Raw genomic sequence first — 57,671 nt, forward strand, 5'->3', positions numbered from 1 at the left:
TCGTCCGCCTGTCGGATAAGATCGCTTATATTAATCATGACATTGATGACGCCATCAGGGCTAAGATGTTTGTGGAAGAAGATCTTCCGGAATGCTATACGGGTATTCTGGGTTACAGTGTCCGTGAAAGGCTTAACAATCTGATCCATGATATTATAGGCAACAGCTATGGAAAGCCGGAGATCATCATGTCCCCGGATATGGAGAAGGCCATGCAGGGACTGCGCACATGGATGTTTGAAAACGTCTATAAAAGCGATATCCCAAAGGCAGAGGAAGGAAAAGCACAGCATCTCATTGTCATGCTTTTTAATTACTATATGGAACACCCGGACAAGCTTCCTGAGGAATACCGCACCTTAATGGAAGCACGGAAGGAAAGCAGGGAACGGGCGGTCTGCGACTATATTGCAGGCATGAGCGACAGCTATGCCATTGATAAATTTGAAGAGCTGTTTGTCCCGAAAGCGTGGAAAACGATTTAAAGAGGATGTAGGAGAAAGGAGAAATGAGGCTTCATGCGATATTCGGAAGAAGTGATTGAAGAGGTCCGGATGAAGAACGACATCGTGGATGTGATCTCGGGATACGTCAAGCTGCAGAAGAAGGGAAGCAATTATTTCGGCCTGTGTCCTTTTCACAATGAGAAGTCCCCTTCCTTTTCTGTATCTCCCGCCAAGCAGATGTACTATTGCTTTGGCTGCGGTGCAGGCGGAAACGTATTGACGTTTGTCATGGAGTATGAAAACTATTCCTTTTCCGAGGCCTTAAAGGTCCTGGCAGACCGGTCAGGCGTGAAGCTTCCTGCGGCAGAGTACGGCAAGGAGGCCAGGGAGCAGGAGGATCTTCGGTCCGCTCTATTAGAGATCAATAAGCTGGCCGCCAGTTATTTTTATTACCAGCTTAAAAACCCCCAGGGGGAAGCCGGCTACCGCTATTTAAGGGACAGGCAGTTAAGTGATGAAACCATAACCAGGTTCGGGCTTGGATATTCCAACAAGACCAGCAATGACCTTTACCGGTATTTGAAGGGCAAGGGATATGACGACAGCCTGTTAAAGCAGACAGGACTGGTGAACATTGAAGAACGGGGAACCTATGATAAGTTCTGGAACCGGGTGATGTTTCCCATAATGGATGTGAATAACCGGGTCATCGGTTTTGGAGGCCGGGTCATGGGGGCCGGGGAACCAAAGTATTTAAATTCTCCCGAGACAAAGCTTTTTGATAAAAGCCGGAATTTATACGGCCTTAATTATGCCAGGCTTTCACGGGAAAAGTACATATTGATCTGCGAGGGCTACATGGATGTGATCGCAATGCACCAGGCTGGATTCACCAATGCGGTGGCTTCCCTGGGAACGGCTTTCACCTCCCAGCAGGCCCAGCTCTTAAAACGGTATACGGATAAAGTGGTTCTCACTTATGACAGCGACGGTGCAGGTGTCAAGGCTGCCCTTCGTGCCATTCCCATTCTCAAAGAAGTGGGTATGTCCATTCGCGTGCTAAACATGCAGCCTTACAAGGATCCCGATGAATTCATAAAGAATCTGGGAGCCGAGGCTTTCCGCCAACGGATCGATGAGGCCCAAAACAGCTTCCTGTATGAAATTGATATGCTGAAAAAGAATTATAAAATGGATGATCCGGAGCAGAAAACAGGATTTTACAATCAGGTAGCCAGGAAGCTTCTGGAATTTCCCGAGGCCCTGGAACGGGAGAATTATTTGGAGGCGGTATCCAGGGAGTATTTTATTAATTATGAGGATTTAAAACGTCTGGTCAACCGCTTGGGCGCTTCTCTTGGACCGTCTGTTTCAGCCCAGCGGGAGGAAGAAGGAATACTTAAAAAACAGCGGAAAAAGGAAAAGGAAGACGGCGTAAAGCAGTCTCAAAGGCTGCTTCTTACCTGGCTCATTGAAAATCCATTACTGTTTGATAAGATTACCGGAGTGATCACTCCGGATGATTTTATAGAAGAACTGTATCACAAGGTGGCACGGATGGTTTTTGACGGACACGCTGCCGGAACATTGAATCCGGCCGAGATCTTGAATCATTTCATTCATGAGGAAGATCAATACCGGGCAGTCGCAGGTCTTTTTCATGCGAGCTTAAAAGAGTCCCTAGATAATGAAGAACAAAAAAAAGCGTTTTCGGAAACGATTATGAAGGTGAAAAAAAACAGTCTGAATCATGCCAGCCGCCATGCAGCAGGAATTATAGAACTGCAGAATATTATAAAGGAACAGGCTGCGCTAAAGGATTTGCATATTTCGCTGGATTAGGGTGTACACTATAGGCAGGCTGTGGAAGGATGGAAGAACATGGACGAAAATGTGAAGAAGACGGCAGATAAAATGGTGGGATCAAGGAAAACAGAAGAGGATCAGGCTGCAGAGGCTAAAGCCTTGGAGGCGGCCGCTGCATTTGAGGAAAAATTAAACCAACTTCTTCTTTTGGCAAAAAAGAAACGGAATGTGCTGGAAAACCAGGAGATTCTGGATTTTTTTGCGGGAGAGACTCTGGATTCGGATAAGCTTGATCAGATCTTTGATTTTCTGGAAAGCAATAAGGTGGATGTACTTCAAATCGGCGGCGAGGAACTGGAGCTGGATGAGGATCTTTTCATAGAGGAAGATATCGAGGAGGAAGAAGAGATCGATATGGAGAGTATCGATTTGTCTGTTCCGGAAGGTATCAGCGTGGAGGACCCGGTCCGCATGTACCTAAAAGAGATCGGCAAGGTTCCCCTTCTTTCCAGTGAAGATGAAATTGAACTTGCCAAAAAGATCGAACTGGGCGACGATGATGCAAAGCAGAGGCTGACGGAGGCAAACCTGCGCCTGGTAGTCAGCATTGCCAAGCGCTATGTTGGACGGGGAATGCAGTTTTTAGACCTGATTCAGGAAGGAAACTTAGGTCTTATTAAGGCCGTTGAAAAGTTTGACTACCGTAAAGGGTATAAGTTCAGCACCTATGCAACCTGGTGGATCAGACAAGCCATCACCCGCGCCATTGCAGACCAGGCCCGTACCATCCGCATTCCGGTTCATATGGTGGAAACCATCAACCGCCTGGTCCGGGTGTCCAGACAGCTTTTGCAGGAGCTGGGACGGGAACCGGTGCCGGAAGAGGTTGCGGCCAGGGCAGATATGCAGGTGGAACGGGTCAGGGAGATCATGAAGGTATCTCAGGAGCCTGTATCTTTAGAGACTCCCATCGGAGAGGAAGAGGACAGCCACCTAGGAGATTTCATTCAGGATGATCAGGTAGCCGTTCCTGCTGATGCTGCCACCTTTACCATGCTCCATGAACAGCTTATGGAAGTGCTTGACACTCTGACCGAGCGGGAGCAGAAGGTTTTAAAGCTGCGATTCGGCCTTGATGACGGGCGGCCCAGGACCCTGGAAGAGGTAGGAAAAGAATTTAATGTTACGAGAGAACGGATTCGTCAGATAGAGGCAAAAGCATTGCGTAAACTGCGCCATCCCAGCAGAAGCAAGAAGCTTAAGGACTATCTGGATGATTAATGACATAAGACGGAGTTTAAGATGAGGTTATCAAGGCGTTTGGAAACAATCGCTTCCTTTGTTCCGGAAGGAAGCAGAGTTGCTGATATTGGAACAGATCATGGTTATATTCCTATCCATCTGGTACAGGAAGGAAAATCAAAATATGCCATTGCCATGGATGTGAGGGAGGGCCCCTTGTTACGGGCCCAGGCCCATATCCAGGAGGCAGGCTTACAAACTCAAGTGGAAGTCCGTTTAAGCGACGGACTTTTAAAATTGGAACAAAACGAAGCAGACTGTGTGGTCATAGCAGGCATGGGCGGAGAGCTTATGATACATATTCTGGAGGGACGCCGGGATTTGTGGGAAGGCATTCCCTACTGGGTCCTATCCCCCCACTCAGAGCTGGATAAGGTGCGCAGATTCCTGGAGGAAGAGGCATTTTTTACCTGGCAGGAGACTATGATAAAAGAGGAAGGGAAATATTATTCCGTCATAGGAGTCAGCAGAAAACCAAAAGCTGCCATAGACCATGGATGCCCTTTGGGCATACCTTTGGGGGAAGCTTTGCCTGGAAAGAATGGCGGGCAAGAGGAACCTCTGGGCGGAATAAATCAAAGGGAAATCTCCTACCGTTATGGCAAGGCTCTGCTGGAATCCAAGGATCCTGTTTTAATGGAGTATTTAAAAAAGGAAGAGGAACAGTTGGAGCAGATTATGAGTGGGCTTTCTGCCAGCGGGACGGAGTCAGCGGCCAGAAGAAGGGAAGAGCTGGAGCTGGAATTGTCCTATAATAAGGAGGCACAGGATGCGATGCGATGAATTAATAGAGAAACTGGAACGGCTGGCGCCGCCAGACTGTGCCTGCGATTGGGATAATGTAGGCCTTTTGGCAGGCCGCAGTGACAAAGAGGTGAAAAAGATTTTCATTGCCTTAGATGCTACTGATGAGGTGGTGGAGAACGCCGTCCGGCAGGGGGCTGATTTATTGATCACCCACCATCCCCTTATTTTCAAGCCTCTGAAAAAAATCAATGACAAGGACTTTATATCCAGGCGGATTATAAAGCTGATCCGCAATGACATCTCCTATTACGCCATGCATACGAATTTTGATGCAGCGCCGGGGTGCATGGCTGATGCGGCCGCAGAAAGGCTTGGGCTTACCGATTTAAATGTACTGGAAAAGGAAGGCGTGATGACCTGGGAAAGGTTGGAAGGGCCGGAGGAAAAGGTATATGGAATCGGGAAGACAGGGTATCTTAAGGAAGAGATGACAGTCAGGGAAATAGCCGTTCTTGTAAAGGAACGGTTTGGCCTTCCTTTTGTCACGGTTTACGGGGAGGCTGCTCCAGGGGCTGCCGTTCGTTTTGTGGGCATCAGTCCGGGATCCGGGGGAAGCCTTATGAAACCGGCGTTGGAGGCAGGTGTGAAGGTTTTTATAACCGGCGATATTGGCCATCACAATGGGATCGATGCCGCAGCAAACCATATGGCTGTCATTGATGCCGGCCATTACGGCCTGGAATACCTGTTTCTGGATTTTATAGAAGAATACTTAAAGAAAGAAGCAGGAGAAGCCTTGGAAATCTGCAAGGCAGAAGTGGAATTTCCTGAAACATTCATATAAGGAGGAAGCGAATGGCAATTGTTACAATAGACGGTGCGGCCAAGGAATATCCCATTGGGATGTCTTATCAAGAAATCGCAAAGGAGTATCAGCCCCAGTATGAAAATGACATTTTACTGGTCAGTATAAACGGAAAGCTAAGTGAACTTCATAAAACAGTCCAGTTTGACTGTAATCTTCATTTTTTTACAGGGAAAGATCAGCCGGGGATCCAGACTTATCACAGAAGCACTATTTTTCTTATGATGAAAGCCTTTTATGACGTAGCCGGAGCGGAAAATATTGAAAAGGTGACTGTGGATTTTTCTCTTGGAAAAGGCTATTACATTGAGGCTCATGGGAATGTTGAAGTGACGGAGGAACTGCTTTCCCGGGTAAAGGCCCGCATGGAGGAATATGTGAGCCAGAAAATCCCGATTATGAAGAGGAACGTACACACGGACGATGCCATTGAGCTGTTCCACAAGCACCGGATGTATGATAAGGAGAGACTGTTCCGCTACCGCCGGGTTTCCCGTGTCAACATCTACAGCATAGGCGGTTTTGAAGATTATTATTATGGATACATGGTACAAAATACCGGGTATATTAAATATTTTGACTTAATACCGTATGATGACGGCTTTATGCTCATGCTGCCCCAGAAGGAAAATCCCAAAGAGGTACCTGTTTTTGATGCAGAGGCGAAGCAGAAGCTGTTCAAGGTATTAAAGGAAAGCGTGAAATGGGGAGAACGGCTGAAGGTTTCCCATGTGGGAGCGCTTAATGAAGAAATTGCATCTGGCAACATCAATGAATTGATTTTAATTCAGGAGGCCCTTCAGGAAAAGAAGATCGCTGAGATCGCAGGAAAAATAGGAGCTGACCGGAGCAAGAAGTTTGTTATGATTGCCGGACCGTCCTCATCCGGAAAAACCACCTTTTCCCACCGCCTGTCCGTTCAGTTAAAGGCTCAGGGAATGATCCCCCATCCCATTGCCGTAGATGATTATTTTGTAAACCGGGTAGACAGTCCAAGAAATCCGGATGGAAGCTACAATTACGAGGTCCTGGAATGTCTGGACATTGAACAGTTTAATAAAGACATGACGGCTCTTTTGGCCGGAGAGACGGTGGAGATGCCGCGGTATCAGTTTAAAACAGGTGTCCGGGAATACAGGGGCGATTATTTAAAGCTGGGAAAGGATGATATTCTGGTCATTGAAGGAATTCATTGTTTAAATGACAGGCTGTCCTATTCTCTTCCAAAGGAAAGTAAATTCCGGGTATATGTAAGCGCCCTGACCCAGTTGAACATTGATGAACACAACCGGATTCCCACAACCGACTGCCGTCTGATCCGGCGGATGGTACGGGATGCCAGAACAAGAGGCGCTTCCGCACATGACACCATACGCATGTGGCCGTCGGTGAGGGAAGGAGAGGAAGAATATATTTTCCCCTTCCAGGAATCTGCAGATATGATGTTCAATTCCGCTACTGTTTATGAGTTATCTGTGCTGAAGCAGTTTGCAGAGCCGTTGTTATTCGGCATTCCCAGGGAGTCTCCGGAATATATGGAAGCAAAGCGCCTGTTAAAATTCCTTGATTATTTTCTTGGGGTCAACAGTGAGGATATTCCCCGCAATTCCATTGTCAGAGAATTCATCGGAGGAAGTTGTTTTAAGGTTTAGATGATAAATGGCTTTACAAATGAATGAATATATGATATACTAATGCAGTTTTGAGTAAGACAAATGGCCGCAGCTGCAAAGCCGAAAGGCTGCAGGTGAGGAAAGTCCGGGCTTCACAGGGCAGGATGCCAGATAACGTCTGGCGGAGGCGACTCTAGGGAAAGTGCAACAGAAATATACCGCCGCATTTCTCACGAAGGCAACGAGCCAAATGGACGTGCTTGCACGACAATTTGGTGACTGCTCGTGGGGTAAAATACCTTGCAGCTTGCTGCGAGGCATTTACCTGCGGTAAGGGTGGAAAGGTGGTGTAAGAGACCACCGCCCTTCTGGTAACAGGAGGGGTCCATGTAAACCCCATCCGAAGCAAGACCGAACAGGGAGCATAAGACGGCCCGTCTGCTCCCGGGTAGGTCGCTGGAGCCTGTCGGCGACGGCAGGCCTAGATAGATGGCCATTCAACGACATAACCCGGCTTATCGTCTTGCTCAAAACTTTAAAAATTGTAAAAGTCCCAACCAAAACAGTCACATTGTCTGTACTTTTGGGTTTTTCAGTGCTTTCAAAAAAGGACCTAAGGAATCATAGGATTTCTTGGGTCTTTTTTTGTTATGGGTTTTAGCCTGTTATTCATGTTTTTTAAAAATCTATCTTATATGGAGATCAATAATACTCCCAATAAAATCATAATGAAAATAATGCCTGCTGCCGCTTCTGGTACGGACTCTATATTGATCTGATTAATAGAGACAAGAACAGAGCTGACTTCAGCTCTAATTATGATGATGTAGAGACAAAGAAAGGAGTATGGTTAAGAAAAGAATATGGTTATTGACAATCTTCAGTAAGAATGATATGATTTGTGTATCGATCCACAAAAGGAGAAAGATATGGCCAGTCTATATGATGTTGCAAAACGGGCAGGAGTGTCAAAGACACTGGTATCACGCGTAATTAATAATCAAAAGGGTGTCAGTCCTCTTTCAAAGGAAAAGATTCTGCAGGCAATGAAGGACTTGAACTATACCCCTAATGCTCTAGCAAGATCCTTGGTGTTGCAAAAAACTTTGATTATCGGAGTGGTACTTGATAATTTGTGTGATACGTTTTACTTCGATTTAATTCTGGGTATTGAACATCAGATTGACAAGTCAGATTTCGATGTATTGTTTTGCAGCGGCAGGAATAAAGAGAAATTGAAGAATAAGTATATTAATTTTTTCTCTCAGGGCCGTGGAGATGGTATTATTATATATGGAAGCAGTCTTAATGATGAGAGTCTTATTCAGCAGCTATCAGTAAGTAAGTTCCCTTTTGTTGTGGTAGAAAATGAAATTCCAGGCTTAGATATTAATAATATTGTATTAGATAATCAATACGGTTCCAAACTTGCGGTTGAACATTTGATAGAATGTGGATGTAAAACGATCTATCATATTACAGGTGATCTGACTGTTAATGCAGCAATTGATCGTAAGTATGGTTATATAAAGGCTATGGAGGAAAGAAATTTTAAAGTTCAGGCTGACATGATATATGAAGGTGGGTTTACTATAGATTCAGGTTATCAGGCAGTGAAAGAAATGATGGCAGGCAAAGCAGGGCTGCCTGATGCTATTTATTTTGGAGCAGATACGGCTGCTTTTGGAGGAATGATGGCTCTAAAGGAAGCGGGGGTAAGCGTTCCGGAGGACATTATGATTGTTGGATTTGATGATGATAAGCCGCAAAAGGTGGAAGTTGAATTAAAAAAACTTACGACACTAAGGCAGCCATTGTACCAAATGGGAATTGCAGCGGTTGAATTACTAATAAATGATATTGAATCCAGGGTTGAACCAAAACAAAAGCAGGTATATTATCCGGAGTTGATTGTAAGGGAAACAACAATGCGAAAAATTAAATAAGTATAAATAAGGGTTAATAAATCATTTAACCCTTATCTTATAAATCAAATGTGTATCGATACACAAAAAAGGAGATTCAGATATGAATGAGAAAAAAGGAATGAAATTTACAATCGTGGGAGCAGGGAGTTCTTATACACCGGAGCTTTTAGACGAGATGGCAATGCGAAAAGAGGATTTGCCAGTGAAGGAAATCATGTTGTACGATATTGATGAAAAACGTCTGGAGATTATGAAAGGATTTTGTCAGAGATTCGCATACAAGATTGGTTTGGATACAAAGATTGAATCTACAATGGATTTGAATCAAGCACTTTATGGTGCGGACTTTGTGGATACTCAAGTACGTGTAGGGGGAAATACACAAAGAGTTTTTGATGAAAAAATTCCTTTACAATATGGATTAGTTGGACAGGAGACAACAGGAGCAGGGGGGATGATGAAAGCAATGCGTACCATTCCTGTCATGTTGGAGGTAGCCGGAAAAATGGAGGAGCTTTCTCCTGATGGCTGGATTATTAACTATACCAATCCCACAGGTTTGGTGACAGAGGCTGTTACCAAATATACAAAAGCAAATATTGCAGGTTTTTGTTCAGGCGGTATCTTTCCAAAGATGTGGGCGAAAGCAGCTTTAGGTGTATCTTATGATCAAGTACAATACGATTACGCAGGATTGAATCATATGAATTTTATAAGCAATATTACCATAGGAGGCCGTCCTGTAACTGAGGAAGAATTTATTAAAATTGCAAGTGAAAATGATTCTGTTAATCTGGAATTAATCAAACTGTTAGGTGTAATTCCAAGTCCTTATCTACAATGGTATTATCACACAACTGAAAAGGTGCAAAAGGTTCTAAGTAACCCATTAACCAGGGGAGAGGAAGTAAAATTGCTTGAACAAGAGGTATATGAAGCCTATGCAGATAAAAACAACTCAGATAAACCGGAGGCATTGGCAAAACGCGGAGGGGGAGGATACTCTGAAGTTGCCATGGGATTTGTAAATGCGGTATATAACAATGTCGATACAGAAATGGTAGTCAATGTATCCAATCATGGAGCGATTCAATTTCTTCCTGACAGCGCAGTAGTAGAAATAGGCTGTTTAGTAAACAGCAGAGGAATGGCTCCTCTTAACGTTTCTAAGATTCCGCAAATGTGCTGGGGCCTGATCGCAGCAGTTAAGAATTACGAACAATTAGCGGTAGAAGCGGCCGTAGAGGGTGACATTAGAAAAGCAAAACTTGCATTGTTGGCACATCCGCTGGTGCGGGAGTATGATTTGGTGGAGAAGCTGATTCCTGAGTTATTTGAAGCAAATAAAGAATATTTACCCCAGTTCTTTCAGGCAGACAGGCTGTGAAGAACATAAAAGAGATTATGAATAGGGGAAGATGATGAATGATGAGATATATTTTAGGTATCGACCAGGGGGCCAGCAAGACTCATGCGATTCTATGTGATGAACTGGGAGTGATTCTCGGTATGGGTACCAGTTATGGGGCATGCCATTCCATAAGTGGTATGGCATACGCTATGGAAGCAGTTAAACTTGCGGTTGATTCTGCATTGGAAGAAGCTGATTTACTACTGGGAGACATTACTGCTGCAGTGGCCGGTATGTCAGGGCTGGACTGGGAATATGAAGAAGAATTATTAGCAAAGGCGTTGGGCAATATTCTGGGAATTTCCCGGATAAAAGTAGTGAATGACTGCCTGATTGCCATGCGGGCAGAGATAAGCGATTATTGCGGTTGTATTCTATGCGCAGGTTCAGGCTTAAACTGTGCTGTCCGAAATGGTGAAAATAAAGAATACGTATGGGGTTATTACATAGACGATGAGTTTCAGGGTGGAGCAGCCCTTGGTAAAGCAATGATAAGGGCTGTAATAGATGGGCAATCAGGGTTGGGGGAAGAAACGATGATGACTCAATTGCTGCTGGACTACCTTAAGATGTCCTCTGTGGAGGAATTATTATATCAAAAAGTTAACGGTAATATTAGTAACGAAAACTTGCTGTATCTCCCTATATTATTAGAACGCGCCGCTATGGCTAATGATAAAGCAGCAGTGAAAATATTTAGTGACTTTGGAGAAGCAATTGCAAAATATATTGTTGCTGCCATGGCTAAAATGGATATGTTAGATACTCCGGCAAAAGTTGTTTTATCGGGAAGTATATTTAAATGTAAGGTTCCGGTTCTAAAAGAGGCAGTTTCATTAGAGATTCACAAACATGCCATTCATGCTATGATCTTAGATGCAATCTATGAGCCTGTAGTAGGAGCAGTATTACTTGGAATGGATATGATTTTAGATCATATATCAGAATCTGTAACCCATAATATAGGAAATACAGCAGATAAGTATCATCTGAAAAGAAATCAAATATTAGGAGAAGAGGAATAACGATGAAAAAGACAATGGAGAAGGTAGTTTGTTTTTTTATGATAAGCTTATTGGTATTTGGTATAACGGGGTGTGGAAGCAGTTCATCAAGAAAAGTTGAAAATAAAAGTGAGGATTCAAAAGAGGATGTTACTATTGCACTTTGGCACATATGGCCTACAGGTGATGTGTCCCATATTATTACAGAGTTTATCGAACAATATCAAATAGATAACCCACATGTTAAGATTAAGGCAGACGCTACCCAGGCAGAAGAGTATCAGCATCGCAAGCTAAAGGTTGCCGCTGCCAATGGTTCCCAGGCAGATGTGTTTATGTGTTATGGTGGAGGCTATGCAAAACCATATGTAGAAGCAGGTGTAATACTGCCTTTAGATGATTATCTCAAAGCGGACAAAACGGAAGAAAGATTACTGGGGGGTGTCCTGGAATACTTTCAATATGAGGGGAAAACATATGGTGTGCCTTTAAAGAAATGGGCAGGAGTACTGTACTGCAATACGGAGATTTTTGAAGAAAATAACGTGGAATATCCTAAAACATGGGAAGAGTTAATGGCAGCAGTGGAAATCTTTAAGAATAATGGGATTACTCCAATCACTTTAGGTGCCAAAGATGCCTGGCATATAGGCATGATCCAGAATGCACTGGCTGTTAGAACAGCCGGAACAGCAGAATGTAACAAAGCGCTGGCCGGAGAAGCATCTCTTGATACCGCTCAGATAGTGCAATCGGCACAACTGCTTGTAGACCTAAACAATGCGGGGGCTTTTCCAAATGGCACATTGGGAATTAGTTCGGATGAAGCAAATCTGGAATTTCTATTGGGAAACACAGCGATGTATTACTGTGGAAGCTGGGTTGCTATGGAGTGTGAAAATGAAGAGAATGAAATAAAGGGAAAGGTAAAGGTTATGCCTATGCCTTCCATTGAAAATGGGAAGGGAGATATTAATTCCTTTATGGGTGGTGCAATTGATGGGCTGATGGTAAATGCCAATACCAAATATAAAGAAGAATCTGTAAAATTTGCTCTTGCATTAGCAGAACATCTATCTACAGAATGTTATAAAATCGGCGATAGTATTCCGGCCTGGAATACAGATATAGATGAATCAGAGGTTAATCCTGTCTTGGTAGAGATTAAGAAACTTACCCAGGATGCTGACGGTTATGTATTAGCCTGGGATACCTTTTTGGAGGGGAGCGCAATTGATGCACATTACAATTTATTACAGGGATTGATTGGCGGAACCGTTACGCCAAAGGAATTTGCTGCCGGAATGCAAAAGGCCAATGAAGAGCAGAAGCAATCTGATGCGACAGGTGCGTTAGAAATGCAGCAGGCGGCTGAATAATGGATTTCTTATACAGAGGGGAGAGTTTCTATGGAACGTTCGTTAAGAAATAAGAAAGCAATTTGTTTCTTTATCCTTCCGGGACTCCTGTGGTTTGCATTGATTGTAATTGTGCCGATTATACAGTCAGCATACTATAGTTTATTAAACTGGGATGGGATAACCGCATCAAGCTTTGTAGGGCTTAAAAACTATATAAAATTATTTCAGGACAAATTATTTTATCAGTCAGTTTTAAATTCCCTGGCACTTGCAGCCGCGTCTGTATTTATTCAACTGCCTGTTTCCATGGTTTTAGCCCTGATTCTGGCCGGTGGGGTCAAGGGTGAAAAATTCTTTAGAACCATATATTTTGTTCCCGTTATTATCTCATCAACTATCATAGCCCAATTATGGATGAAAATTTATCATCCGTCCTATGGCCTGCTTAATAATATTTTAGGGTTACTTAGACTGGATCATCTTCAGAATGAGTGGCTGGGGAATTCTGCAACTGCATTAATTGCAGTATTCATTCCTATGATATGGCAATATATTGGGTACCATATGCTTTTGTTTTATTCGGCAGCAAAATCCATATCTCCTGATATACTTGAGGCAGCAGGTGTAGATGGTGCAAATAAGAAACAGATTGCTTTTCATATTACACTTCCACAGATTGTTCCGATGATTAATGCTAGCGTAATATTTGCAGTAATTGGTTCCCTTAAATCATTTGACTTAATTTATGCACTAACAAAAGGGGGACCGCTACATTCTACTGAGGTCCCTACCATGTTGATGTATACAGAGATCTTTTCTAAAAACCGATATGGATATGCAAGTGGCCTTGCCATGTTCACCATAATAGAATGTTTATTATTAACATTGCTAATCCAGCATATATTCAAGATTTTAAAAGGAAGGGGAGTGAAATAATCATGGGAGTAAAACATAAAACTTCAAGTATACTTATTATGATATTCCTGACCCTTATTGCAATGATACAGTTGTTTCCTTTGTACTGGATGATAACATTTGCATTGAAAGGAAATAAAGAAATCTTTGGCGGTAATATTATTGGCCTGCCAAAAGTATGGCAATGGAACAACTTCTCGACGGTTTTTGAGCAGACTAATATTGCGGGATACTTATTTAACAGCTTTATGGTTACTATAGTTACAATAGGAATGACACTCATATTATCTTCAATGATTACGTATGCCATTGTCAGGCTTAGATGGAGTCTTAGTAAGCCGGTTTATCTGCTGTTTCTGGTTGGAATGATGCTGCCTGTTCATGCAGTTCTCTTACCGCTTTTTGTCAATTTGAAGCCTGTCTTAAACAGCTACCTGGCTCTGATACTGCCTTATGTGGCCTTTGCCATGCCTCTTGCAATCTTAATCATGGTCGGTGCACTTGAAGATCTGCCTGTAGAGTTAGAAGAGGCCGCATTTATAGATGGGGCATCCATTTACAAGATTTTTTTTAAGATTATATTGCCCCTGTTAAAGCCCACATTATCAACAGTCGCAATATTAACGTTTTTAAGTTCATGGAATGAGATGATGCTTGCTGTTACGTTTATCAGTGAGGAAAGATTTAAAACAATTACGGTAGGTGTCATGGATATGGTAGGGAAATATTCCACAAAATGGGGGCTGATAGGGGCCGGTTTGGTAGTGGCGACAATACCAACGATAATCATTTATATTTTATTAAGTGATAATGTTCAAAAAAGTCTGGCGGCAGGCGCAGTGAAAGGATAGAAAAGATGATAAATAAAAAATGTCCATGTCCATATGTGATATGTAGGATGCATGGAAATTGTATTGCCTGTATTGAAAAGAGCCGAAAAAATCATGAAATGGTAAATTGTATGGAGGAGATTGCCAAAAATCTGGGAGCCACATTTCCGATACATATACCTGAGACCGTTGTATGTGAAGACTTTGAATCCATGTCACAATACAGCGCAAAGTGCATTGCAGATGTAGTCAAAGAAAAACCAGATGCACTGATATGTCTTCCGGCGGGGAGTACAGCAAAAAGAACTTTTGAAATACTGGCGGAAATGTTTAAGAAAAAGAAGATAGATTTCAGCAATGCTTTTTTTGTAGCGTTGGATGAATGGCTTGATTTGGAGGATGTGTCTGAGAATTGTACCTCATTTATGTATCATAATTTCTACCGTCCATTGTCTATAAGGGAAGATCAGATTACATTATTTGATGTACATGCAAAGGATTTAGAAATGGAATGCAGAAGAGTTGATGAATACATCTTTAAAAAGGGAGGTATTGATTGTATGCTTCTTGGTCTGGGGATGAATGGACATCTGGGGTTAAATGAGCCGGGAGTGGATTTTAACAGCTATACCAAAGTGATTTCACTGGATACAGTCACCATGGAAGTTGGTCAAAAATACTTCTCTCAGGATATGAAGTTAACCAGAGGAATTACCTTAGGAATACGCCATATGTTTGAAGCTAAAAAAGTAGTTCTGCAGGTAGGTGGCAGAGCGAAAAGAGATATTGTTGAGAAAATGTATAGAAGCCGTCCAGGTAATGAGATACCTGCTACTGTGTTAAAATTATTACCTAACGGAATGGTTATTCTGGATCAAGATGCAGCTAGTAAAATTAACGATTTATTAGACTAAATATTTAAATCACACAGTAAATTTACGATCCTTTGGACTTGTGCCAAGAATTACAGGGTTTATAGAAGCTGTGAAGAGTTGACAAAGGTATTGGATTTTGAATCGTATGTAATACACAAGCAACATATATGAAAAAAAGCCGGGGTTTCCGGCTTTTTTCATATATGTTATGATGCCTGATCTGTTACAAAGGCAGTTGGTGCCAGATGCAGGAAATGAACAGCTATTTTATTTTGTATATTTTTCATCACAGTATTTGCACCGGTATGTTTCCGTTTCTTCATCAGAAAGATAGAAAATATTAGGAAGTTCCTGTTCAATAGATGTAATGCAGCGGGGATTTTTGCACTGGATCACATTGATGATTTTCTTTGGAAGGCTTAATGTCTTTTTTTCTGCGATTTGATTGTCCCGTATGATATTCACCGTAATATTATGGTCGATATATCCTAAAACATTAAGGTCAAGCTGGTCCAGACCGCCTTCGATCTTAATAATATCCTTACGGCCCATCTTGTTGCTTTTTGCATTTTTAATAATGGCTACTTGGCAATCCATCTGGTCCAGACTTAAATGGAAGTAAATATCCAGGCTCTTTCCCGCTTCAATATGGTCTAATACAATTCCTTCTCTCAATCCACTGATATTTAGCATGGTTTTGCCACCTCCAATAATGTCATAATTAATGCCATTCTTACATAAACGCCGTATTCGGCCTGTTTGAAATAGGCTGCACGTGGATCACAATCAATTTCTACGGAAATTTCATTAACTCTGGGAAGCGGATGAAGGACAAACATATCCTCTTTTGCCAGCTTCATTTTCTTCTTATCCAAAATGTAACAGTCTTTTAAACGGATATAGTCCTCTTCGTTGAAAAAACGTTCTTTCTGTACACGGGTCATATAAAGAATATCCAACGAAGGTATGGCTTCATCCAGGCTGTCCATTTCTGTAAATTCAATATTATTTGCTTTCAGTATATCTTCTCTAATATATTCAGGAACCCGAAGTTCAGGCGGTGATATCAGCACAAATTTTATATTAGGATAACGCACCAATGCGTTAATCAAAGAATGAACGGTACGACCAAACTTCAAGTCGCCGCAGAGGCCAATGGTCAGATCATGTAACCGTCCTTTTAAAGAACAGATGGAGAGAAGATCTGTAAGTGTCTGAGTGGGATGCTGGTGTCCGCCGTCACCGGCGTTAATAACCGGAATTGTGGAATGGGTTGAAGCCACCAACGGAGCGCCTTCTTTTGGATGCCTCATGGCACAGATATCTGAGTAACAGGAGATCACACGGATCGTGTCGGCAACACTTTCTCCCTTTGCGGCAGAGCTGGAGTCGGCAGAAGAAAAGCCTAGTACACTGCCGCCCAGATTCAACATGGCAGCCTCGAAACTCAAACGAGTTCTTGTACTTGGCTCATAAAATAATGTCGCTAATTTTTTTCCATCGCATACATGAGAATATTTTGGAAGATTGTCTTCGATGTCTTTGGCTAGATCTAAAAGCTGTCCAGTTTCTTCCACACTAAAGTCTAACGGGTTAAGTAAATGTCTCATAAGAATCTCCTTTATCCACTAAGTTATGGTTTAAAATTCTATCCCATCTACTATACAGTATTAGCTGAAATATTTCAATACTTTTTTTGAATTTATAATGTAAGCCAGACCTATATCTTTTTTCCAAGAATTGGAAAGACGCCCCTGTAAGGAATATTTAAGGAAGTGTAAGAAAATAAAGAATGACCAATAGAAATATCTTGTTGTATAATGTTCATGAAGCAATGAGCAGTGCGAAGGAGAGCAAGGACAAATTTTCGTTGTGCCTGCACATAAGAAAATTTGTCCTTGCTCTCCTTCATAGGGCGAATGCCCGTGAGCCAGGGAACCGGCCGGTTCCCTGGCTGCACTGCGGGTTCGCGGGTTGAATTACGGTTCCCAGGCCACACTACATATCCCCATCCCAACCCGCGCATTCACCGACTCACACTGCAGACTTATATTAAGGAGGAATCTGCTTTGGAAAAAGATAAAACACCTATGATTCAGGTCAAGAATCTCTATAAGGTGTACAAAGTAGGAAACACAAAGGTCTATGCCTTAGACGGCGTGGACTTTACCATACACAAAGGGGAATTCTGTGCGATCGTAGGCCCATCCGGTTCCGGTAAATCCACTCTCTTAAATATGTTGGCCGGTCTTGAGAAGCCGTCAAAAGGAGAGATCGTCATCGGCGGGAACCATATAGAAAAGCTTTCGGAAAATCAACTGGTATCATTCCGCAGAAAGCATGTGGGTTTTATTTTCCAGTCCTATAATCTTTTACAGACCATGAATGCGGTAGAGAATGTAGCCTTGCCTCTGTCATTCCGGGGAGTGCAAAAGAAATCAAGGAACGAAAAAGCAAGGGAGTACATAAGGCTGGTAGGGCTTGAAAAACAGATGAAGCATATGGCCAATGAGATGTCGGGAGGCCAGCAGCAGAGGGTCGGCATTGCAAGAGCTTTGGCAGTAGATCCTAAGATTATCTTTGCGGATGAACCCACTGGAAACCTGGATTCCAAAACTACCAGGGAAATTTTAAGATTAATGCAGAAAATTGTGAGGGAGCAGAATCAGACCCTGGTCATGGTTACTCATGATAATTATATTGCAAAGTTTGCAGACAGACAATTCCATATAGTAGATGGAAAAATCTTAAAAATTGAAGAAAAGCATCATGAGGATACGAAGGAGGACATTGGAAATGAAGAAGGGTAGGAAAGGATTTTTATGGCTGCTTGCAATCCTTATGATTATTTCGGCTGTACCGGGGGTAGCTTTTGCCCGGCCAGGATCAGACGAGAGTTATATTGAGGTTAAAAAAGTTCCGTCTGGAAAGACAGGGGAGAACATGACCATCAATATGGTTTTCAAAAACAATGAAGGTATTGACTTAAATAATGTGGCAATTCGCTTTTCAGATGAATCAGTGAATGAGGAAAGTGATGCAAAAGCAAATGGAGAAACTTATTCAGGAAGCACGTTTCCTTTTGAGATCACCTCTGACACCTTTAATAATAAAATGATAGGAACAGTAAAAGATGGAAGCTCTAAGAATGTATCCCTTACTGGGAAAGTTCGAAGAGATCTGGCAGACGGATATTACTCAGTGCCCATAGAGGTTGTATTCGGTGCGACCGCTGGCGGAAAAGACGGATCGCCGATTTCTTTTCCTGATGCCCGTCCCGCAACGGTCAACATCTGGATCACAAAATCCGCCGCAACTACGGAATCTGGGAAAGATGAAGGAACCATCCGGTTCGAACTGGGAGAAAACCAGAATACGCCTTCCGGCATCTATCCCCAAACCATGAATTTTAATATGAATGTCCGCAATTCCTCTGCAATTACGGCTTTTGATGTGAATGTCCGCATGAAACTGGATCAGGACAGCACCAAATTCCCCTTTGATATTAACGACGGAAACTACACCAGGCATTACGACCGGATCGGCGGCGGCGAGACGATGGAGGTTCCATACAGCATGAATATCCGCAAGGATGTTTACAGCGGATACTATCCCATTACCTTTACCATTGAATACCGTGACAGTACCGAGGGAGATGTCCAGAAAGCAGAAGAAACCTTCTATGTAAAGGTTCAGAATAAAGACAAGGAAGAGGAGACCGGCGATTTCAATGCCAACGACAGGACAAAGGCCAGAATCATCGTGGATGGATTCCAGACGAATCCTGAAACAGTCTATGCCGGGGAGGAGTTTGAACTGACCCTTCATATGAAGAACGCCTCCGAAAATGTTGCGGCAAGCAACATCCTTTTTAACCTGGAATCAGAAAAAGTTACGGACAGCGCAGTATTTACCATGGATTCCGGCTCCTCATCCATTGTTGTGAATTCCCTTTCCGCAGGTGCGACCGCGGATATTAAAGTGAAGCTCCGGGCAGGAGCCTGGGTGGATCAAAGGACCTATGCCATTACCATCATTGAAAAGTATGACAGCCCTGAGTTTAAGAACGCGGAAGAAAAGGTGACGGTGAACATTCCTGTCAAGCAGGTATCCAGGCTGAATACAGGGACCATTGAGATCATGCCGGATACGATTTCCGTAGGCTCAGAGACGAATGTGATGTTTCCCATCAATAATACGGGAAAGGTTCTCCTTTACAATGTAATGGTGGCCTTTGTGGGGGATTCCATCCAGCAGACTAACAGCTATGTAGGAAATATAAAGCCGGGAGAATCCGGGAATGTAGATGCCATGATCACCGGAACAGCTCCAACCATGGATGATGGGAAAATCAAGGTTATGATCACCTATGAGGATGAAAACGGCGTAGTCAGCGATCCTATTGAAAAGGAACTGGCTTTAACGGTAACAGAACAGATGGATCAGGATCCCGGAATGGACGGTTCAGGAGAATTTCCAGTGGTAACAGAGCCGGAAGGCTCTTCCAAATATGGAAAAATTATTATTCCGGTGGTGATCGCCGCCCTGGCCATAGGAACCTTTGGGACTGTATTTGTGCTTAAAAAGCGCAAACGGAAAAAGGAAGAACTGGAAGAGGAAAATAACAATGAGATTTAGCGATTTGCTATCCATGAGTGTAAATAACTTAAGACGCAGGAAGCTAAGGACATTTTTAACGGTTCTGGGAGTTTTGATCGGTACGGCTTCCATTGTTGTCATGGTGTCTTTGGGGATCGGCTTTAATGAACTTACCATGGAACAGATCGCTTCCTATGGAAGCCTTACAGAAGTTTCCGTATATTCCAACGCCATGTGGGGAGGAAATGACAGCAGCAAGGACCCAAATTACATGACAGATGATGTGATCGCACAGTTTGGCAGGATCCCACACGTTACTGCTGCTTCTCCCCTTTTGGAGACTAACGTTTTGATGACCCAGGGAGCTTATCAGGCATACATCAACCTTGTTGGAGTCACCCAGGAATATATGAAAAATATTTCATTAAAAGAAGGCCGCATCCCGGAACCGGGAAAAAGGGACCTTCAGATGATCGTTGGGAATATGGTGGCCAGGAATTTCAACAATCCAAAAAGCAACCGTTACGATTATTATGAGGATCCTTCCAGCATTCCGGACATTGATTTTATGAATAAACCCCTGTTTGTGATATTTGATATGGATGCATATTATCAGTCTCAAGGCGGGGGAACGGGAGACGGAGGCACAACCGTCAAACCGCCCAAAAAGTATCTGGTACCAACGGCCGGACTGGTGGCCGGAGGACCGGAGGAATGGAATAGTTACAGCTACAACGTCTATGTGGACCTGGAGGCCTTAAAGGCCCAGCTAAAACAGATTTTTAAAAAGAAGCCCATTCCCAACCAGCCAACCAATAAAAAGGGGAAGCCCTATAACTATTTTATTTACCAGCAGGCGATTGTGGAAGTAGATGATATGAACCATGTGACGGAGGTACAGAAAGCCATTACAGATATGGGTTATCAGGCCAACAGCAATATGGAATGGCTGGAGCAATCCCAGAAGCAGGCAAAGATGGTTCAGGCCCTTTTGGGAGGGATCGGGGCTGTCTCCTTATTCGTGGCGGCCATCGGTATTGCCAATACCATGATGATGTCCATTTATGAAAGAACGAAGGAAATCGGGATCCTGAAGGTTTTGGGATGCGATATGAATAATATCAAGAACATGTTCCTTTTGGAATCCGGCTTTATCGGCTTTTTAGGAGGAGTGTCGGGGATCCTGTTCAGCTACGGGGTTTCGTTCATCATTAACAAGTTTCTTTCCGGCCGCTTTATGCCAGGCATGCCCGGCGATCTTTCCAGGATCCCCACCTGGCTGTCCATGGCAGCCGTTGGTTTTGCTGTTTTTGTAGGCATGGCTGCAGGATTTTTCCCTGCCTTAAGGGCCATGAAGCTGAGTCCTCTTGCCGCCATAAGGAATGAATAGTTGAATTACAAAAGGGGCTTGCATTTTTTCAGGGAATATAATATGATGTTAAACAAGGTACGTGTGACTGGCGGATCAGTGGAAATTATACCACGGGGAGCACGATACAATAAAAGCCGACCGCCTGGGCACCCTATGGGATGTCCAGGCGGTTTTTTGATTTGCAGAAAACTATGTGCCATGAATCAAAACTCTATATTTTGTTTTTATTCAGAAAGGAGAGCAGAACTGATGCATTTGATTTCTTTACAAGAGGATTTAAAAAACAACTCCTATCCGGGAAGAGGCATTGTCATGGGAAAAACACCGGATGGCAGGAAAGCGGTTGCCGCTTACTTCATTATGGGGAGAAGCGAAAACAGCCGAAACCGGGTGTTTGTGGAGGAGGGGACAGGAATCCGCACCCAGGCCTTTGACCCTTCCAAGGTCACTGATCCAAGTCTCATTATTTACGCTCCGGTGCGGGTTATGGGAAATAAGACCATCGTCACAAACGGAGATCAGACCGATACCATTTATAAGGGAATGGATATCCAGCTAACCTTTGAACAATCCTTGCGGTGCAGGGAATTTGAGCCGGATAGTCCTAATTATACTCCCCGCATTTCCGGAATCATGCATATGGAGGGCGGCCGTTTTAATTATGCCATGTCTCTCATAAAGAGCAATCACGGGGATCCGGACTCCTGCAACCGCTATACCTATGCCTATGACACTCCGGCGGCAGGAGAAGCTCATTTCCTTCACACCTATATGCACGATGGAACCCCTTTGCCAAGCTTTGAAGGAGAGCCAAAGCTGGTGGCGGCCCTTGACCATATAGACGAATTTACTGACATGGTATGGGAAAGCCTCCACAAGGAAAATAAGATCTCTCTCTTTGTAAGGTATATTGATATAGAAACCGGAGCTTATGAGACCCGGATCGTGAATAAAAATCAATGACAGGAGTACAAAAGATGAATGAACTGGAATTAAAGTATGGCTGTAACCCCAATCAGAAACCCTCCAGGATTTTTATGCCCCAGGGAAAAGAACTTCCCATTGAGGTCTTAAGCGGCCGGCCGGGATATATTAATTTTCTGGATGCCTTTCATGGCTGGCAGTTGGTAAAGGAATTAAAGGAAGCTACCGGCCTTCCTGCAGCCACTTCCTTTAAGCATGTGTCCCCGGCGGGAGCAGCAGTGGGACTGCCTCTTGACCGGACGCTTGCAAGAATTTACCGGGTAGAGGATATGGAAGGGCTTTCTCCTCTGGCCTGTGCCTATGCCAGAGCAAGAGGCGCTGACCGCATGTCTTCCTTTGGGGATTTCATTTCCCTTTCTGATGTCTGCGATGAGGATACTGCCAGGATCATCAAGCGGGAAGTGTCTGACGGAGTCATCGCTCCAGGGTATGAGCCAAAGGCTTTGGAAATCTTAAAGTCCAAGAAAAACGGCAGCTATAATATCATCCAGATTGATCCGGATTATGAGCCGGAGCCTCTTGAGAGAAAACAGGTTTATGGGATCACCTTTGAGCAGGGAAGAAATGAAGGGAAGATTGATGAAGAACTTTTAAAGAATGTGGTGACAGAGAACAAGGAAATTCCCCAATCAGCAAAAATCGACTTAATCATTTCCCTTATTACGTTAAAATACACTCAGTCCAACTCGGTCTGCTTTGCAAAAGAGGGACAGGCCATCGGCATCGGGGCAGGGCAGCAGTCCCGCATCCACTGCACCAGACTGGCAGGAAATAAGGCAGATAACTGGTTTCTGCGCCAGGCGCCTCAGGTCTTAGAGCTTCCTTTCGTAGATGGCATTGGCCGCGCAGACAGGGACAATGCCATTGATGTCTATATTGGAGACGATTATATGGATGTAATTTCAGACGGCAGATGGGAAAATGTTTTCAGGGTAAAACCAACCGTATTTACAGGAGAAGAGAAGCGGGCATGGCTGGACCGGCTGACAGGGGTTTCCCTGGGATCTGACGCATTCTTCCCCTTTGGCGACAACATTGACCGGGCCTATAAAAGCGGGGTATGCTACGTAGCCCAGCCAGGGGGCTCGGTCCGGGATGACCAGGTAATTGAAACCTGCAATAAATACGGAATGGCTATGGCCTTTACAGGAGTCCGCTTGTTCCATCATTGATTCCGGAAATGAATGGGGGAAGGAATCCTGTCCATCGGCATCAGAGGCTGGGCGTGTCCGCCAGTATTGCCTGTTTTGCGGTGGAAAGGGAAAATAAGTACCAGCCAATATTTTTTGTAAAAGCACTTTAGGGAGAAGGGCGGCATAAAATGAGAGTAAGTAAGTTTAAGGTGGCTTTCTTTGAAAACTTTTCCCAAACCTTTAACTGCGCGAGAAGAACGAGAGTGTCTGGAACGATACCAGGAGGGGGATCGGGAGGCGAGAGCCACACTCATCGAGCGGAATATGCGCCTGGTGGCACATGTGGCCAAAAAGTATCAGAATACGGATTATGATATGGAAGACCTTCTTTCCGTAGGAACCATAGGACTCATTAAAGCCGTAAATACCTTTCATCCGGACAGAGGATCCAGGCTGGCCACTTATGCGGCCAAATGTGTGGAGAATGGTATCCTATCACAACGGCTCCAGGCCGGATAAAAACAGGGAACCGGTGTATGCCTGTCACAACAAGGCATGCACCGGTTCCTGGTGTTATATTTTAAATTCTAAGATCATATCATGGAGTTCCCCGGCCAATCCGGATAAGATGTCGCTGGAAGCTGCAATTTCTTCCAGGGCGCCTGCCATTTCTGTAATCTTCCCTTGGCAAAGAATATTTGACTATGTCCAACATATATATTGATAAATAACAAATTTAGGGAAGGAGACAAGGATATGGTGAAATTAGTTGCTATTGGCAACCGGTTTATGAAGGATGACGCTATAGCAATTAAAGCTGCCGAAATGCTGGAAGACCGGCTGACCCAACAGGATGTCCATGTAATCATTGGTGAAACCGATTTTCAAAACTGCTTTTATTTACTGGATGAAGATGACTTTATTTTTATACTTGACGCACTTTCCCCAAGGGCAGAGCCTGGAAAGGTTCATCTCTTCCGCCTTGAAGATATAATGTCACAGCCTTCCTTGTTCTCCATGCAGCATGATCTGAGCATGGTGGAACTCATGAAGCTGTACAGAGTCCGGTTCAGGGGTTATCTCATCGGAATTGAAATTTCCGAAATTGGTTTTGGCCATGAACTCAGTGCTGTTTTAAGAGATAAGCTGCCCCAAATCTGTCGGGAAGTTGAAACCGCAATTCAAAAAATTCTATGGGAGGAAACCGTTTATGCATGACACTTTCTTAAATCAAAACTTATATGAGTCAATCATCGACCTATGCAGGGAAAACGCCATTGCAAAGATTTTAAATCTGACAATTACAGTACATACAAACAGCCATATAAGTGAAGCCAGCATCCGCGAATATTTTTCCGAAAGAAAAAATGCCCTTATTGGCGGCTGGACAAACATTCTGGTACGCAAACAGGAAATGGAGCCTCTTACTGCGGTGATCGACGAGATTGATGGGGAGAAATTCCAATAAGGGCAGCCTGTCTTTTTTAGGTAAACAATATCAACAATTCTGTATTTTCATTTTGGAGGTTTTTTTATGGAATTAAATTTGTTTTTAGATTATGTGGGAAACAGTGTAAAGCAAATAAACGAAGATGTTGAAAAGCTTTATTCCAGTCAATACGACAGCGGTGCTGTATTGGATCATTTAAGCAGTGAAGTGGTCATGCTGGATAGCCACATCAAATATTTTACCCAGTCAAATCAGTTAAGTATGGAAGAGATAGAAAATCCTTATGAAGCCATTCACGCAAGCCAAACCGAGGAGGAAAACAATCCTCCAAGATTCTTTTCCCTGACTGAATTAGCCAGATATGACGGCAAGGACGGGGCTCCTGCTTACGTTGCGGTAAATGGAGTGGTATATGATGTTACAAATAATTCCGTCTGGAGGGGAGACAGTCATTTCGGCCTTAATCCCGGAAGAGATTTAACCTATGAATTTCAAGCCTGCCATCCCGGGGCAATGGTCTTAACCAGATTACCGGTGGTAGGTTATCTGACTTTAGTGTAAAGCTGGTGATGAATTTGGGTTGTGAAAGTTTTAACTGTCCTTATCAGGAAAGCAGGTTAAAAACAACAGAAAGCCTTGTGAACAGGGTAAAGAACGATATTGTAAACAATTTGCGGCCAAAGCAGAATCTGGTCTGGCTGGAATTAAACGGATGCACCGGCAATACCATCTCTCTTCTTGATGGCCAAAATCCGGATTTCCAGTATCTGATGACTCAAATGACTAATTTCATTTACAGCAATACTCTTACCGCTTCCGAAGGAAATGAAGCCATGGACCGGTTATTTGGCATCATAGGAAGCAATTATATCCTGGCCGCAGAAGGCGCGGTATCTTTAAAGGACAACGGTTCCTATCAAACCGTCGGCCGGCACAATGGCAGGGAAATTACAGGCTTGGAGGCGGTCAGAAGGCTGGGAGAACATGCGGCCCATGTGATTGCTGTGGGAGCCTGTGCTTCCCACGGGGGAGTGTCTGCGGCAAGGCCAAACCCTACCCAATGTGTGGGAATACAGGATGTTTTGGAGCGGAAGGTGATCAAGCTGACAGGCTGCCCCTGTCATCCGGACTGGTTTATGGGTACTCTGGCCTATCTGATCTTATATGGGGAACCGCCTCTTGACAGCAGGGACCGTCCCCTGATGTTTTACAGTACGACCATTCACGACAGATGTCCAAGAAGGTCCTATTATGACAATGGCATCTTTGCCACGACCCTTGGGGAAGAAACCTGTATGTTCATGATGGGCTGCAAAGGACCGGTTACACAGATCGATTGCCCCATACGCCAGTGGAACGGGCATGTCAACTGGCCGGTAGGAGATGATTCTCCCTGCATTGGGTGTGCCCAGTTCGGATTTCCTGATGCAATGGAGCCGTTTATCATCTACGATACCATGAGGGAGGAGTAGACATGGCTGAAAGAATAACCATAAATCCTATTACCCGTATTAATGGTTACATGGAAATTGATGCTGACATTGAAAAACAATCCATTGTGGATGCGAAAACAAAAGGCATGATGTTCCGGGGATTTGAAAAAATGCTTCAGGGAAGAAGCCCCTTTGACGCTGTTTATTTTACCCAGCGCATCTGCGGAATATGTTCCACCGCACATTCCATGGCCTCTGCTCTTGCCTTGGAAGAAGCATTGAACATTGTTCCTTCTGAGCAGGGAAGGTATCTCAGGGATCTGCTTCATGCATGTGAGTTCCTGCAAAACCATCTAAGGCATTTTTATCAGCTTACCATTCCGGACTATGTAAAGCTTCCGGAAGATTATCCCCTGTTTAAAATGGAGCATGATGATTTCAGGCTTCCAAAGGATATAAACGATAAAATGGTAAAGGATTATTTTGAATCCCTTGAATTCAGCCGCAGTGCCCATCAGATGTTAGCCATACTGGGAGGAAAAGCCCCCCATAACCACGGGGTATTTATCGGAGGGATCACTTCACCCATCTCGGCAGATAAGATCATCAGCATAAAATCCATTCTATATGGCATAGGACAGTTTATTATAGAAAAAATGATTCCTGATGTATACATTATTGGAACTTACTATCCGGAGTACTATCATATGGGCGGAGGCTATGGAAACTTATTGAGCTATGGGTGCTTTAACAATTACGAAGATTTAGGCACCCTCTATGTGGATCCCCTTGTTTTCTCAAATGGCCAGATCACTCCCTTTGATCCAGCCCTCATAACCCAGGGAGATGAATACGCCTGGTTTAATGAAAATGATGAACCTGACAGAAATAAACCCCAGGCATATTCCTGGGTAAAAGCGCCAAGATATGAAAATGTCCCCTATGAGGTAGGGCCCCTTGCAAGGCAGTGGCTTTCCGGTGAGTATGTGAACGGGATCTCTGCCATGGACCGGACCATTGCAAGAGTGCTGGAAGCTAAGAAAATTGTGGATATCATGCAAACGCTTATCGATCATCTCATTCCGGGAGTACCTATGCAGCAGGAATATGAGATTCCTGTACAATCATCGGGGAAGGGCCTGGTGGATACCACACGGGGAGCCCTTGGCCACTGGCTGTATATTGAAAACAGGGCAATCGCTTTTTACCAGATCATAACGCCGTCTGCATGGAATCTTTCAACCCAATCAAACGGGATGAAGGGGACAGGAGAACAGGCGCTCATAGGAACCCCTGTAAGCAAATTGGAATCGCCTGTGGAAATCGGCAGAATCATACGTTCCTTTGATCCCTGCGTGTCCTGCGCCACACATGTTTTTTCTGGCGGGAAACATATGAATACAATTCAGCTTGTGTGAAGTTCTTCTATAAGAGCTTGTTTTTGGTCATTGGGGCAGGAGAGCTGCTGTACATATTGAAGAACGGTCTGGCTATGGAGGCTGGCAGCTTTTCTTTCTAATTGTTTCCTGTCTTCTTTGGTTTTGGGTTGATGTACGATCATATTCATTTCAGGGACCTGATATATACTCTTATTATAATGTATGATGTTTCCCATGTCCTCTATGTTCAGGAATAAAAGGGATCAGGGTTTTGTCTTAATAAGGAGGAAGGTTTGGGTGGAAGCTGGAAAAGAGCGGTTTGCGATTTATTCAAGAAAGTCAAAATTTACAGGAAAGGGAGAGAGCATCGGCAACCAGATCGAGCTGTGCAGACAATATATTTCCGCACATTATGGGGATTGCTTCGCTGACAGCGCCTGTGTTTATGAGGATGAGGGATTTTCCGGAGGAAACCTTGAACGGCCTCAGTTTAAAGTCATGATGCAGGAGGCAAAGAAGAAGAAATTTACGGCAGTGGTATGCTACCGTCTGGACCGGATAAGCCGTAATATCGGCGATTTTGCAAATCTCATCGAAGAGCTTAACGAGCTCCATATTTCCTTCATCTCTATAAAGGAGCAGTTTGACACCTCTTCCCCCATGGGCCGGGCCATGATGTACATTGCTTCTGTTTTTTCCCAGTTGGAAAGAGAGACCATAGCGGAACGCATCCGGGATAACATGCTTGAGCTTTCCAAAAGCGGAAGATGGCTGGGAGGGAATACTCCAACAGGCTATACGTCGGAAAGCGTGTCCTCTGTGACCATAGACGGAAAGGTCAAAAAGGCTTTTAAGCTTAAGCTGATTCCGGAAGAGGCAAAGCTGGTCAGGCTGATTTACGAGAAATTTTTAGAAACAGGATCCTTGACCCAGACGGAGACCTATTTGCTGCTAAACGGTTATAAAACAAAACACGGCCGCTTATTCAGCCGTTTTGCAATAAAGGGAATACTGAACAACCCCGTATATACGGTGGCAGACCAGGATGCCTATGAATATTTACGAAAAAAAAAGGTGGACCTGTTTGCAGAAAAAGAAGCCTTTGACGGAAACCATGGAGTAATAGCATATAACCGTACCCTTCAAAAAGCTGGAAAAACCCATGAGATGAAAGACATGGAAGAGTGGATCGTAGCGGTGGGAAAGCATGAGGGAGTGATTCCAGGCTCTGTGTGGGTCAGGGCCCAGCTTTTACTGGATCAGAACAAATCAAAAAGTTACAGGAAGCCTCGCAGCAATGTGGCCCTTTTGTCGGGAATCCTCTATTGCGGCGGCTGCGGTGATTACATGCGTCCAAAGCTGTCCGGCCGGTACAATGACCAGGGGGAGCAGATCTATTCATATTTATGTACCATGAAGGAAAAAAGCCGTATGAAATGCTGCGGAATGAAGAATGTAAACGGAAATATGCTGGATCAGATGGTCCTGGAGGAAATCAGAAAAATATCAGAGGATCATGACGAGTTCCAAAGACAGCTATGCAGAAGCAAAAAGGCAGTGGAAGAGAGCAGACAGGAGCTGGAATGGGACATATCCCGTTTAAAAGAAGAACGAAAGAATACGGAAGAGGAAATCGCAGGGCTGGTGGCCTCCCTCGGAAAAGCGGGGGGGACCGGGGCGGAAGAATACATTATAAAGCAAATCAATGGACTGCATAAAAGGAAGGAGAAAATGGAACAGCGGATATGGGAGCTTTCACAGGCCGCCGGAAGCAATGAGCTATCCGGCCTGGAGTTTCAGCTCTTAAAGCAGACCCTGTCTTCCTTTCGGAATGTGATTGACTTTATGGATATCCGGCAGAAGCGGGTGGCAGTCCGCACCTTTGTAGATAAGGTCATATGGGATGGACAGAATGTCCATCTGTACCTGTTCGGCTCAGGGGAACCAAAACAGCCGGAGCCACAGGGTGACTCTAGCAAATGAAATCCTAATGCTTCTTCGTGCAAACAAAAAGTATTCAAAAGAAGTTTCTCTGTTTGAACCGATCGGCGTAGACAAGGATGGAGAGACCGTAAGTCTTGTAGATGTCATTGAAATGGAAAATAAGGAAACACTGGAAACCATTATTTTAAAGCAGGATATTAAGGAACTGTATGAAGCCTTTGACAGTTGCCTGAAGGACAACGAAAAAACCATTATTGGAATGAGGTACGGACTGCACGGAGGGAAGGAATATACCCAGCGTGAGATCGCGGATGTAATGGGAATATCCAGGTCCTATGTATCCCGGCTGGAGAAAAAGGCCTTAGAGCGGCTGAGAGACGAACTTAAGAAAAATACAATATAAAAATTGAATCATAAAAAATGTATAAAATGTATAAATTTTTATTGACTTTTTAGAAAAAAACTGATATAGTTCATGTAATAATAAATATTATGTGGGTTGTTACTGGAAAGCAGGCAAAACCAATTTTGATTATGGGAAATGATATTCTATTTTCGTGGTCAAAGTTGGTTTTTTATTTTATAGGATGGGACATTGTATGAAAATTGACAAAATCATTAATAACAATATTGTCAGTGCACTGGAACCAGATGGAAAAGAAGTCATTGTCATGGGCAGAGGGATCGGCTTTGGCATGAAACCGGGAAAGGAAATCCCGGAAGGCGCGGTTGAAAAGGTATTCCGCCTGGACAGCCAGAACAATGTTGACAAGTTTAAGGAATTACTGGTGAATTTACCTCTTGAGCACATCCAGGTTTCTACGGAAATCATTAATTACGCCAAGAGTGTATTAAACAGGGCCCTTAATCAAAACATATACATAACGCTGACGGATCACATTAATTTTGCCATTCACCGTTTTAAGGAGAAAATGAAATTTTCTAACCCTCTGCTTAATGAGATAAAGGCCTTTTACAAAGAGGAATACTTAATCGGTGAATACGCCATTGCTTTGATTGAGCGGAGGATAGGCATATCCCTTCCTGTGGATGAGGCTGGGTTCATTGCGTTTCATATCGTAAACGCTGAATTCAATACCGCCATGCGGGATACCATAGACATCACGAACCTGACACAGAATACCGTAGGGATCGTGAAAGAATATTTTTCAATGGAGCCTGATGAAACCTCTTTGAATTATCAGCGGTTTGTCACCCATTTAAGGTTCCTGGCACAGAGAATCGTAACAAAAGAGCTCTTAAACAGCGGGAATGGCGAATTTAACCATTTGATATCCGAGATGTACCCGGAAGAATACGGGTGCAGTTTAAAAATCAAGGATTATATAATGGAAACGTACCATCACGATGTTACAGAAGAGGAAACCGCATATCTGGCGGTCCATATTAAGAGAATGAGGTTGTAATTGAAAGGAGGATTTTTTTATGTTTGATTCATTAAAAAAAATTTTTGGGGGAGGCGGTGAAACAGAGAAAGAAAAAGTTCTGTCACCGGTTGAAGGAACGGCAGTCCCCTTAAGCGAAGTCAATGATCCCACTTTTAGCCAGGAGATCCTTGGAAAGGGAGTCGCCATTATTCCGGCAAAGGGAAGAGTTGTTGCACCGGCCGATGGAGTCCTGACGGTGATGTTTGAGACAAAGCATGCAGTCAGCATTACGACCCAGGGAGGCGCTGAGATCATCGTCCATGTTGGGCTTGATACGGTGAATTTAAACGGAGAGCACTATACTGCTTATAAAAAGCAGGGAGACAAAGTGAAAGCAGGGGAGCTTCTTTTGGAATTTGATATGGCAGCCATAAAGGAAGCCGGATATGAAGTGATCACTCCAGTCATTATATGCAATACGCCAAATTATCCGGATATGGTGTGCCACACAGGGATTCAGGTAAAAGAGTTGGAGCCAATTATTGAACTGTAGGTATATAAATGAGGGAGTATTTGTATGAATTAAATGATCCCATGGGACTTCATGCCAGGCCGGCTTCCCTGATCTTTATGGAAGCAAGGAAGTATTCCTGCAGCATAGAAGCCCATTGGGAATCAGACAAAGCGGACTGTAAAAGCCTTTTGGGGTTAATGGGGCTTGGAGTAACAGATGGCAGCGTCATCCGGTTTGTGTTTGACGGGGAGGATGAGGATGCGGCTATATCTGCACTCTGTACCGCTTTGGAAAGAATTTGATCTGAACCTGCCAATGCGGCAGGAATGGATAAAAAATGTCCGGTAGGACAAAAAGAAAGGGGTTTCTTTATTATGATGAAGTATTTGCAAAAACTAGGTAAATCATTGATGCTTCCGGTGGCGTGTTTGCCTGCGGCAGGTATCCTGATGGGGATCGGTTACTGGATTGACCCCACCGGCTGGGGAGCAAACAGTGCCGTTGCGGCCTTTTTGATTAAGGCGGGGGGCGCAATCATTGATAACATGGCAATTCTGTTTGCAATCGGTGTGGGCGTTGGTATGGCAGATGACCATGAGGGTACTTCTGCACTGGCAGCTATTGTTTCCTGGCTGATGATTCAGACGATTCTTTCTCCTGGCGTTGTTGCCATGTTAAAGGGCGTTGATGTCAGTGCAGTGAATCCGGCTTTTGGAAAAATCGGAAACCAGTTTATTGGTATCGTTTCCGGTATCATCGGTTCCAGTTGCTATAACAAATTTAAAAACACCAAGCTTCCCGATGCCCTGGCATTCTTCAGCGGCAAACGGTCTGTTGCTATTGTTACCGCTCTTGTTTCTCTGGTAGCCTGCCTTGTTTTATTCTTCATATGGCCGGTGGTATATTCCGGACTGGTTGCATTTGGTAAGGGCATTCTTGGACTTGGCGCCATAGGAGCCGGTATTTACGGTTTCTTCAACCGTCTTCTGATTCCTGTAGGTCTTCACCACGCACTGAATTCCGTATTCTGGTTTGACGTTGCAAGTGTAAACGACCTTGGTAATTTCTGGTCAGGAAATGGTGTTTTGGGCCAGACAGGTCAGTACATGACAGGTTTCTTCCCGGTAATGATGTTCGGTCTTCCGGCCGCAGCTTTGGCTATGTATCATACCGCAAAACCTGGTAAAAAGAAAAATGCATATGGTCTATTGCTTGCAGCAGCAGTATGCTCCTTCTTTACAGGAGTAACAGAACCTCTGGAATTCGCTTTCATGTTCCTTGCACCAGGCCTTTACTTAATCCATGCAATTTTAACTGGTATTTCCTTAACGATCTGCGCCTTGCTGCCCGTGCGTGCAGGCTTTAACTTTAGTGCAGGTTTTGTTGACTGGTTCTTGAGCTTTAAGGCTCCTATGGCTGTAAATCCGCTTCTTATTATCCCGCTGGGCCTTGTTTATGCGGCTATTTACTACTTTGTATTCCGCTTTGCAATCTTGGCGTTTGACTTTAAGACTCCGGGACGGGAAGATGATGATCTAGATGAAAACACAGTTACTCTTTCCAATAATAACTATACGGCTATTGCTGCCATTATTCTGGAAGGACTTGGGGGAAAGAATAATATCACCAGCATCGACAACTGCATTACAAGATTAAGACTGGAGATCAAGGATTATACTCTGGTAGATGAAAAGAAGATCAAATCCTCAGGTGTGGCCGGTATCATCAGGCCAGGCAAAACCAGCGTACAGGTTATTGTAGGACCTCAGGTACAGTTTGTGGCAGATGAGTTTAAGAAGATGTGCCAGTAATAAATAGTCATAAAAGCAGGGGCGTATTCCAGCCCCTGCCTTTTTAGGTTTCTGATCTATGCTTAAATAGAAGATTAAAGGAACGTTGATTTAATCCGGAATTACCCAGTATTAGAAAATCCGGTGGTTTTGGGGGCCAAAGGGGACCTGGGTGAATATATTAAAATAAAAAGGTAAGTTCGACGGGATATGCGTGATATATTAATTCTTGTGCTGGCACTTAGCACCGACACCTTTGTTGCCAGCATTGCCTATGGGGCAAACCGCCTGAAGATTTCCTGCGGAAAGGTGATTGCGGTCAATGGGATCTGCAGTGGCTGTCTGGGAGCTGCTCTTATTCTTGGAAGTATGATCAGTGGATTGGTGCCGGAAGGTTTTGCAAAGGGAGCAGCTTTTTCCTGCCTGTTTCTTCTGGGTGTAATAAAGCTTTTGGATTATACCATAAAAAAATATATCAACAGCCATGTGAATATTCACAAGGATCTGACATTTTCCATCTCCGGCCTGAGCATCATCATAAACATATACGGAAATCCCATGGCAGCGGACTGGGACCATTCCAAGTCCCTGTCCTGGAAGGAAACCATCATGTTTTCTCTGGCCATGTCTTTGGACAGTCTGGTAGCCGGGGCTTTATCCGGATTTTTAATGATCCCCCCTGGACTTACAGCCCTTTCCTCCTTAATTGTGGGAATTGCCGTCATGTACATCGGCCTGTTCCTGGGACATAAGCTTGCTTCATTAAAGGGCTGGGATCTGACCTGGGTCAGCGGCATACTGTTTTTGTTTCTGGCATTTGGAAAACTTTGACCGGCTGATTTAAAAATGGGGTGCATTCTTTTAAATGAGTTGCACCTCATTTTTAAATGGAGTATAATCATTATCAAAAAACAGGAGCAATTATTTATGCAGTTTACAATTCCACATTATTATAATAAATTCCGCTGTGTGGCCGGAGAGTGCCAGGATACCTGCTGTGCAGGCTGGGCCATTATGATCGATGATCTCACAAAAAAGCGGTATCAGATGCGAAAGGATGCCTTGGGCAGGAGGCTCCATCATTCCATTGACTGGAAAAACAGCTCCTTTAAGCAGCGGGGCCGGCGGTGCGCTTTTCTGAATAAGGACAACCTGTGTGATATTTACAGGGAGGCCGGTCCGGGAATGCTTTGCAAAACCTGCCGGGACTATCCAAGGCATAAGGAGGAATATGAAGGCGTCAGGGAGATCTCCCTGTCTTTGTCCTGTGAGGAAGCCGCCAGACTGATTCTTGGCTGTGAAGAGCCTGTCCGCTTTCTCACGAAAGAAGATGGGAGAGAGGAGTCCTACCCGGATTTTGATTTTTTCCTTTTTACAAAGCTCATGGATGCAAGAGACTTAGTTTTTTCCATCCTGCAAAACAGGGATCTGGATTGCCGCCTGCGCATTGCCATGGTTTTAGGCTTTTCCCATGACATGCAGAGGAGGATCTGGGAGGAAAAGCCAGATCAGTTGGATGGGTTGATGAAGCGGTATCAAGGGCCGGCTGCAGAGGCGTTTGTGGAAAAGAAAATGGCCGGCTCCAGAATTCATGGCCGGATGCGCTATGAAAGGATGAAGGAATGGTTTTCCATATTCGGAAAACTTGAAGTGCTTAATGAGGACTGGCCCCAATATATGGGCAGCCTTAAAAGGATATTGTTTGACGCCGGGGCAGAGAGCTACGAAGAAAACAGGAGTGCCTTTGACCGGTATTTAATGGAAGAAAAGGGACGGAAACGCCAATGGGAACAGTGGAGCGAACAGCTTATGGTGTATTTTATTTTCACCTATTTCTGCGGGGCTGTTTATGACGGACACCCTTATGCAAAAACAAAGCTTGCTGCAGTGAGCACGCTTCTCATTCAGGAAATGGCTCAGGCGGTTTTTAAAAGAAATGAAGGCTGTCTGGATTTTAAGGAGTTTGTTCACTTATCCCACCGTTTTTCCAGAGAGGTAGAGCATTTGGATGAGAATCTCAATACGCTGGAGAAAATATTCTGTAGGGATAAAAGCTTTGGCTTGGAAGAGATCCTTCAGATGCTTTAAGAGATTGAGAGAAGAAACAGCAGATGCCGGAACTATTCAGGAGTGCATAAGCCTGAATGGTTCCGGCATTCTTATATTGTTTTTTTGTCTCAAATTCCGCAAAAACAGTTGCTTCCTGCAGTATATTCCCTTCAAACCTCTATAGGAAATTAGAGAATACAGAGGCAAATAAAACGGTGCAAAGTCCGGAGGTAGCAATGGCAAGGCTGCTCATAGCCCCTTCAATTTCCCCCATTTCCATTGCTTTTGTGGTTCCAACAGCGTGGGCGGCGGAGCCGATGGCGATTCCTTTGGCAATTGGCTCCGTAATTTTAAATATCCTGCATACGGTTTCCGCAATGATGCTTCCCTGGATGCCGGTGATAATAATACTGGCAACCGTAATGGTCACGTATCCCTTCATTTCCTCTGAAATGCCCATTGCAATGGCCGTGGTAATGGATTTCGGCAGAAATGTAACATATTCCTGATGATTTAAACCAAAAACCAGTGCCAGAAGCAGTACGGTGCTCATTGTGGAAAGAACTCCGGTCAGGGTCCCGGCTATGATGGCCTTAGAGTGTTTCTTAAGCAGCTCCAACTGGCGGTAAAGTGGGATAGCCAGGCAAATGGTTGCCGGGGTCAGGAGATAGCTGATGTATTTGGCGCTTTTATTGTACACCTCATAATCAATATGAAATGCGGACAAAAATACCATAACAACGCAAATGGATATTAAAAGTGGATTAAAGACTGCCCACTTGAATCTTTTTTTCAAACGGAGTCCCAGCTCATAGCTTAAGAGACTCAGCACCGCGCCAAAAAATAAAAAATCACTTACTGTATTACTCATCTTTTTCTGCCTTTCTTTTGCCGTTGCTTTTGATAAAAAACTGGGTCACTTTTCCGGTAATGACCATCACGATAACAGTGGAAAGCAGGGTGATGACCAGAAAAGGGACTAAAATTGGCCGAAGAACTCCCCAGGAATCCAGTAGTCCGACGGCTGCCGGGATAAACATCAATGGCATGATGTCTATGAGAAATGTACTGGCGTCTTCCACTGCCTCCAACGGGATCCATCTTGTTTTTAACCCGATCAGCAAGATCAGCAGGCCGTAGATGCTTGCCGGCACTGGAAGGGGAACAAACAGATGAATAATTTCTCCAGCCAGGGATATGAAAAGAATAATGGTAAATTGTCTGATGTATTTCATTGCAAAGCCTCCTTGATTACCTTCCTTTTTCAACTATGGTTTATCCTAAACTTAAATATATGGCTTGTCAAATGGTTTTATTGACTTGCCCCATTTTTTGTTGGCAAATTTGGGGCAGAAGGGTATAATAGGACCATGAATGAAAAGGAGCAGAAAATTATAATGGCTGGAATAGAGTTTGACATTCTATATTTTTTACAATCGTTACATACTTCCTGGCTGGATGTGTTTATGAGGGAGATAACCGGTCTGGGAGATCACGGGATCTTCTGGATCGTCACCGGCGTCGCTTTGCTGTGCTTTAAAAAGACAAGACTAATGGGCTTTTGCGTTATGTTGTCCCTGGCGGCAGGACTTTTGATGGGAAACATAGTCCTTAAGAACTTAATTGCCAGAGAACGGCCCTGTTGGATCGATAAGAGCATCCCCCTCCTGATTAAGAATCCCAGAGATTATTCCTTTCCATCCGGGCATACCCTGGCTTCCTTTGAAGGAGCAGTCAGCATCTGGTTTTATGACCGGAAATGGGGAACTGCCGCCTTGATCCTGGCGGTCCTCATCAGTTTTTCCAGGCTGTATCTGTTTGTTCATTTCCCAACCGATGTGCTGGGAGGGATGGTTTTAGGTATTTTAATCGCTGTTTTGGTTCATTTCATGGTGGAAAAGAGAAGAAGTTCTAAAAAAAATACTTGCTTTCCAGTGAATCTGTGATATACTGATGGCGTTACAAAATACAATATTATAATCGCAGAGTAGACCCGTGTGCGTTAAGTGCCGGCTGAACAGGGAGTTGTCAGCCGGACGAAAAGATTTTCTTGCGGTACACCGGTCGCATCCCGCTGCATCAGAAGATAGGAATATTATCTCCGGTTGTAGTTTGAGGTCTGCAAAGGAGGTATTTTTTATGAAAAAATTCGTCACTTTGTTCACCGATTCTTACAGAGAGCTGAAGTCTGTAAGGACCATTACCACCTCAGCCATGTTTGGCGCAGTAGCAATTGTTTTAGGCATGTTTTCCATTAACATGGGAAATTACATCCGGATCGGTTTTTCTTCCATTCCCAACGGAATGGTATCCTACCTGTTTGGTCCGGTAGTAGGAGGCCTGTTTTCCGGAAGCCTGGATATCCTCAAATACCTGTTAAAGCCTACGGGGGCATTTTTCCCGGGACTGACTCTGGTCACTGTTTTAGCAGGCATCATGTACGGCTGTATGTATTACAGAAAGCCTGTCACTTTAAGAAGGGTCCTGGTTTCCAAGCTTCTGGTCATGTTGGTTTGTAATGTGATCCTTAATACCATGTGTCTTTCCATCCTGTACGGAAAAGGTTTTATGGTGCTTCTTCCGGCCAGGGCGCTTAAAAACCTGGTCATGTGGCCTATTGACTCCATGATTTTTTATACCATGGCAAAATCGCTGGATACTATGGGGGTCTTTAAGGCAATCCGCAGAGCAGGGACCGTTGGAACAAAATCAAATACCCTGTAGCAAGCTGCAGAGTATTTGACTCCGTGGGCAGTCGCCAAAGTCAAGCTGGCTTGACCTTGACTCGTTGCTTTCACGAGAATAATGAACTTAGGCCTGTAGCGTCATAAATGACGGTACAGGCCTTTTAACAATGAAATCCGTAGACAGAAGCCTCTTTTATCCTCACTTGCATTGCAAGTTTAAATAAGTTATATTATAATCATAAGTGTTTGCATAATCAGGCGGATAAGAATAATCAGATTAAGAAGGAATGATGGAAAATGGAAAGGCGGATTAAGGCCATTTTTTTTGATATTGACGGTACGCTGCGGGATTTTCAAACAGGAAGGATTCCAGACAGCGCAAAAGAGGCGCTTTTGGAAGCCAGGAGGGCGGGGATCCTGCTGTTTATTGCTACGGGACGCCATAAGCTGGAAATGGAAGAGGAGAATCTTTTGGAGGGAATCCCCTTTGACGGCTATGTGACATTAAACGGTCAGTATTGCTATTGCGGGGACAGGGTCATTTATGATTTTCCCATAGATCCTCTGGAAGTTGAGAGAACTTTGGCACTGTTGGATGAGAAGCCTTTTCCATGCCTGTTTATGGAAGGGGACCGCATGTACATCAATATGGTGAATTCCATGGTAGAGCAGGTCCAGTTGGAAATAGGGACCAGGGTTCCGCAGGTTTTAAATGTGGAACGCGCCAGAAGTCAGCCCATTTACCAGATCATACCTTACGTTTCACTGGACATGGAGGATAGACTGAGAAAGTGCCTTGTGGACTGCGAGTTCATACGGTGGCATGACGAGATGGCCTGTGACGTGATTCCTGCAGGCGGAAGCAAATGGAACGGGATCTTAAAGATGGCAGAGCATTACGGTTTCTCTGCCCATGAAATGGCTGCCATCGGAGACGGCAAAAATGATATTTCCATGATCACAGGTGCAGGCCTTGGGATCGCCATGGGAAATGCTTCTGATGAGGTCAAAGATGCTGCCGGATATGTTACAAATTCAATAGAAGCAGATGGCTTAAAAAAGGCCGTCTTCCATATATTAGATTATAATTCATTAGGAGGAATGATCCATGACTGAAGAAAACTGTACTCATAATTGCAATACCTGCGGTGAGAGCTGCAGCAGCCGGGAGGAGCCGGTAAGCTTTTTAGAACCCCTTAACCCTGCCAGCACAGTAAAAAAGGTAATCGGCGTTGTAAGCGGAAAGGGCGGCGTGGGAAAATCCCTGGTAACTTCCATGATGGCTGTGGGAATGAACGCCAAGGGATATAAAACGGCCATTCTGGATGCGGATATTACCGGCCCATCCATTCCTAAGGCTTTTGGCCTTACGGATTACGGTGTGGGCATGACCCCAAACGGCCTTATGATCCCGGCCACCACTGCAACGGGAATCGAAGTGATGTCGGCAAATCTGATTCTGGACCACGAGACGGATCCGGTCATCTGGAGAGGCCCTGTCATTGCAGGAGCAGTGAAGCAGTTCTGGCAGGAAGCCCTTTGGGAGAGCATTGACTACATGTTCGTGGACATGCCTCCGGGAACAGGAGATGTGCCATTAACTGTATTCCAGTCCCTTCCTGTGGATGGGATCATCATTGTGACCTCCCCTCAGGAGCTGGTTACCATGATTGTTGAAAAAGCGGTAAATATGGCAAAAAAGATGAATATACCCATTCTCGGCCTGGTGGAAAACATGAGTTACTTAATTTGCCCGGACTGCGGAAAACAGATTTCTGTATTTGGAGAAAGCCGTGTGGATGAAGCGGCAAAAAACAACGGCCTTACGGTGCTGGCGAAGATCCCCATTGATCCAAAGATCGCAGCGGCAGTGGATGAAGGGACCATTGAGTATTTAGAGGCACAGTGGCTCAATGAGGCTTTATTGACAGCCGAAAAAGCTTAAGTTAGATACATTTCGAGGGATAAAAATGAATATTAGCATGAACCCAAACAGTGAATTGAACCAGTCCATAGTAAATGTTCCCAATCTGGTTCAGGTTCCGGATCCGCTTATGAAGCAGGCATACCAGTTTCAGGAAGCTATGATGATGTACACCTGTGCCATCAGGGAGATCAAGACAAAACTGGAGGTCCTAAACGACGAGCTGTCGGTGAGAAACTCCAGAAACCCAATAGAAATGGTCAAATCCAGAGTCAAAAAGCCCATAAGCATTGTAGAAAAGCTGCAGCGAAGAGAGCTGCCGGTTTCCCTGGAATCCATGATGGACAACTTAGATGATGTTGCAGGAATCCGTGTCATCTGTTCCTTTCTTGATGATATTTATGCGGTGGCAGAGATGCTGGCCCGTCAGGATGATGTGCATATCATTGCCATTAAAGATTATATCCGGCATCCGAAAAAAAACGGGTACCGCAGCTATCATATGATCGTAGAGATTCCCGTGTTCTTTTCCGACCAGAAAAAGTGGATGAGAGCCGAGGTCCAGATCCGTACCATTGCCATGGATTTCTGGGCCAGTCTGGATCACCAATTAAAATATAAGAAAGAAGTGGAAGAATATTCCCAGGAAATCAGTGAAGAACTGCGGGAATGTGCGGATGTGATCGCTCAGACCGACGAACGGATGCTCAATATCAGAAAGAGAATTGAGGATCACGGGATTTCCGTTTCAAAATAAATAAAGAAGGGAGCAGTTGGAAAATTCACAACTGCTCCCTTCTTTTTAAGTTCTGGTTACGTGCTGGCGGGAGGGAAGAGGCAGGCTGACAATAAAAACCGTTCCTGTCTCAGGGCCGCTGGTTAAGCTGATTTTCCCCTTATGCTGGTCAACAATGGTTTTTGCAATGGAAAGGCCAAGTCCATATCCTCCTTCTTTTCGCACTCTTGATTTGTCCGTCCGGTAAAACCGTTCGAAAACATGATCCTGTTCTTTCTCAGGAATAGGATCCCCTGTATTTTGTACAGTCAAAACAGCATAATGGGAAGATTTCTTTAAGCTGACGGATACGGAACCGTCTTTTCCGGCGTATTTGCAGGCATTGTCCAGGAGAATGGTGGTCATCTGCTTTAGCTGGGCCTCCCAGCCTTCCAGGATAATACCGGTTTCAATCTCATTTTCCAGATCCACCTTGCTTTCAAAGGCCACAGATTCAAAAAGCAGGACCCCGTTTAACACCATGTCGCTGAAATCCAGAGATGCCTTTACCGCTTGGGGGGCCTGAACGGCCTCGGTATCGGAACGGGCCAAAAAGAGCAGTTCTTCTACAAGAAGTCTCATCCGCTCTGCCTCCTCTTTTGTGTTGTCCAGCCATTTTTGCTGTTCCCTGACAGTGGATTCTTTATGAAGGGACAGAATCTGTAAGTTGGCAAGGATCACGGTGAGCGGTGTCTTTAATTCATGGGAGGCATCGGCAATGAACTGGTTTTGCACCCGCCATGCGTTTTCCACAGGCCTTAGGGCCATTCTGGAAAGATACATGCTTAGGATCAAAAACAGAAAGGCTGCTACAAGAAAGACCAGCAGACAGCTAATGAGCAGGGTCTTTAAATTGTTCCGTTCATAGCTTTGGTCTGCAAAACCTATTTTTATTCCTTCTGCGTTAGAAATTTTAAGGTAACGAAGAGAATAATCCTTAAGTTCTCCCTGGGGAGAGCCCTTGGCCTCTGCTAACTTCACCAAAGTGGAGGCCAGTTCCTTTGTGATGGTAATGTTATTTTCCCTTATGTTGTCTATGGCGTTGAGGTTGTTTAAGGTCACCACAAAAACAGGGATGAGAGGGGGCTGATCTTTTGGGGGCCTGCGGCCAAATTCCACTTTATCCGGCTGCCTATCCAGCCGTTCATGGTCGATGGCCTGTACCAGGGACATGAAAGTCTGCCGTTCAATGCGTTTTAAATTAGCATAGTAAAAGATGCCAAGAACGGTAGAAAGGATGCTTATGACAAAAGCCATATTGATCAAAACAAACCTTCTTCTTAAATTTTTTATCATGACCTTTCCTCCAACCGGTATCCCACCTTTCGGACGGTACTGATCTCTACCCTTGATCCCACAAATTTCAGCTTTTTACGTAAAAAGGAAATATAGGCCTCCACATTATTATCCTCTGCATCAGAATCACTGCCCCATACCCTTGAAATAAGGGTTTCCTTTGAAACGATTCTGCCGGAATTGCTCATAAGGATTTTAAGAATTTCAAATTCCTTATACCCAAGATGAATGGATTTCAAGCCGCTGCATAAATCATTGGCGGATAAATTTAAGGTCAGGTCACCAAATTTCATTTCTTCCACGATCACTTCCCCCTGACGGCGGGAGAGGGCACGGATGCGGGCCAGCAGCTCCTCCGGAATAAAGGGCTTTGTCATATAGTCGTCAGCCCCTCGGTCAAGTCCGGCCACCTTATCCTGTATGTCATCCCGTGCAGTCAGCAAAAGAACAGGAGTTTGTATGTGGGATTCTCTCAGCTTCTTTACCACTTGGAAACCGTTTTCTCCCGGAAGCATTACATCTAAAACAATGACATCATACTCCCCGGAAAGGCCGCAGGCCAGACCGTCCGTTCCATTATATACAATATCAGCCTGATAATGCTGTTCCTTCATAATCTGTCCCAATGCATCGGCCAGCCTTACTTCATCTTCAACAATCAATACTTTCATAGTCAGACTCTCCTTATCCATTATTTGTTTCCTTATGAACCTGTTGACATCTATTATAAGTTGAGACTGCTTTTTAAGCAATCTTCCATTTTGCGTGTTTTTCTTAGTTGTGTCAATCATAATGGATCAAGCTTAAAATAGGCTGAAATATCCTGGAAGGAGACTGCTTTGGTTACGGGCTCATCATAAAGTGAAATGACAAGTTTCAGGTTAATTTCAGCTTACTGTCACAAAACAGACATATGAGCCTGCTAAAATAAGCTACAGATTTGAATGATGAGAGGAGAAACTGGATGAACGGACGGAAAATTGCGGCCTCCCTGGCTTTTGTAATGGCTGCGACGGCAGTCAGCCCTATGATAACGGAGGCATCAAGTAATTTTGATTTAAGGAAAAAGGTAATCGGAGTTTCGGGAATCATGAACACCGGGAATCTGAATATGCCGGTGACGCGGGGAGAATTTGCCAGCATGCTGGTAAATGCTTCCTCCTATCGAAGTACGGCCGGAAAAAACAGCAACACTTCCGTATTTGCAGATGTGCCGAGAGACCATGAATACGCAGCCCAGATCCGGGTCACAGCAGAGCAGGGGTGGCTGAACGGATATCTGGGAGGAAGCTTTAAACCGGAGGAATCCATAACGCTTCAGGAGGCGGTAAAAGGGGTTCTGGGGCTTTTAGGATATGTGAATTCCGATTTTACCGGTGACCAGACCGGTTCCAGGCTTTCCAAATATCATTTCCTGGAATTAGATGAGAATCTCAATAAGGAGGCTTTGGAGATCTTAAATAAAGAGGACTGCATCAACCTTTTTTATAACCTGTTAAAAACCGATACCAAGGCTGGAACCATGTTTGGAAAGAGCCTGGACTGTGAATTGACCGCCGACGGTGAGATCAATCCATTTACCATGGTAGACAACAGTCTTAAGGGGCCGAAGGTCGTAAGAAGCAAGAGCCGGCTCAATTCCTATCTGCCATTTAAGCTCGGTGACGCCAATGTTTATCTGGACGGAGAAGCTGTTTCCAATTCCAGTGATGCAATCAATGTTGCCTTAGAAAGCTCGGACGGAGTTCTGGTATATTATCATACCCTTTCCAAAACCCTGTGGCTTTATACTGTTGGTAATGAAAATGAAAACGGCCGTTCCGCCGTATTTGGAGAAATCACCAACGTGGTCTACGATTCTACGGATTTAATGACTCCCGGAGCGATCATACTGGATGACGGCAACACCTATGAGCTTTCCAGCACTGAAATGAAGTTTGCATTTTCTTCCTACGGGGACTTACGGGTAGGCGATACCGTGAATCTGGTCTATACCCTGTCAGTGGACAATGAAGGAAATGAAACCAGGACTGTCATTGATTATATAGAAGATTAACAGGAGAAGCCGGAATGAAAAAAGTCATTCAGAAATTATTTTCAAAAGATAAAAGAAAGGGCCGGATAAGTGGAAAAAAGGTTTTGATTCTATTGATCGTGATCCTTGCAGTGCTGGCAGGAGCGGTGGGGGCAGCAGGCTTTAAAAAGTCAAAGGAAGCATCTGCCGCAGCAAAAAGCGTAAAAACCGCAAAGGTAACAAGGCAGGATATTGTTTCTGAACTGTCTTCCTCCGGCACCATCTCCCCTTTGAATACCTATGATATTACCTCTCTGGTTGAAGGTGAAGTCATTACAGCGGATTTTGAAGAGGGGGATGAGGTGGAAAAGGGGCAGATCCTCTATGGGATTGACACCTCATCCATGGAATCGGAGATAACATCCGTAAACAACTCCCTGACCAGGGCTCAGGAAAATTATGAAGCTGCTCAGGAAGATTATAATGCTGCTTTAAGTGATTACAGTGGAAATTCCTACAAGTCCACAGAGAGCGGGTACATAAAATCCCTTTCCATTAAAGAAGGGGATAAAGTGGGAAACAATACGGAAATCGCTTCCATCTATGATGATAAAACCATGAAGATCAAGGTTCCCTTCCTTTCCGGCGAGGCAGCCCAGATAGGGGCAGGACAGGGTGCTGTTTTGACCCTTACGGATACAGGAGAACAGATTCAGGGCGTTGTCACTTCTGTCAGCAATATGGATGTGACTTTGACAGGAGGACGTATTGTCCGTTATGCCACCATTGAAGTGACAAATCCAGGCGGCCTTACCACAGAAACCCCGGCCACAGCATCGGTGGGAGATTTCGTATGTACTGTGGAATCAACCTTTGAGGCCAAGCTTGAGACGACTATGAAAGCAGATTTATCATCCAGTGTGGAGGTGGGAACGCTGCTGGTCCATGAAGGGGATTATGTAACAAAAGGCACTCCCATCTTTACCATGGAGAGCAGGTCTGCCGATAAGCTGCTGCGCACTTATAAAGAAACCATGGAAAAATCCCAGGAGACCCTGGAATCGGCCAAGAGCAAACTGGAGAGCACCAGAGATACCTATGACAACTACACCATTACCGCTCCCATATCCGGAAAGGTCATTACTAAAACCGTAAAGGCAGGAGATAAGATCGCCAAAAGCTCCAGCGGAAGCACAACCTTAACGGTCATATACGATATGTCCGGCTATACGTTTAAAATGTCAGTGGATGAATTAGATGTCAAGTCCGTGAAAGTAGGCCAGGAGGTGACAGTCACGGCGGATGCGGTAACAGGTAAAACCTTTTCCGGCACAGTTACCAATGTAAGCCTGGAAAGTTCCACTTCAAACGGCGTTACCAATTATCCGGTCACTGTCACCTTAAATGACGGTACGGATGAGCTTCTTCCCGGCATGAACGTAGATGGAGTGATCATTCTGGATAAAGCGGCCGATGTTCTTGCCGTACCGGCCGATGCGCTGATGCGGGGGAATCAGGTCTATGTAAAGGATGAAACAGTAAAGGAGGCCCAGGGGAACGTTCCGGCAGGCTTTCGGGCCGTGGAAGTCACCACAGGCCTGATCAATGATGATTATGTGGAGATTACCGGCGGACTGGAAGAGAACCAGGAAGTTTACGTTACACAAACCACTGTGACCACCACAAACAGTGTGATGATACCAGGCGGAATGGGCGGCATAGGTGGGGATCCGGGCGGTTCCGGCTCAGGAACCAGATATCGCAGCGGCAGCGGTGGCAGCGGGGGTAATTCCGGCAGCGGAGGGCGCAGCGGCAACAGCGGCCCCCCTCAGTCTTAATGGCAGCAAGGAGGTTGTACCCGTGGAAAAACCTTTGATTGAATTAAAGGAAATTTATAAAGTATACCAGATGGGTGAGGAGGAGGTCCGCGCAAATAACGGAGTATCCTTAAGGATTTGCCAGGGAGAGTTTGTGGCTATCGTAGGAAAGTCGGGAAGCGGAAAATCCACCCTCATGAACATCATAGGCGCCCTGGATGTCCCCACCTCAGGGGAATATCTTCTGGGCGGCGAGGATGTGGGCAGGATGTCGGATAACCAGCTTGCCAGCATACGGAACAAGATGATCGGCTTTATTTTCCAGCAATATAATCTGCTTCCCAGACTGAACCTTCTTGAAAATGTGGAGCTGCCCCTGCTGTATGCAGGGACAGGGGCCAATGAACGGAACAAACGGGCCATGGCATCTCTGGAGCGGGTAGGCCTGGCAGAAAAATGGAAAAATTTTCCCAACCAGCTTTCCGGAGGTCAGCAGCAGAGGGCATCCATTGCAAGGGCGCTGGCGGGAGATCCCTCTCTGATTCTGGCCGATGAGCCTACGGGAGCCCTGGATTCAAAAACCAGCCGTGAAGTCCTTAATTTTTTAAAAAAGCTGAACAATGAAGGAAATACCATTGTTATGATCACCCATGACAGCGCCATTGCACGGGAGGCCAGGCGGGTGATCCAGGTACACGACGGTAAGATTAATTTCGATGGAGACGTAAATGAATATTCTGCAATCCTTTAAAATGGCCTTAAAGAGCATCTGGGGAAATAAGATGCGCTCCTTTCTCACCATGCTTGGAATCATCATCGGTGTGGCATCGGTCATCATTCTGGTGAGCCTTGTAAACGGACAGATGTCCTATATGACAGAAAGTTTTGCCAGCATGGGTACCAACCAGATCAATGTCAACTTGACCAATCTTTCATCCAGGACCGTAACCGTGGACCAGATGTATGAATTTTATGAGGACAACAGAAGTCTCTTTGCTCAGATGACGCCAAAAGTTTCCTTGTCCTCCACTTTAAAAAACGGAACCCAGTCCCTGACCGATACCACGGTATCCGGTGTCAGCGAGGAATATTTACAAATGAAGGATCAGACCTTGGATTCAGGGCGGTTTCTCCAGTATTCCGATATCATATCCAGGCAAAAGGTCTGCGTGGCAGGCTATTATGTTGCCTGGGAATTATACGGGGGAGCGGAAAAGGCCATTGGCCAGACTATAAAAATAAACGGCTATGCTTATCAGATCGTTGGCGTGATTTCCAGGCAGGATGAGGATGAGCTTAAGGCCGGAGGTTCCGATGATGTGTTATACCTGCCCTATAGCTGCGCTGCCAAGATGAACAATACCGCCGACATAAACAGTTATGTTTTTGCAACTGCCGGCATGGATCATACGGCCGAGGCCAAGGAAGCCATTAACGCTTTTCTGTTTGGTATTTTCAAAGATGAGGATCTGTACCGGATCACTGCCATGAGTGAGCTTTTAGACTCCTTAAATTCCATGATCTCCATGATGTCCATGATGCTTGGGGGAATCGCAGGGATCTCTCTTCTGGTTGCAGGAGTAGGAGTTATGAACATCATGCTGGTGTCGGTAACAGAACGGACCAGGGAGATCGGAATCAGAAAGGCGTTGGGAGCAAAAAAGCGCAACATCATGCAGCAGTTTGTAATAGAAGCAGCAGTTACCAGTTCTTTAGGCGGTGTTGCCGGCATCCTGGTGGGCTCTGTGGCAACCACAATCATTGGGACCGCCATGGGGATGAATGCTACCCCCACCTCTGGTGCCGTTATGGTTTCCTTCAGCGTGTCCGTAGGAATTGGCCTTTTGTTCGGGTATATGCCTGCCAGAAGGGCTGCTGATTTAAACCCCATTGACGCCCTGCGCAGCGAGTAGGAATCTAACATTTTCTTGCAAATATGTCATATTGGTGATACTATTTGCATAGTTACCAAAGGAGTAGCTCATTTTTGGGCTGCTCCTTTTGCATATTTTGTATAGAGAGGTAATTTTAAGAATCATGAGAAAGGACAGAAATTATGAAGGTTGTTGATATGCACTGCGATACCATTTCAGAGCTTTTTTACCGCAAAGAGGAGGGAAAGGAGTATTCCATCTTAAAAAATGACTGCCATATTGACTTGGAGCGCATGAAAAAAGGGGATTACTGCCTGCAGAACTTTGCCATGTTCACAAATCTCGCCAGGCAGGAGCATCCTTTTGAATATTGTATGAAGCTTGTTGACCTGTTTTTTATTGAGCTGGAAAAATATGAGGATATTATTGGCGTTGTAAAAAGCTATAGGGATATTGAAGAGAACCGGAAAAATGGAAAGATGTCTGCCCTGCTCACCATAGAGGAAGGCGGTGTCTGCCAGGGAGAGCTGGCGTTTTTAAGGAATTTTTACCGGCTGGGAGTCCGCATGGCCACCCTTACCTGGAATTATAAAAACGAACTGGGGCATCCCAACCGGATCTGGGAGGAAAACGGGGAGGCTTTTTTCCTGCCGGAGAAGGAGCACGGGCTTACGGAAACGGGAATTGCTTTTGTTCAGGAAATGGAAAAACTGGGGATGATCATCGATGTGTCCCATTTGTCGGATGCAGGAATAGAAGACGTGTTCCGGTATACGGAAAAACCGTTTGTGGCCAGCCACTCCAATGCCAGGACAATTGCTTCCAATCCCCGGAACTTAACAGATGATATGATTAAAAGGCTTTCGGAACGCGGCGGTGTGGCCGGTATCAATTACTGTGCCGATTTCCTTCATGACTGGAAAAAAGGAGAAGGAATTTTAAGCCGGCTGGAGGATATGGTTTCCCATATGAAGCACATGAAGCAGGTGGGAGGCATCCGGTGTATTGGGCTTGGGTCGGATTTTGACGGCATTGGGGGGAATATGGAGGTAAAATCTCCAGAAGATCTGCCTCTTTTGGAAGCTTATATGAAAAAGGAAGGATTTACAGAAAGTGAAATAGAAGCGGTCTTCTGTGGAAATGTTCTTCGGGTCTATAAGGAAATTTTACATTAAGACAAAAATTTACATAAATTTTACATTTATGTGCATGTTATTTTACATAGATTTGATATAGTACTTACATAGCATGTCTTATCATGAAAAATCAGGAGGATACTATGTCAATCACAGAGATACAAATGCTGTTTAAATTCATCGGGGGGCTGGGGATGTTCCTTTATGGAATGAATGCCATGGCCGATGGGCTTCAAAAGTCAGCAGGTCATAAAATGCAGCAGCTTTTAGGCGTTCTGACCAGCAACCGGCTCATGGGAGTCCTTTTAGGAACCGGAATTACTGCCATCATCCAGAGCAGCTCGGCCACCACGGTTATGGTAGTGGGCTTTGTAAACGCCGGAATCATTAATCTGGCTCAGGCTGTAGGCATCATTATGGGAGCAAATATCGGAACAACCGTTACCAGTTGGATCGTATCCATGAGCGAATGGGGAGAAATGCTTAAGCCTGAGTTTTTCGCTCCGGCACTGGTAGGTGTAGGTGCTGTTTTAAGTCTTTTTACCGGAAGCGGAAAGAAAAAACAGATCGGAGAGATTTTAGTCGGCTTTGGTGTGTTGTTTATAGGGCTTACATTTATGTCGGATTCCATCACTCCTTACCGGAATGCTCCGATTTTCAGCCAGGCATTTTCCGTTTTAGGAAGAAATCCACTTCTCGGAATTTTAGCAGGTCTTGTGGTTACCGGCATCATTCAAAGCTCCTCGGCTTCCGTGGGAATTTTGCAGACTCTGGCGCTTAATGGAATTGTAAACTGGCAGTCAGCGATTTTCATCACCTTAGGCCAAAATATCGGTACCTGTGTAACCGCCCTGCTTTCCAGCGTTGGGGCAAACAAAACTGCAAAGCGTGCCGCTGTCATTCATCTTCTATTTAATGTAATAGGAGCTGTGATTTTCGGATGCATCATGTTTGTTGTGTTTAAGCTGAATCCGGTTTTTGCGGCTTCACGAATCAGCAGTGTGGGAATATCCATTTTCCATACCATATTTAATGTGAGCAATACCATAATTTTATTCCCCTTTGCAGGGCTTTTGGTAAAGGCCTCCGGGATCCTTGTCCGGGAGGATAAGAAGGAAGCACCTATGGATTCTGAGGCCCAGATGAAGCGTCATTTGGATGACAGAATTCTGGAAACTCCTTCCTTTGCAATTGAAAACGTAAACCATGAGGTGGTGAGCATGGGATATGCTACCATGGAAAACTTAGACCTTGCAGCGGCAGCTCTTCTTGGCAGCGACAAAGCAGAGGCAGAGCTGGTGGAAAAAATGGAACAGAAGATCAACGATTATGAGAAAATACTCATTGATTATCTGGTAAAAATCAACAACCAGTCTTTAAATGAAGAGCAGCATCTTCTTGTTAAAAATTTATTTTACACTGTCAGCGATTTTGAAAGGGTCAGTGATCACTGTGAGAACTTATCCGAGCTGGCGGTAGAAAAAGCCAACCGGAACATTGTTTTCTCAATGGATGCAGAAAATGAGATTAAAGAAATGATTAAAGAAGTACGGTCCTCTCTGGAGCATGCCATTAAGGCCAGGGAAACTTCCGATATGTCTGAGGTCCGCGCTGTGGTCCAAAGCGAAGAACGTGTGGACAGCCTGGAAGAGGAATTAAGGGAGCGCCATATCGAGCGCTTATCGGCTCAGACCTGTAAACCGGAAAACGGAGTCATCTTTTTGGATGCCCTGAGCAATCTGGAACGTATTTCAGACCATGCTCATAATATCGCCGGTTATGTGAGGGATGAAATGTAACAGAAGACGGCATGACTTTTTCTTTGTGACGGAACGTCCTGGAGGCATACCTTTACGCCCGATGCCCGATGCCCGATGCCCGATGCCCGATAAAGCGGGGCAGGCTCTAAAGCGGGGCAGGCTCTAAAGCGGGGCAGGCTCTAAAGCGGGCAGGCACTGCCCGGAAAGCGTGGGCAGGGAAAAAGAAAGGAGACTGTATGGAACTTATCTATGTGATTGAAGACGATGACAACATCAGGGATTTAATAAAAATCGCCCTGGAAGGTTTTGGATATGAAGTATCTGCTTTTGAGATGGCGGAGGAAGCCTTAAAGCACATTGAATCAGATAAGCCGGCCCTGGCTGTGTTTGATCTGATGCTTCCCGGTATGGACGGGCTGACAGCCATCCGCAGAATTCGGAAAAAAGAGTCTTTAAAAGATATTCCTGTTCTTATCCTGACTGCGAAAGACAGGGAGTTTGATAAGGTGGCAGGACTGGATGGCGGAGCTGACGACTATATGACAAAGCCCTTTGGAGTCATGGAACTGGCTGCCAGAATCCGAAGCCTTCTGCGCCGCAGCACCAGGGACCAGGTTTCATCAAATGAGTTGAACCAGTACTGCTTAAGCTTAAATAAAAAAACAAGAGAGGTTCACTGTGACGGCGTCAAGGTTGAGCTGACCTTAAAAGAGTTTGAACTTTTACAGTATTTAATGGAGAATCATAATAAGGTCGTCACCAGAGATGAGCTTTTAAACCACATCTGGGGATATGATTACGATGGAGAGACCAGGACCCTTGATATGCATATCCGTACTCTTCGGCAAAAGCTGGGAGAAAACGGCGGTTCCTGTATCAAAACGATCCGGGGTGTAGGCTATCGTTTTATTAAGACGGAAGAGTAGGGGATTTTAAGATCTGGCTGCATATGCCGCAGAATGGAGGAGTTTATGAGAAGTGTGATCTTTAAGAAATTTATCCAGATCATTCTGGTTGTTCTGATACTCAGCAGTACTGTTTTTTATATTGCCTCCAGCAGCGCATTGCTCAAAAATTCCAGAAAAGATATGACCTACACTTTAAAAGCAATGGATGAGATCCTGGATTATTCCGACAATCTTGACGGTGAGATAGAGGACCTTAAACAGACACTCAGCGAAAACCAAAGCCGTTTTACAATTATACGCATGGATGGAAGCATTGCGGCCGATACTGGAAATGTACCGGCCGCTTCCCTGGATAACCATTTAGACAGGGAAGAAGTGAAAGAAGCTCTTGCAGAGGGAAGCGGTACGGCCAGGCGCTATTCCGATACTCTTAAAGAAAACATGCTTTATGTGGCAATCCGCTCTTCACGGGCGGATTATATTCTTCGTATGGCCATTCCCTATTCCGGAATGAAAGAATACTTAATGCTCTTGTTGCCTGCCATTTGGCTCAGCTTTCTCATGGCCATCATGTATTCCGCATTTTCAGCAGACAGCTTTTCAAAATCCATTACAAAGCCGTTAAAAGAGATTTCTCAGGAGATGCTGAAAGTAAACGGGGATTATACGGATCTGTCCTTTGAAACCTACCAGTATCCGGAAATTAATATTATAGCGGAAACCACTAGGTCAATGTCTAAAAATATAAAGGAATATTTAAACCAGATTGAGCTTGAAAAGCAGATTCGCCAGGAGTTTTTCAGCAATGCTTCCCATGAGTTAAAAACCCCAATTACATCGGTTCAGGGGTATGCGGAGCTTATGGAAAGCGGAATCATCCAGGATGAAGAACAAAAGTTGGATTTCATAAGACGCATCAAAAAGGAAGCGGTCAATATGAATCATCTCATCAATGACATCCTTATGATCTCCCGGCTTGAGGCAAAAGAAGCAGAGGTTTTAAAAAGCGATGTACGCCTGTCCATTCTTGTAGATGATATTGTTGAATCCTTAAAGCCCCTGGCGGCGTCCCATGAAGTCATCATCCACATGGACTGCAAGCCCCTTTGTATCCATGCCAATGGGCAGCAGATGAAAGAACTTTTTGGGAACCTCATAAGCAATGCGGTAAAGTATAACAGGCCTGGCGGTCAGGTATGGGTCACGGTGACAGAAGTGGACCGCAATGTGATAATCCGTGTTAAAGATAACGGAATGGGCATTCCCAAAGAATCCTTAGGCCGCATTTTCGAACGCTTTTACCGGGTGGACAAAGGGCGGAGCAAGAAGCAGGGCGGGACCGGACTGGGGCTTTCTATTGTAAAGCATATTGTAAATTTCTATCATGGTACCATTACCGTCCGCTCAGAGCTTGATGTGGGGACGGAATTTGTCGTAAAGATTCCAATTCAGGAAAAAATATGTTAATATTGATTCAGTAAATGATAGGAGGTGTGCAGATATGGGAAATTTTATTTTAACCTGCTGTTCAACGGTGGATATGAAGAAAGAATTTTTTGAGCAGCGCCAGATTCCCTATGTGTGTTTTCATTATACAATGGATGGCGTTACCTATCCGGATGACTTAGGACAGAGCATCCCCTTTCCGGAATTTTATGACCGGATTGCCAAAGGTGCGGCACCTGTGACTTCCCAGGTTAATGTGGAAGAATATTGTAATTTTTTTGAACCGTTTTTAAAAGAGGGCAAGGATATTCTCCACCTCACCCTTTCCTCCGGCATTTCAGGAACTTATAATTCTGCATGCGTGGCCAGGGAAGAGATGAGTTCCAGATACCCGGAAAGAAGGATCATCATTGTGGATTCCCTCGGCGCATCTGCCGGCTACGGACTTCTGACCGATGCAGTGGCAGACCTAAGGGATCAGGGTGTTTCCCTGGAAGAGGCGAGAGAGTGGACAGAGAATAACAAGCTATTTGTGCACCACTGGTTTTTTTCTACGGATTTAACCAGCTTTAAGCGGGGAGGCAGGATTTCGGCCACATCTGCAATGCTTGGTACCGTGCTTAACATCTGCCCTCTTATGAGCATTAATGACAAGGGGCATTTGATTCCCAGGCAGAAGATCCGTACCAAGAAGAAGGCCGTCCAGGAGATCGTAAAAACAATGGAAGCCCATGCAAAGGACGGAAGGAATTACAACGGAAAATGCTATCTTTCCTATTCCGCCTGTGAAAATGATGCCAGGGAGGTGGCTGCCCTGGTAGAGGAACGCTTCCCCAAGCTTTCGGGAAACGCGCAGTTAAACAGCATTGGTACTGTCATCGGTTCTCATACCGGACCTGGTACCGTTGCACTGTTTTTCTGGGGAGACAAAAGAACGGATTAGACCGGAACAGGATGGCTTAAGCCGGGTACGGCAGGAGTCAATTAATTGTTTTATCCCGGAGAGGGATTTTCCTAACAGCTAGGATGCTCTCCGGGATTTTCTTTTACATAAATGTCAAAATGTGATAAGATAGAGGCTGAATGCAGAAAAAAGGAGAGCTCTTATGAAAGGAAAAAATTCGGCACATGTGGCAGCGTTGTACGGGATGCTGATTGCACTGGCATTTGTTCTCAGCTTTGTAGAATCCCTGATCCCCATTTCCCTTGGGATACCGGGAGTAAAGCTGGGGCTTGCCAATCTGGTCACAGTTGTGGGGCTCTATACGGTAGGAGCAGGCGGAACGGTCATTATCTCACTTTTGCGGATCGTTCTCACCGGATTCACCTTTGGGAACTTATTTGCCATGCTCTACAGCCTGGGAGGCTGGAGCTTAAGCCTTCTTTTAATGGTTCTTTGCAGGAAAAAGAACTGGATCGGAACAACAGGCACCAGTATACTGGGGGGTGTGGGACATAACATCGGACAGGTTTGTGTGGCAGCCCTTGTGGTCAAGCAGGCCGGAGTATTCTTTTATCTTCCCATGCTTTTAATCGCCGGTACGGCTGCCGGACTGGTCATAGGGATCCTGGGCGGCATGATCATAAGCCGGATCAATGGATTTATAAAAAAAATGCAATAAAATCAAAATATATCGTATTGTTTTGCGGCTACAGGAAAGGTATAATGGGATAGGCTATTAGGAGAAAAAGAAACCAGGAGGGATACCACAATGATTTATGAGGCAATTAAGAAACTGGTACAGTACGGACTTGACACAGGCTTGATCGGGGAAACGGACCGGTTTTACGCTCTCAACCAGATCCTTGATGCAATGATGATGGACGAGTATGAGGAACCGGCAGGAGAAGGGGGAGAAATTGAACTGGAAGCTGTTTTGCAGGAATTGCTTGATTATGCCTGCCAGACCGGGATCATAGAGGAAGGCAGTGTTACATACCGGGATCTGTTTGATACAAAGCTGATGAATTGCCTGATGCCCAGGCCCAGCGAAATAGAAAAGACGTTCTGGGAACTGTACCGGAGCCAGTCGCCTCAGGCTGCAACCGGATATTATTATAAACTGAGCCAGGATTCCGATTATATCAGGCGATACCGGATCAAAAAGGATATGCGCTGGGTGACTGCTACCAAATACGGAGATCTGGACATTACGGTAAACTTATCAAAGCCTGAGAAGGATCCAAAGGCCATAGCAGCGGCAAAGCTGGTAAAACAAAGCGGCTATCCCAAATGCCAGCTTTGTATGGAAAATGAAGGTTATGCAGGAAGGACCAACCATCCGGCCAGAAACAATCACAGGGTCATCCGTCTTAAGATCAACAACAGCCAATGGGGCTTTCAGTATTCCCCCTATGTTTATTATAATGAACATTGTATCGTTTTCAACGGACAGCATATCCCCATGAAGATAGAGAGAGATACCTTTGTAAAATTGTTTGATTTTGTCAGGCTGTTTCCCCACTATTTTCTTGGTTCCAATGCGGATCTGCCCATTGTAGGCGGCTCCATTCTTTCCCACGACCATTTCCAGGGAGGAAATTATGATTTTGCTATGGCAAAGGCTCCCATGGAAGCTTGTTTCCGGATAGAAGACTTTGACGGCGTGGAAGCCGGGATCGTGAAATGGCCCATGTCTGTGCTGCGTACCAGAAGCAAGAATCCTGAGGACTTAATCGCTTTGGGAACAAAGGTTCTTGATGCCTGGAGGGCTTATACGGATGAGGAGTTCTTTGTTTTTGCGGAAACTGACGGAGAGCCTCATAACACCATTACCCCAATTGCCAGAATGCGGGATGGGGTGTACGAGCTGGATCTGGTTTTGAGAAACAATATTACCACGGAGGAATTCCCTCTTGGTGTATATCATCCCCATCAGGAGCTTCACCACATCAAGAAAGAGAATATCGGCTTAATTGAAGTCATGGGATTGGCGGTCTTACCTTCCAGGCTGAAGGAGGAGCTGAATCTTCTGGTCCAATGCATTGTGGAAGGAAAAAATATCAGAGATGATGAAGTCATTGAAAAGCACGGAGACTGGGCAGAAGCCTTTCTTAAGAAATACGATGAAGTGACAAAAGAGAATGTGGAGGAAATTTTAAAGAAGGAAGTAGGCCTGGTATTTGAACAGGTGCTGGAGGATTCAGGCGTTTACAAATGCGATGAACAAGGGCGGAACGGATTCGGACGGTTCCTTGCCGGCGTGGGATTTACCCCTTGTTCACAGTAAAAAGACTGTGAGAATATCAGATGGATTGGTGTTTGTAATTACCGCCCCTTTGAGGTATATTCGAGTGGGAGTGAAAGGAAGTTTTATGCTCACTCAATAAACATACAAAACCGGCTTAAAGGAGCCGGAGGGGGACAGATAAACAGTCATGAAGCAGATAGAAAACAAAACACTGAGAACGCTTGGGGAGTATGGACTGATCACGTTCAGTATCTGGATTATGGTGATAGGGATCTATTTTTTCAAATTCCCTAATAATTTTGCATTCGGAGGCGTTACAGGATTTGCAACAGTTATCAGCGCATTGACCCATTGGTCGGCCAGTGAGTTTACAAACATTGTGAACACGGCTCTTTTGGTGACCGGCTTTTTATTTCTGGGACGGAGTTTTGGGATTAAGACGGTTTATGCCAGCATCCTCATGTCCATATCCCTTTATATTTTAGAACGGCTGTATCCCATGACAAGACCGCTGACAGGGGAACCGCTTTTGGAATTGATTTTTGCGATTCTTTTGCCAAGCGTTAGCTCTGCCATCCTTTTCAGCGCAGGAGCTTCCAGCGGAGGAACGGATATTATTGCCATGATACTGAAACGGTACACCTGCCTTAACATAGGGACTGTGCTTTTGCTGGTAGATGTAACGGGTGTCATCATGGCCTATTTTGTATTCGGGCCGGAGACGGGATTATTCTCTTCCCTGGGCTTAATGGCCAAATCCCTTATCATCGGCGATGTCATTGAGAATATCAACCTATGCAAGTGCTTCAGCATCATCTGTGATGATCCGGCGCCTATCTGCGATTATATCATTCACGGGCTTAACCGGAGCGCTACGGTTTATGAGGCACAAGGCGCTTTCAGCCATCATAAGAAAACGGTCATCTTAACGACCATGAAACGCTCCCAGGCCCTTAAGCTTAAAAATTACATACGTACCGTGGAGCCAACGGCATTTATCCTCATATCCAATTCCAGTGAGATTATAGGCAAAGGATTTCTCGCCAATTGAAAAAAACCGGAGAATACCAATTCTCCGGTTTTTTGACGGATAATATAGGAGATAAGACTTTTAAAACCGTCATTTTTTACAAAAATGCGCTTTAGTGCTTTAAAAACACATAAAATTAAAGCAATAAAATTGACGGCATGTCTTTTTTGTAGTATGATACGAATTAAGTTCCAGAAAGGACGATATTTTGGAAGGAAGAGGAGAGAAGATTATGAAAAAAACAGCAAAAGTATTATCACTGGTTCTTGCCGGCGCCATGATGATGTCTTTAACGGCATGCGGCAGCAAAGCTCCGGAAACCACCACTGCGGCACCGGAAACAACCACGGCAGCAGAGAAGACAAGTGAAGCGGCAGAATCCACAGCAGAAAAGACTGCAGACGGAAAGCAGTTTAAAATCGGAGTTCTCCAGCTTGTACAGCATGCGGCCCTGGATGCCACCAATAAAGGCTTTATTCAGGCCCTTGATGATGCAGGTCTTAACTACACCGTTGACCAGCAGAATGCATCCGGCGACCAGCCTACATGCCAGACCATTGCCAGCAAGCTGGTCAATGACAAAGACGATTTGATCCTTGCCATTGCAACACCGGCAGCTCAGGCTGTGGCAGGAGCCACAAGCGATATCCCGATCCTGATGACAGCGGTTACTGA

Annotated in this window: 54 protein-coding genes, 1 other RNA gene, 2 pseudogenes and 2 riboswitches (2 of these 59 running past the window's edge); of the genes and pseudogenes, 51 read left to right on the forward strand and 6 right to left on the reverse strand. The window is 44.7% G+C overall.

All coding sequences use genetic code 11. The features are described 5' to 3' along the window. The 14 genes from ACYVD3_RS24735 to ACYVD3_RS24800 form a co-directional block, all read left to right on the forward strand. On the forward strand, positions 1–485 hold the final stretch of the coding sequence (locus ACYVD3_RS24735) for a deoxyguanosinetriphosphate triphosphohydrolase (RefSeq protein WP_460645163.1). The gene continues 526 nt to the left of window position 1, outside the view; 485 of the gene's 1,011 nt are visible here — the last part of the coding sequence; its start codon lies off the left edge, out of view; it ends in the stop codon at positions 483–485. A 33-nt stretch (positions 486–518) separates the two neighbouring features. After that, positions 519–2,288, forward strand: coding sequence for a DNA primase (gene dnaG, locus ACYVD3_RS24740; protein ID WP_460645164.1), 1,770 nt, complete (start codon positions 519–521; stop codon positions 2,286–2,288). A 39-nt stretch (positions 2,289–2,327) separates the two neighbouring features. Next, positions 2,328–3,533 carry an RNA polymerase sigma factor RpoD gene (gene rpoD, locus ACYVD3_RS24745; protein ID WP_460645165.1) on the forward strand — a complete coding sequence of 402 codons (1,206 nt, stop codon included), beginning with the start codon at positions 2,328–2,330 and terminating at the stop codon, positions 3,531–3,533. 21 nt (positions 3,534–3,554) lie between these two features. After that, on the forward strand, positions 3,555–4,337 hold the full coding sequence (locus ACYVD3_RS24750) for a tRNA (adenine(22)-N(1))-methyltransferase (RefSeq protein ID WP_460645166.1): 783 nt from the start codon (positions 3,555–3,557) through the stop codon (positions 4,335–4,337). Next, positions 4,324–5,145: a Nif3-like dinuclear metal center hexameric protein gene (locus ACYVD3_RS24755; RefSeq protein ID WP_460645167.1), complete on the forward strand. Its 822-nt coding sequence runs from the start codon at positions 4,324–4,326 to the stop codon at positions 5,143–5,145. The genes ACYVD3_RS24750 and ACYVD3_RS24755 overlap by 14 nt, the downstream gene beginning before the upstream one ends. Positions 5,146–5,156: 11 nt before the next feature. Beyond that, complete coding sequence (locus ACYVD3_RS24760) at positions 5,157–6,818, forward strand: uridine kinase family protein (protein WP_460645168.1); 1,662 nt, start codon at positions 5,157–5,159, stop codon at positions 6,816–6,818. Between the two features lie 51 nt (positions 6,819–6,869). After that, an RNA gene (gene rnpB, locus ACYVD3_RS24765) (RNase P RNA component class A) lies at positions 6,870–7,313 on the forward strand. A gap of 395 nt (positions 7,314–7,708) precedes the next feature. Beyond that, a complete protein-coding gene (locus tag ACYVD3_RS24770) occupies positions 7,709–8,725 on the forward strand; it encodes a LacI family DNA-binding transcriptional regulator (RefSeq protein ID WP_460645169.1) in 1,017 nt (338 codons plus the stop codon). Between the two features lie 82 nt (positions 8,726–8,807). Further along, on the forward strand, positions 8,808–10,094 hold the full coding sequence (locus tag ACYVD3_RS24775) for a 6-phospho-beta-glucosidase (protein WP_460645170.1): 1,287 nt from the start codon (positions 8,808–8,810) through the stop codon (positions 10,092–10,094). 38 nt (positions 10,095–10,132) lie between these two features. Next, positions 10,133–11,143, forward strand: coding sequence for an N-acetylglucosamine kinase (locus tag ACYVD3_RS24780; protein ID WP_460645171.1), 1,011 nt, complete (start codon positions 10,133–10,135; stop codon positions 11,141–11,143). A 2-nt stretch (positions 11,144–11,145) separates the two neighbouring features. Next, the gene (locus ACYVD3_RS24785) at positions 11,146–12,501 is read left to right on the forward strand and encodes an extracellular solute-binding protein (RefSeq protein WP_460645172.1); all 1,356 of its coding nucleotides are present in this window, start codon (positions 11,146–11,148) and stop codon (positions 12,499–12,501) included. A 30-nt stretch (positions 12,502–12,531) separates the two neighbouring features. Continuing rightward, positions 12,532–13,419, forward strand: a complete 888-nt coding sequence (locus ACYVD3_RS24790) for a carbohydrate ABC transporter permease (RefSeq protein WP_460645173.1) — start codon at positions 12,532–12,534, stop codon at positions 13,417–13,419. A gap of 2 nt (positions 13,420–13,421) precedes the next feature. Further along, complete coding sequence (locus tag ACYVD3_RS24795; protein ID WP_460645174.1) at positions 13,422–14,249, forward strand: carbohydrate ABC transporter permease; 828 nt, start codon at positions 13,422–13,424, stop codon at positions 14,247–14,249. Between the two features lie 5 nt (positions 14,250–14,254). Continuing rightward, the gene (locus ACYVD3_RS24800) at positions 14,255–15,142 is read left to right on the forward strand and encodes a glucosamine-6-phosphate deaminase (protein ID WP_460645175.1); all 888 of its coding nucleotides are present in this window, start codon (positions 14,255–14,257) and stop codon (positions 15,140–15,142) included. Positions 15,143–15,370: 228 nt separating this feature from the next. Here ACYVD3_RS24800 and ACYVD3_RS24805 read toward each other — a convergent pair whose 3' ends face one another. After that, complete coding sequence (locus tag ACYVD3_RS24805) at positions 15,371–15,796, reverse strand: aspartate carbamoyltransferase regulatory subunit (protein WP_460645176.1); 426 nt, start codon at positions 15,794–15,796, stop codon at positions 15,371–15,373. Continuing rightward, a complete protein-coding gene (gene pyrB / locus ACYVD3_RS24810) occupies positions 15,790–16,713 on the reverse strand; it encodes an aspartate carbamoyltransferase (RefSeq protein ID WP_460645177.1) in 924 nt (307 codons plus the stop codon). The genes ACYVD3_RS24805 and pyrB overlap by 7 nt, the downstream gene beginning before the upstream one ends. A 480-nt stretch (positions 16,714–17,193) precedes the next feature. Between pyrB and ACYVD3_RS24815 the strand changes: the two genes are divergently transcribed. From ACYVD3_RS24815 to fliB, 19 genes and pseudogenes are all read left to right on the forward strand, one after another. Next, complete coding sequence (locus tag ACYVD3_RS24815) at positions 17,194–17,913, forward strand: ABC transporter ATP-binding protein (protein ID WP_460645226.1); 720 nt, start codon at positions 17,194–17,196, stop codon at positions 17,911–17,913. After that, positions 17,900–19,741 (forward strand): COG1361 S-layer family protein, encoded by a 1,842-nt coding sequence (locus ACYVD3_RS24820; protein ID WP_460645178.1) that lies wholly within the window; start codon positions 17,900–17,902, stop codon positions 19,739–19,741. Before ACYVD3_RS24815 ends, ACYVD3_RS24820 begins: the two co-directional genes overlap by 14 nt. After that, positions 19,731–21,092: an ABC transporter permease gene (locus ACYVD3_RS24825; protein WP_460645179.1), complete on the forward strand. Its 1,362-nt coding sequence runs from the start codon at positions 19,731–19,733 to the stop codon at positions 21,090–21,092. Before ACYVD3_RS24820 ends, ACYVD3_RS24825 begins: the two co-directional genes overlap by 11 nt. 53 nt (positions 21,093–21,145) lie before the next feature. Beyond that, positions 21,146–21,229, forward strand: a riboswitch (ZMP/ZTP riboswitch). A gap of 94 nt (positions 21,230–21,323) precedes the next feature. After that, complete coding sequence (locus ACYVD3_RS24830; protein WP_460645180.1) at positions 21,324–22,037, forward strand: IMP cyclohydrolase; 714 nt, start codon at positions 21,324–21,326, stop codon at positions 22,035–22,037. Positions 22,038–22,051: 14 nt separating this feature from the next. Further along, a complete protein-coding gene (locus tag ACYVD3_RS24835; protein ID WP_460645181.1) occupies positions 22,052–23,230 on the forward strand; it encodes a phosphoribosylaminoimidazolecarboxamide formyltransferase in 1,179 nt (392 codons plus the stop codon). A gap of 180 nt (positions 23,231–23,410) precedes the next feature. Further along, positions 23,411–23,686 (forward strand): annotated as a pseudogene (locus ACYVD3_RS24840) (sigma-70 family RNA polymerase sigma factor); the annotation flags it as partial. Between the two features lie 261 nt (positions 23,687–23,947). Next, the gene (locus ACYVD3_RS24845) at positions 23,948–24,409 is read left to right on the forward strand and encodes a hydrogenase maturation protease (protein ID WP_460645182.1); all 462 of its coding nucleotides are present in this window, start codon (positions 23,948–23,950) and stop codon (positions 24,407–24,409) included. Continuing rightward, positions 24,402–24,659: a hypothetical protein gene (locus tag ACYVD3_RS24850; protein WP_460645183.1), complete on the forward strand. Its 258-nt coding sequence runs from the start codon at positions 24,402–24,404 to the stop codon at positions 24,657–24,659. Before ACYVD3_RS24845 ends, ACYVD3_RS24850 begins: the two co-directional genes overlap by 8 nt. 66 nt (positions 24,660–24,725) lie before the next feature. After that, a complete protein-coding gene (locus ACYVD3_RS24855; protein WP_460645184.1) occupies positions 24,726–25,202 on the forward strand; it encodes a cytochrome b5 domain-containing protein in 477 nt (158 codons plus the stop codon). Between the two features lie 8 nt (positions 25,203–25,210). After that, entirely contained in the window at positions 25,211–26,113 is a 903-nt protein-coding gene (locus tag ACYVD3_RS24860) for a hydrogenase small subunit (RefSeq protein WP_460645227.1), read from the forward strand. Between the two features lie 2 nt (positions 26,114–26,115). Beyond that, on the forward strand, positions 26,116–27,492 hold the full coding sequence (locus ACYVD3_RS24865; RefSeq protein WP_460645185.1) for a nickel-dependent hydrogenase large subunit: 1,377 nt from the start codon (positions 26,116–26,118) through the stop codon (positions 27,490–27,492). Between the two features lie 258 nt (positions 27,493–27,750). Continuing rightward, on the forward strand, positions 27,751–29,436 hold the full coding sequence (locus ACYVD3_RS24870) for a recombinase family protein (RefSeq protein WP_460645186.1): 1,686 nt from the start codon (positions 27,751–27,753) through the stop codon (positions 29,434–29,436). Continuing rightward, a pseudogene (locus ACYVD3_RS24875) lies at positions 29,432–29,800 on the forward strand (sigma-70 family RNA polymerase sigma factor); the annotation flags it as partial. The gene ACYVD3_RS24870 and the pseudogene ACYVD3_RS24875, both read left to right, overlap by 5 nt. Positions 29,801–29,996: 196 nt before the next feature. Then, complete coding sequence (gene licT, locus ACYVD3_RS24880) at positions 29,997–30,824, forward strand: BglG family transcription antiterminator LicT (protein WP_460645187.1); 828 nt, start codon at positions 29,997–29,999, stop codon at positions 30,822–30,824. A gap of 19 nt (positions 30,825–30,843) precedes the next feature. Continuing rightward, positions 30,844–31,338, forward strand: a complete 495-nt coding sequence (locus ACYVD3_RS24885; RefSeq protein ID WP_460645188.1) for a PTS sugar transporter subunit IIA — start codon at positions 30,844–30,846, stop codon at positions 31,336–31,338. 20 nt (positions 31,339–31,358) lie between these two features. Beyond that, positions 31,359–31,601 (forward strand): HPr family phosphocarrier protein, encoded by a 243-nt coding sequence (locus ACYVD3_RS24890; RefSeq protein WP_460645189.1) that lies wholly within the window; start codon positions 31,359–31,361, stop codon positions 31,599–31,601. A gap of 72 nt (positions 31,602–31,673) precedes the next feature. Further along, a complete protein-coding gene (gene nagE / locus ACYVD3_RS24895; protein WP_460645190.1) occupies positions 31,674–33,110 on the forward strand; it encodes an N-acetylglucosamine-specific PTS transporter subunit IIBC in 1,437 nt (478 codons plus the stop codon). 189 nt (positions 33,111–33,299) lie between these two features. Next, on the forward strand, positions 33,300–33,920 hold the full coding sequence (locus ACYVD3_RS24900) for an MntP/YtaF family protein (RefSeq protein ID WP_460645191.1): 621 nt from the start codon (positions 33,300–33,302) through the stop codon (positions 33,918–33,920). A gap of 96 nt (positions 33,921–34,016) precedes the next feature. Continuing rightward, on the forward strand, positions 34,017–35,177 hold the full coding sequence (gene fliB, locus ACYVD3_RS24905; protein ID WP_460645192.1) for a flagellin lysine-N-methylase: 1,161 nt from the start codon (positions 34,017–34,019) through the stop codon (positions 35,175–35,177). 139 nt (positions 35,178–35,316) lie between these two features. On the opposite strand, the gene ACYVD3_RS24910 is transcribed toward fliB, so the two are convergent. Beyond that, positions 35,317–36,009: an LrgB family protein gene (locus tag ACYVD3_RS24910; protein ID WP_460645193.1), complete on the reverse strand. Its 693-nt coding sequence runs from the start codon at positions 36,007–36,009 to the stop codon at positions 35,317–35,319. Continuing rightward, positions 36,002–36,373: a CidA/LrgA family protein gene (locus ACYVD3_RS24915; protein WP_460645194.1), complete on the reverse strand. Its 372-nt coding sequence runs from the start codon at positions 36,371–36,373 to the stop codon at positions 36,002–36,004. Before ACYVD3_RS24915 ends, ACYVD3_RS24910 begins: the two co-directional genes overlap by 8 nt. A gap of 162 nt (positions 36,374–36,535) precedes the next feature. Between ACYVD3_RS24915 and ACYVD3_RS24920 the strand changes: the two genes are divergently transcribed. The 5 genes from ACYVD3_RS24920 to ACYVD3_RS24940 all read left to right on the forward strand — a co-directional run bounded on the left by ACYVD3_RS24920 (position 36,536) and on the right by ACYVD3_RS24940 (position 40,506). Beyond that, positions 36,536–37,084, forward strand: a complete 549-nt coding sequence (locus ACYVD3_RS24920) for a phosphatase PAP2 family protein (RefSeq protein WP_460645195.1) — start codon at positions 36,536–36,538, stop codon at positions 37,082–37,084. A gap of 35 nt (positions 37,085–37,119) precedes the next feature. Continuing rightward, positions 37,120–37,217: riboswitch (THF riboswitch) on the forward strand. Positions 37,218–37,277: 60 nt separating this feature from the next. Then, the gene (locus ACYVD3_RS24925) at positions 37,278–37,862 is read left to right on the forward strand and encodes a folate family ECF transporter S component (protein WP_460645196.1); all 585 of its coding nucleotides are present in this window, start codon (positions 37,278–37,280) and stop codon (positions 37,860–37,862) included. A 260-nt stretch (positions 37,863–38,122) separates the two neighbouring features. Beyond that, entirely contained in the window at positions 38,123–38,941 is an 819-nt protein-coding gene (locus ACYVD3_RS24930) for a Cof-type HAD-IIB family hydrolase (RefSeq protein ID WP_460645197.1), read from the forward strand. After that, complete coding sequence (locus tag ACYVD3_RS24935) at positions 38,934–39,770, forward strand: P-loop NTPase (protein ID WP_460645198.1); 837 nt, start codon at positions 38,934–38,936, stop codon at positions 39,768–39,770. Before ACYVD3_RS24930 ends, ACYVD3_RS24935 begins: the two co-directional genes overlap by 8 nt. Positions 39,771–39,795: 25 nt before the next feature. After that, entirely contained in the window at positions 39,796–40,506 is a 711-nt protein-coding gene (locus ACYVD3_RS24940; RefSeq protein ID WP_460645199.1) for a GTP pyrophosphokinase, read from the forward strand. A 45-nt stretch (positions 40,507–40,551) separates the two neighbouring features. On the opposite strand, the gene ACYVD3_RS24945 is transcribed toward ACYVD3_RS24940, so the two are convergent. Both ACYVD3_RS24945 and ACYVD3_RS24950 read right to left on the reverse strand, forming a co-directional pair. Then, on the reverse strand, positions 40,552–41,820 hold the full coding sequence (locus tag ACYVD3_RS24945) for a sensor histidine kinase (protein ID WP_460645200.1): 1,269 nt from the start codon (positions 41,818–41,820) through the stop codon (positions 40,552–40,554). Further along, positions 41,817–42,491 (reverse strand): response regulator transcription factor, encoded by a 675-nt coding sequence (locus ACYVD3_RS24950; protein ID WP_460645201.1) that lies wholly within the window; start codon positions 42,489–42,491, stop codon positions 41,817–41,819. The genes ACYVD3_RS24945 and ACYVD3_RS24950 overlap by 4 nt, the downstream gene beginning before the upstream one ends. Positions 42,492–42,784: 293 nt before the next feature. Here ACYVD3_RS24950 and ACYVD3_RS24955 point away from each other — a divergent pair, with 293 nt between their 5' ends. The 13 genes from ACYVD3_RS24955 to ACYVD3_RS25015 form a co-directional block, all read left to right on the forward strand. Then, the gene (locus tag ACYVD3_RS24955) at positions 42,785–43,876 is read left to right on the forward strand and encodes an S-layer homology domain-containing protein (protein WP_460645202.1); all 1,092 of its coding nucleotides are present in this window, start codon (positions 42,785–42,787) and stop codon (positions 43,874–43,876) included. Positions 43,877–43,890: 14 nt separating this feature from the next. Beyond that, the gene (locus tag ACYVD3_RS24960; RefSeq protein WP_460645203.1) at positions 43,891–45,672 is read left to right on the forward strand and encodes an efflux RND transporter periplasmic adaptor subunit; all 1,782 of its coding nucleotides are present in this window, start codon (positions 43,891–43,893) and stop codon (positions 45,670–45,672) included. 70 nt (positions 45,673–45,742) lie between these two features. Beyond that, complete coding sequence (locus ACYVD3_RS24965; protein ID WP_460645228.1) at positions 45,743–46,402, forward strand: ABC transporter ATP-binding protein; 660 nt, start codon at positions 45,743–45,745, stop codon at positions 46,400–46,402. Next, positions 46,386–47,564 carry an ABC transporter permease gene (locus ACYVD3_RS24970; RefSeq protein WP_460645229.1) on the forward strand — a complete coding sequence of 393 codons (1,179 nt, stop codon included), beginning with the start codon at positions 46,386–46,388 and terminating at the stop codon, positions 47,562–47,564. The genes ACYVD3_RS24965 and ACYVD3_RS24970 overlap by 17 nt, the downstream gene beginning before the upstream one ends. A gap of 143 nt (positions 47,565–47,707) precedes the next feature. Beyond that, entirely contained in the window at positions 47,708–48,700 is a 993-nt protein-coding gene (locus ACYVD3_RS24975; protein WP_460645204.1) for a dipeptidase, read from the forward strand. A 104-nt stretch (positions 48,701–48,804) separates the two neighbouring features. Next, positions 48,805–50,460: a Na/Pi cotransporter family protein gene (locus ACYVD3_RS24980; RefSeq protein WP_460645205.1), complete on the forward strand. Its 1,656-nt coding sequence runs from the start codon at positions 48,805–48,807 to the stop codon at positions 50,458–50,460. 197 nt (positions 50,461–50,657) lie between these two features. Continuing rightward, positions 50,658–51,347 (forward strand): response regulator transcription factor, encoded by a 690-nt coding sequence (locus ACYVD3_RS24985; protein ID WP_460645206.1) that lies wholly within the window; start codon positions 50,658–50,660, stop codon positions 51,345–51,347. A 45-nt stretch (positions 51,348–51,392) separates the two neighbouring features. Then, positions 51,393–52,796 carry a sensor histidine kinase gene (locus ACYVD3_RS24990; protein WP_460645207.1) on the forward strand — a complete coding sequence of 468 codons (1,404 nt, stop codon included), beginning with the start codon at positions 51,393–51,395 and terminating at the stop codon, positions 52,794–52,796. A gap of 34 nt (positions 52,797–52,830) precedes the next feature. Then, positions 52,831–53,718: a DegV family protein gene (locus tag ACYVD3_RS24995; protein WP_460645208.1), complete on the forward strand. Its 888-nt coding sequence runs from the start codon at positions 52,831–52,833 to the stop codon at positions 53,716–53,718. A gap of 163 nt (positions 53,719–53,881) precedes the next feature. Further along, a complete protein-coding gene (locus ACYVD3_RS25000) occupies positions 53,882–54,397 on the forward strand; it encodes a Gx transporter family protein (protein ID WP_460645209.1) in 516 nt (171 codons plus the stop codon). Positions 54,398–54,487: 90 nt separating this feature from the next. After that, positions 54,488–56,005 (forward strand): UDP-glucose--hexose-1-phosphate uridylyltransferase, encoded by a 1,518-nt coding sequence (galT, locus tag ACYVD3_RS25005; RefSeq protein WP_460645210.1) that lies wholly within the window; start codon positions 54,488–54,490, stop codon positions 56,003–56,005. A 148-nt stretch (positions 56,006–56,153) separates the two neighbouring features. After that, entirely contained in the window at positions 56,154–57,017 is an 864-nt protein-coding gene (locus ACYVD3_RS25010) for a YitT family protein (protein ID WP_460645211.1), read from the forward strand. A gap of 211 nt (positions 57,018–57,228) precedes the next feature. Beyond that, positions 57,229–57,671, forward strand: partial view of an ABC transporter substrate binding protein gene (locus ACYVD3_RS25015; RefSeq protein ID WP_460645212.1) — the beginning only. The gene runs 595 nt beyond the window's last position; only the first 443 of its 1,038 coding nucleotides appear in the window; it begins with the start codon at positions 57,229–57,231; its stop codon lies off the right edge, out of view.

The organism is Lacrimispora brassicae (assembly GCF_054772055.1).

Bases quoted from the DNA above. Each gene is read 5' to 3' on its own strand.
- dnaG (WP_460645164.1), top strand. From the start codon at position 519: ATGCGATATTCGGAAGAAGTGATTGAAGAGGTCCGGATGAAGAACGAC.
- rpoD (WP_460645165.1), top strand. From the start codon at position 2,328: ATGGACGAAAATGTGAAGAAGACGGCAGATAAAATGGTGGGATCAAGG.
- ACYVD3_RS24750 (WP_460645166.1), top strand. From the start codon at position 3,555: ATGAGGTTATCAAGGCGTTTGGAAACAATCGCTTCCTTTGTTCCGGAA.
- ACYVD3_RS24755 (WP_460645167.1), top strand. From the start codon at position 4,324: ATGCGATGCGATGAATTAATAGAGAAACTGGAACGGCTGGCGCCGCCA.
- ACYVD3_RS24760 (WP_460645168.1), top strand. From the start codon at position 5,157: ATGGCAATTGTTACAATAGACGGTGCGGCCAAGGAATATCCCATTGGG.
- ACYVD3_RS24770 (WP_460645169.1), top strand. From the start codon at position 7,709: ATGGCCAGTCTATATGATGTTGCAAAACGGGCAGGAGTGTCAAAGACA.
- ACYVD3_RS24775 (WP_460645170.1), top strand. From the start codon at position 8,808: ATGAATGAGAAAAAAGGAATGAAATTTACAATCGTGGGAGCAGGGAGT.
- ACYVD3_RS24780 (WP_460645171.1), top strand. From the start codon at position 10,133: ATGATGAGATATATTTTAGGTATCGACCAGGGGGCCAGCAAGACTCAT.
- ACYVD3_RS24785 (WP_460645172.1), top strand. From the start codon at position 11,146: ATGAAAAAGACAATGGAGAAGGTAGTTTGTTTTTTTATGATAAGCTTA.
- ACYVD3_RS24790 (WP_460645173.1), top strand. From the start codon at position 12,532: ATGGAACGTTCGTTAAGAAATAAGAAAGCAATTTGTTTCTTTATCCTT.
- ACYVD3_RS24795 (WP_460645174.1), top strand. From the start codon at position 13,422: ATGGGAGTAAAACATAAAACTTCAAGTATACTTATTATGATATTCCTG.
- ACYVD3_RS24800 (WP_460645175.1), top strand. From the start codon at position 14,255: ATGATAAATAAAAAATGTCCATGTCCATATGTGATATGTAGGATGCAT.
- ACYVD3_RS24805 (WP_460645176.1), bottom strand. From the start codon at position 15,796: ATGCTAAATATCAGTGGATTGAGAGAAGGAATTGTATTAGACCATATT.
- pyrB (WP_460645177.1), bottom strand. From the start codon at position 16,713: ATGAGACATTTACTTAACCCGTTAGACTTTAGTGTGGAAGAAACTGGA.
- ACYVD3_RS24815 (WP_460645226.1), top strand. From the start codon at position 17,194: ATGATTCAGGTCAAGAATCTCTATAAGGTGTACAAAGTAGGAAACACA.
- ACYVD3_RS24820 (WP_460645178.1), top strand. From the start codon at position 17,900: ATGAAGAAGGGTAGGAAAGGATTTTTATGGCTGCTTGCAATCCTTATG.
- ACYVD3_RS24825 (WP_460645179.1), top strand. From the start codon at position 19,731: ATGAGATTTAGCGATTTGCTATCCATGAGTGTAAATAACTTAAGACGC.
- ACYVD3_RS24830 (WP_460645180.1), top strand. From the start codon at position 21,324: ATGCATTTGATTTCTTTACAAGAGGATTTAAAAAACAACTCCTATCCG.
- ACYVD3_RS24835 (WP_460645181.1), top strand. From the start codon at position 22,052: ATGAATGAACTGGAATTAAAGTATGGCTGTAACCCCAATCAGAAACCC.
- ACYVD3_RS24845 (WP_460645182.1), top strand. From the start codon at position 23,948: ATGGTGAAATTAGTTGCTATTGGCAACCGGTTTATGAAGGATGACGCT.
- ACYVD3_RS24850 (WP_460645183.1), top strand. From the start codon at position 24,402: ATGCATGACACTTTCTTAAATCAAAACTTATATGAGTCAATCATCGAC.
- ACYVD3_RS24855 (WP_460645184.1), top strand. From the start codon at position 24,726: ATGGAATTAAATTTGTTTTTAGATTATGTGGGAAACAGTGTAAAGCAA.
- ACYVD3_RS24860 (WP_460645227.1), top strand. From the start codon at position 25,211: ATGAATTTGGGTTGTGAAAGTTTTAACTGTCCTTATCAGGAAAGCAGG.
- ACYVD3_RS24865 (WP_460645185.1), top strand. From the start codon at position 26,116: ATGGCTGAAAGAATAACCATAAATCCTATTACCCGTATTAATGGTTAC.
- licT (WP_460645187.1), top strand. From the start codon at position 29,997: ATGAAAATTGACAAAATCATTAATAACAATATTGTCAGTGCACTGGAA.
- ACYVD3_RS24885 (WP_460645188.1), top strand. From the start codon at position 30,844: ATGTTTGATTCATTAAAAAAAATTTTTGGGGGAGGCGGTGAAACAGAG.
- nagE (WP_460645190.1), top strand. From the start codon at position 31,674: ATGATGAAGTATTTGCAAAAACTAGGTAAATCATTGATGCTTCCGGTG.
- ACYVD3_RS24900 (WP_460645191.1), top strand. From the start codon at position 33,300: ATGCGTGATATATTAATTCTTGTGCTGGCACTTAGCACCGACACCTTT.
- fliB (WP_460645192.1), top strand. From the start codon at position 34,017: ATGCAGTTTACAATTCCACATTATTATAATAAATTCCGCTGTGTGGCC.
- ACYVD3_RS24910 (WP_460645193.1), bottom strand. From the start codon at position 36,009: ATGAGTAATACAGTAAGTGATTTTTTATTTTTTGGCGCGGTGCTGAGT.
- ACYVD3_RS24915 (WP_460645194.1), bottom strand. From the start codon at position 36,373: ATGAAATACATCAGACAATTTACCATTATTCTTTTCATATCCCTGGCT.
- ACYVD3_RS24920 (WP_460645195.1), top strand. From the start codon at position 36,536: ATGGCTGGAATAGAGTTTGACATTCTATATTTTTTACAATCGTTACAT.
- ACYVD3_RS24925 (WP_460645196.1), top strand. From the start codon at position 37,278: ATGAAAAAATTCGTCACTTTGTTCACCGATTCTTACAGAGAGCTGAAG.
- ACYVD3_RS24930 (WP_460645197.1), top strand. From the start codon at position 38,123: ATGGAAAGGCGGATTAAGGCCATTTTTTTTGATATTGACGGTACGCTG.
- ACYVD3_RS24935 (WP_460645198.1), top strand. From the start codon at position 38,934: ATGACTGAAGAAAACTGTACTCATAATTGCAATACCTGCGGTGAGAGC.
- ACYVD3_RS24940 (WP_460645199.1), top strand. From the start codon at position 39,796: ATGAATATTAGCATGAACCCAAACAGTGAATTGAACCAGTCCATAGTA.
- ACYVD3_RS24945 (WP_460645200.1), bottom strand. From the start codon at position 41,820: ATGATAAAAAATTTAAGAAGAAGGTTTGTTTTGATCAATATGGCTTTT.
- ACYVD3_RS24950 (WP_460645201.1), bottom strand. From the start codon at position 42,491: ATGAAAGTATTGATTGTTGAAGATGAAGTAAGGCTGGCCGATGCATTG.
- ACYVD3_RS24955 (WP_460645202.1), top strand. From the start codon at position 42,785: ATGAACGGACGGAAAATTGCGGCCTCCCTGGCTTTTGTAATGGCTGCG.
- ACYVD3_RS24960 (WP_460645203.1), top strand. From the start codon at position 43,891: ATGAAAAAAGTCATTCAGAAATTATTTTCAAAAGATAAAAGAAAGGGC.
- ACYVD3_RS24965 (WP_460645228.1), top strand. From the start codon at position 45,743: ATGGGTGAGGAGGAGGTCCGCGCAAATAACGGAGTATCCTTAAGGATT.
- ACYVD3_RS24975 (WP_460645204.1), top strand. From the start codon at position 47,708: ATGAAGGTTGTTGATATGCACTGCGATACCATTTCAGAGCTTTTTTAC.
- ACYVD3_RS24980 (WP_460645205.1), top strand. From the start codon at position 48,805: ATGTCAATCACAGAGATACAAATGCTGTTTAAATTCATCGGGGGGCTG.
- ACYVD3_RS24985 (WP_460645206.1), top strand. From the start codon at position 50,658: ATGGAACTTATCTATGTGATTGAAGACGATGACAACATCAGGGATTTA.
- ACYVD3_RS24990 (WP_460645207.1), top strand. From the start codon at position 51,393: ATGAGAAGTGTGATCTTTAAGAAATTTATCCAGATCATTCTGGTTGTT.
- ACYVD3_RS24995 (WP_460645208.1), top strand. From the start codon at position 52,831: ATGGGAAATTTTATTTTAACCTGCTGTTCAACGGTGGATATGAAGAAA.
- ACYVD3_RS25000 (WP_460645209.1), top strand. From the start codon at position 53,882: ATGAAAGGAAAAAATTCGGCACATGTGGCAGCGTTGTACGGGATGCTG.
- galT (WP_460645210.1), top strand. From the start codon at position 54,488: ATGATTTATGAGGCAATTAAGAAACTGGTACAGTACGGACTTGACACA.
- ACYVD3_RS25010 (WP_460645211.1), top strand. From the start codon at position 56,154: ATGAAGCAGATAGAAAACAAAACACTGAGAACGCTTGGGGAGTATGGA.